Source organism: Streptacidiphilus sp. BW17, from assembly GCF_041262485.1.
In the GTDB taxonomy this organism is placed as follows: domain Bacteria; phylum Actinomycetota; class Actinomycetes; order Streptomycetales; family Streptomycetaceae; genus Streptacidiphilus.
The window spans coordinates 1-57,671 of record NZ_JBGCCR010000026.1; the positions used below are offsets into that span (position 1 = coordinate 1).

General features: G+C 70.4%; 46 protein-coding genes and 1 tRNA gene (1 of these 47 running past the window's edge). 32 read left to right on the top strand and 15 right to left on the bottom strand.

Going from position 1 to position 57,671, the window contains the following annotated elements:
- Positions 1–222 precede the first annotated feature (222 nt).
- The 4 genes from nth (at position 223) to ABH940_RS26565 (ending at position 4,050) form a co-directional block, all read left to right on the top strand.
- Positions 223–1,095, top strand: coding sequence for an endonuclease III (gene nth, locus ABH940_RS26550; protein ID WP_370067145.1), 873 nt, complete (start codon positions 223–225; stop codon positions 1,093–1,095).
- Positions 1,092–1,862, top strand: a complete 771-nt coding sequence (locus ABH940_RS26555; protein WP_370067147.1) for a CoA pyrophosphatase — start codon at positions 1,092–1,094, stop codon at positions 1,860–1,862. The genes nth and ABH940_RS26555 overlap by 4 nt, the downstream gene beginning before the upstream one ends.
- A 135-nt stretch (positions 1,863–1,997) precedes the next feature.
- The gene (locus ABH940_RS26560; RefSeq protein WP_370106342.1) at positions 1,998–3,176 is read left to right on the top strand and encodes a MarP family serine protease; all 1,179 of its coding nucleotides are present in this window, start codon (positions 1,998–2,000) and stop codon (positions 3,174–3,176) included.
- 175 nt (positions 3,177–3,351) lie between these two features.
- Entirely contained in the window at positions 3,352–4,050 is a 699-nt protein-coding gene (locus tag ABH940_RS26565; RefSeq protein WP_370067151.1) for a metal-dependent hydrolase, read from the top strand.
- A 475-nt stretch (positions 4,051–4,525) separates the two neighbouring features.
- On the opposite strand, the gene ABH940_RS26570 is transcribed toward ABH940_RS26565, so the two are convergent.
- The 6 genes from ABH940_RS26570 to ABH940_RS26595 form a co-directional block, all read right to left on the bottom strand.
- Entirely contained in the window at positions 4,526–5,458 is a 933-nt protein-coding gene (locus ABH940_RS26570; RefSeq protein WP_370067153.1) for an alpha/beta fold hydrolase, read from the bottom strand.
- Between the two features lie 164 nt (positions 5,459–5,622).
- Positions 5,623–6,069: a phage holin family protein gene (locus ABH940_RS26575; RefSeq protein WP_370067155.1), complete on the bottom strand. Its 447-nt coding sequence runs from the start codon at positions 6,067–6,069 to the stop codon at positions 5,623–5,625.
- Positions 6,070–6,170: 101 nt separating this feature from the next.
- Positions 6,171–7,430 carry a Na+/H+ antiporter NhaA gene (nhaA, locus tag ABH940_RS26580; protein WP_370067157.1) on the bottom strand — a complete coding sequence of 420 codons (1,260 nt, stop codon included), beginning with the start codon at positions 7,428–7,430 and terminating at the stop codon, positions 6,171–6,173.
- A gap of 198 nt (positions 7,431–7,628) precedes the next feature.
- On the bottom strand, positions 7,629–9,587 hold the full coding sequence (acs, locus tag ABH940_RS26585) for an acetate--CoA ligase (protein ID WP_370067159.1): 1,959 nt from the start codon (positions 9,585–9,587) through the stop codon (positions 7,629–7,631).
- 190 nt (positions 9,588–9,777) lie between these two features.
- Positions 9,778–10,440, bottom strand: coding sequence for a carbonic anhydrase (locus ABH940_RS26590; protein ID WP_370067161.1), 663 nt, complete (start codon positions 10,438–10,440; stop codon positions 9,778–9,780).
- Positions 10,441–10,688: 248 nt separating this feature from the next.
- Positions 10,689–11,684 (bottom strand): ATP-binding protein, encoded by a 996-nt coding sequence (locus ABH940_RS26595; protein WP_370067164.1) that lies wholly within the window; start codon positions 11,682–11,684, stop codon positions 10,689–10,691.
- A gap of 233 nt (positions 11,685–11,917) precedes the next feature.
- Here ABH940_RS26595 and ABH940_RS26600 point away from each other — a divergent pair, with 233 nt between their 5' ends.
- Complete coding sequence (locus tag ABH940_RS26600) at positions 11,918–12,847, top strand: oxidoreductase (protein ID WP_370067166.1); 930 nt, start codon at positions 11,918–11,920, stop codon at positions 12,845–12,847.
- Positions 12,848–13,202: 355 nt separating this feature from the next.
- Here the strand turns inward: ABH940_RS26600 and ABH940_RS26605 are convergent, their stop codons facing one another.
- The gene (locus tag ABH940_RS26605; protein WP_370067570.1) at positions 13,203–14,048 is read right to left on the bottom strand and encodes an HAD family hydrolase; all 846 of its coding nucleotides are present in this window, start codon (positions 14,046–14,048) and stop codon (positions 13,203–13,205) included.
- Positions 14,049–14,769: 721 nt separating this feature from the next.
- Between ABH940_RS26605 and ssd the strand changes: the two genes are divergently transcribed.
- From ssd to ABH940_RS26640, 7 genes are all read left to right on the top strand, one after another.
- Positions 14,770–16,020: a septum site-determining protein Ssd gene (gene ssd / locus ABH940_RS26610; RefSeq protein WP_370067168.1), complete on the top strand. Its 1,251-nt coding sequence runs from the start codon at positions 14,770–14,772 to the stop codon at positions 16,018–16,020.
- On the top strand, positions 16,017–17,261 hold the full coding sequence (locus ABH940_RS26615; protein WP_370067170.1) for a TadA family conjugal transfer-associated ATPase: 1,245 nt from the start codon (positions 16,017–16,019) through the stop codon (positions 17,259–17,261). The genes ssd and ABH940_RS26615 overlap by 4 nt, the downstream gene beginning before the upstream one ends.
- The gene (locus ABH940_RS26620; protein ID WP_370106343.1) at positions 17,258–18,142 is read left to right on the top strand and encodes a type II secretion system F family protein; all 885 of its coding nucleotides are present in this window, start codon (positions 17,258–17,260) and stop codon (positions 18,140–18,142) included. The genes ABH940_RS26615 and ABH940_RS26620 overlap by 4 nt, the downstream gene beginning before the upstream one ends.
- Before the next feature lie 218 nt (positions 18,143–18,360).
- Positions 18,361–18,960 carry a type II secretion system F family protein gene (locus ABH940_RS26625; protein WP_370067572.1) on the top strand — a complete coding sequence of 200 codons (600 nt, stop codon included), beginning with the start codon at positions 18,361–18,363 and terminating at the stop codon, positions 18,958–18,960.
- Between the two features lie 269 nt (positions 18,961–19,229).
- Positions 19,230–19,460: a DUF4244 domain-containing protein gene (locus ABH940_RS26630; RefSeq protein WP_370106344.1), complete on the top strand. Its 231-nt coding sequence runs from the start codon at positions 19,230–19,232 to the stop codon at positions 19,458–19,460.
- Positions 19,461–19,488: 28 nt separating this feature from the next.
- Complete coding sequence (locus tag ABH940_RS26635; protein WP_370067176.1) at positions 19,489–19,851, top strand: TadE family type IV pilus minor pilin; 363 nt, start codon at positions 19,489–19,491, stop codon at positions 19,849–19,851.
- 26 nt (positions 19,852–19,877) lie between these two features.
- The gene (locus tag ABH940_RS26640; protein ID WP_370067179.1) at positions 19,878–20,243 is read left to right on the top strand and encodes an Rv3654c family TadE-like protein; all 366 of its coding nucleotides are present in this window, start codon (positions 19,878–19,880) and stop codon (positions 20,241–20,243) included.
- Between the two features lie 60 nt (positions 20,244–20,303).
- Here the strand turns inward: ABH940_RS26640 and ABH940_RS26645 are convergent, their stop codons facing one another.
- Positions 20,304–22,847 (bottom strand): DEAD/DEAH box helicase, encoded by a 2,544-nt coding sequence (locus ABH940_RS26645; RefSeq protein ID WP_370067181.1) that lies wholly within the window; start codon positions 22,845–22,847, stop codon positions 20,304–20,306.
- Between the two features lie 157 nt (positions 22,848–23,004).
- Between ABH940_RS26645 and ABH940_RS26650 the strand changes: the two genes are divergently transcribed.
- The 3 genes from ABH940_RS26650 to ABH940_RS26660 all read left to right on the top strand — a co-directional run bounded on the left by ABH940_RS26650 (position 23,005) and on the right by ABH940_RS26660 (position 26,811).
- Positions 23,005–23,346 (top strand): STAS domain-containing protein, encoded by a 342-nt coding sequence (locus tag ABH940_RS26650; protein WP_042373473.1) that lies wholly within the window; start codon positions 23,005–23,007, stop codon positions 23,344–23,346.
- Between the two features lie 83 nt (positions 23,347–23,429).
- The gene (locus ABH940_RS26655) at positions 23,430–23,921 is read left to right on the top strand and encodes an ATP-binding protein (RefSeq protein ID WP_370067183.1); all 492 of its coding nucleotides are present in this window, start codon (positions 23,430–23,432) and stop codon (positions 23,919–23,921) included.
- 469 nt (positions 23,922–24,390) lie between these two features.
- Positions 24,391–26,811, top strand: a complete 2,421-nt coding sequence (locus ABH940_RS26660) for a sodium-translocating pyrophosphatase (RefSeq protein WP_370067185.1) — start codon at positions 24,391–24,393, stop codon at positions 26,809–26,811.
- Positions 26,812–26,918: 107 nt separating this feature from the next.
- Here the strand turns inward: ABH940_RS26660 and ABH940_RS26665 are convergent, their stop codons facing one another.
- A complete protein-coding gene (locus tag ABH940_RS26665; protein WP_370067187.1) occupies positions 26,919–27,800 on the bottom strand; it encodes an alpha/beta fold hydrolase in 882 nt (293 codons plus the stop codon).
- A 120-nt stretch (positions 27,801–27,920) separates the two neighbouring features.
- On the opposite strand from ABH940_RS26665, the gene ABH940_RS26670 reads away from it, so the two are divergent.
- From ABH940_RS26670 to ABH940_RS26720, 11 genes are all read left to right on the top strand, one after another.
- A complete protein-coding gene (locus ABH940_RS26670) occupies positions 27,921–28,748 on the top strand; it encodes a hypothetical protein (RefSeq protein ID WP_370067189.1) in 828 nt (275 codons plus the stop codon).
- A gap of 138 nt (positions 28,749–28,886) precedes the next feature.
- On the top strand, positions 28,887–30,485 hold the full coding sequence (locus ABH940_RS26675) for a methyltransferase (protein WP_370106416.1): 1,599 nt from the start codon (positions 28,887–28,889) through the stop codon (positions 30,483–30,485).
- A 193-nt stretch (positions 30,486–30,678) separates the two neighbouring features.
- Complete coding sequence (locus ABH940_RS26680; RefSeq protein ID WP_370067191.1) at positions 30,679–31,101, top strand: DUF3592 domain-containing protein; 423 nt, start codon at positions 30,679–30,681, stop codon at positions 31,099–31,101.
- A 502-nt stretch (positions 31,102–31,603) separates the two neighbouring features.
- Complete coding sequence (topA, locus tag ABH940_RS26685; protein ID WP_370067193.1) at positions 31,604–34,378, top strand: type I DNA topoisomerase; 2,775 nt, start codon at positions 31,604–31,606, stop codon at positions 34,376–34,378.
- Between the two features lie 143 nt (positions 34,379–34,521).
- On the top strand, positions 34,522–38,079 hold the full coding sequence (gene tmk / locus ABH940_RS26690; RefSeq protein WP_370106345.1) for a dTMP kinase: 3,558 nt from the start codon (positions 34,522–34,524) through the stop codon (positions 38,077–38,079).
- Between the two features lie 157 nt (positions 38,080–38,236).
- Positions 38,237–39,439 carry a DNA polymerase III subunit delta' gene (locus ABH940_RS26695; protein WP_370106346.1) on the top strand — a complete coding sequence of 401 codons (1,203 nt, stop codon included), beginning with the start codon at positions 38,237–38,239 and terminating at the stop codon, positions 39,437–39,439.
- Between the two features lie 150 nt (positions 39,440–39,589).
- Positions 39,590–40,636, top strand: a complete 1,047-nt coding sequence (locus ABH940_RS26700) for a hypothetical protein (RefSeq protein ID WP_370106347.1) — start codon at positions 39,590–39,592, stop codon at positions 40,634–40,636.
- Positions 40,637–40,810: 174 nt separating this feature from the next.
- Entirely contained in the window at positions 40,811–42,388 is a 1,578-nt protein-coding gene (locus ABH940_RS26705; protein ID WP_370106348.1) for an alpha/beta hydrolase, read from the top strand.
- Positions 42,389–42,548: 160 nt separating this feature from the next.
- Complete coding sequence (gene leuE, locus ABH940_RS26710; RefSeq protein WP_370067204.1) at positions 42,549–43,238, top strand: leucine efflux protein LeuE; 690 nt, start codon at positions 42,549–42,551, stop codon at positions 43,236–43,238.
- Between the two features lie 75 nt (positions 43,239–43,313).
- Positions 43,314–43,387: transfer RNA gene (locus tag ABH940_RS26715), tRNA-Thr, on the top strand.
- A 535-nt stretch (positions 43,388–43,922) separates the two neighbouring features.
- A complete protein-coding gene (locus ABH940_RS26720) occupies positions 43,923–46,163 on the top strand; it encodes a hypothetical protein (RefSeq protein ID WP_370106349.1) in 2,241 nt (746 codons plus the stop codon).
- Between the two features lie 13 nt (positions 46,164–46,176).
- On the opposite strand, the gene ABH940_RS26725 is transcribed toward ABH940_RS26720, so the two are convergent.
- On the bottom strand, positions 46,177–46,419 hold the full coding sequence (locus ABH940_RS26725; RefSeq protein WP_370106350.1) for a hypothetical protein: 243 nt from the start codon (positions 46,417–46,419) through the stop codon (positions 46,177–46,179).
- 256 nt (positions 46,420–46,675) lie between these two features.
- Between ABH940_RS26725 and ABH940_RS26730 the strand changes: the two genes are divergently transcribed.
- Positions 46,676–46,951, top strand: a complete 276-nt coding sequence (locus ABH940_RS26730; protein WP_370106351.1) for a hypothetical protein — start codon at positions 46,676–46,678, stop codon at positions 46,949–46,951.
- 40 nt (positions 46,952–46,991) lie between these two features.
- Here ABH940_RS26730 and ligD read toward each other — a convergent pair whose 3' ends face one another.
- The 4 genes from ligD to ABH940_RS26750 all read right to left on the bottom strand — a co-directional run bounded on the left by ligD (position 46,992) and on the right by ABH940_RS26750 (position 52,332).
- Entirely contained in the window at positions 46,992–47,939 is a 948-nt protein-coding gene (gene ligD / locus ABH940_RS26735) for a non-homologous end-joining DNA ligase (protein ID WP_370106352.1), read from the bottom strand.
- 316 nt (positions 47,940–48,255) lie between these two features.
- The gene (locus ABH940_RS26740) at positions 48,256–49,815 is read right to left on the bottom strand and encodes a tyrosine-type recombinase/integrase (protein ID WP_370106353.1); all 1,560 of its coding nucleotides are present in this window, start codon (positions 49,813–49,815) and stop codon (positions 48,256–48,258) included.
- Between the two features lie 104 nt (positions 49,816–49,919).
- Positions 49,920–50,579 (bottom strand): helix-turn-helix domain-containing protein, encoded by a 660-nt coding sequence (locus ABH940_RS26745; RefSeq protein WP_370106354.1) that lies wholly within the window; start codon positions 50,577–50,579, stop codon positions 49,920–49,922.
- A 439-nt stretch (positions 50,580–51,018) separates the two neighbouring features.
- A complete protein-coding gene (locus tag ABH940_RS26750) occupies positions 51,019–52,332 on the bottom strand; it encodes a helix-turn-helix transcriptional regulator (RefSeq protein ID WP_370106355.1) in 1,314 nt (437 codons plus the stop codon).
- Between the two features lie 243 nt (positions 52,333–52,575).
- Between ABH940_RS26750 and ABH940_RS26755 the strand changes: the two genes are divergently transcribed.
- The 4 genes from ABH940_RS26755 (at position 52,576) to ABH940_RS26770 (ending at position 55,312) form a co-directional block, all read left to right on the top strand.
- Positions 52,576–52,836: a hypothetical protein gene (locus ABH940_RS26755; RefSeq protein ID WP_370106356.1), complete on the top strand. Its 261-nt coding sequence runs from the start codon at positions 52,576–52,578 to the stop codon at positions 52,834–52,836.
- Positions 52,811–53,341: a DUF6879 family protein gene (locus ABH940_RS26760; protein ID WP_370106357.1), complete on the top strand. Its 531-nt coding sequence runs from the start codon at positions 52,811–52,813 to the stop codon at positions 53,339–53,341. Before ABH940_RS26755 ends, ABH940_RS26760 begins: the two co-directional genes overlap by 26 nt.
- Positions 53,342–53,358: 17 nt before the next feature.
- The gene (locus ABH940_RS26765; protein WP_370106358.1) at positions 53,359–54,210 is read left to right on the top strand and encodes a helix-turn-helix domain-containing protein; all 852 of its coding nucleotides are present in this window, start codon (positions 53,359–53,361) and stop codon (positions 54,208–54,210) included.
- A gap of 85 nt (positions 54,211–54,295) precedes the next feature.
- Positions 54,296–55,312, top strand: coding sequence for an NAD-dependent epimerase/dehydratase family protein (locus ABH940_RS26770; protein WP_370106417.1), 1,017 nt, complete (start codon positions 54,296–54,298; stop codon positions 55,310–55,312).
- Here the strand turns inward: ABH940_RS26770 and ABH940_RS26775 are convergent, their stop codons facing one another.
- On the bottom strand, positions 55,313–56,632 hold the full coding sequence (locus ABH940_RS26775) for a DNA-binding protein (RefSeq protein ID WP_370106359.1): 1,320 nt from the start codon (positions 56,630–56,632) through the stop codon (positions 55,313–55,315).
- Positions 56,633–56,970: 338 nt separating this feature from the next.
- Between ABH940_RS26775 and ABH940_RS26780 the strand changes: the two genes are divergently transcribed.
- A protein-coding gene (locus tag ABH940_RS26780; protein ID WP_370106418.1) for a methyltransferase domain-containing protein crosses the window boundary here: on the top strand, positions 56,971–57,671 show its 5' portion. The gene runs 409 nt beyond the window's last position; only the first 701 of its 1,110 coding nucleotides appear in the window; it begins with the start codon at positions 56,971–56,973; its stop codon lies off the right edge, out of view.

Here is a 57,671-nt window from a genome sequence, read left to right on the forward strand (position 1 = left end):
CCGGCAACTCAACCAGCAACTCGACCAGGCCGTCGCCACCCAGGGCCCCGGCGACCTCGAAGCCCTCCTCACCGGCCACGACACCTGGACCGTCATTTGACACTGCCGCAGCCTCAGCCCAGGCGCGGGGCAGCGTGGACCACCGGATCGTGGTGAGGGCCTCAAGGTGATGCTGTCCGACCTTGCCCATGGGCGTCGGTGCGGGGTCGTACTCTGGCGGGTATGGCGAAGAGTGGCGTGTCCGTGACCGCTGGCGCTGCCGGTGGGCCGGGGTTCAAGAAGGCACCGTTCCCGACAACGCATCTGGCGAAAGTGCGGGCAGCGAGGAGGATCAACCGGGCGTTGGCGGACGTGTATCCGTACGCGCACCCCGAACTGGACTTCGACAGCCCCTTCCAACTCCTGGTGGCGACCGTCCTCTCCGCGCAGACGACGGACCTGCGGGTGAACCAGACCACGCCCGCGCTCTTCGCCAAGTACCCGACGCCGGAGGCGATGGCGGGCGCGAACCCCGAGGAGATGGAGGAGCTGATCCGCCCGACCGGCTTCTTCCGTAACAAGGCCAAGTCGTTGCTCGGCCTCTCCGCCGCGCTGCGCGACAACTTCGGCGGCGAGGTGCCCGGTCGTCTGGAGGACCTGGTGACGCTGCCGGGCGTCGGGCGCAAGACGGCGAACGTCGTTCTGGGCAACGCCTTCGGCGTCCCCGGCATCACTGTCGACACCCACTTCGGGCGGCTGGCCCTGCGGTTCGGCTGGACCACCTCCGAGGACCCGGTCAAGGTCGAGCAGGAGGTCGGTGAGCTCGTCGAGAAGAGCGAGTGGACCATGCTGTCGCACCGCGTGGTCTTCCACGGCCGCCGGATCTGCCACGCCCGGAAGCCCGCCTGCGGGGCATGCCCGATCGCCCAGCTCTGCCCCTCCTATGGCACGGGCGAGACCGACCCGGTGAAGGCCGAGAAGCTGCTCAAGTACGAGAAGGGCGGCCAGCCCGGCCAGCGGCTCAGGCCGCCGTCCGACTACCCCGGCGAGGCGGCTGCCCGTGCGGCGGCCCATGGCGGTCCCGCCGCCGACAGCGCCGCCGAGGTGGTTGCGTGAGCGGCACCTGGACCGGCCCCGGGGCATCCGCGAAGGTCGAGCGGGAGGGCATCCCGGAGTGGCTGGTCCCCGTCCGCGACGTCGCGGAGCGGATCGAGCCGACGCAGCTGAGCCGGTTCCTGCCGCCGGAGCAGGGTGGCCGTCGCTCGGCGGTCCTGGTGCTCTTCGGTGAGCAACCGCAACCGGGCAGCGGCCCGGACCTGTTGCTGATCGAGCGCGCCAGGCGGCTCCGTTCGCATGCGGGACAGCCCTCGTTCCCCGGAGGCGCACTCGACCCCGAGGACGGTGACCCGGCCGGGGAGGGCCGGATCCGCGCCGCGCTGCGCGAGGCTTGGGAGGAGACCGGCCTCGATCCGTCGGGCGTGCAGGTCTTCGGGGTGCTGCCGGACCTCTACATCCCGGTGAGCGACTTCGTCGTCACGCCGGTGCTCGGCTGGTGGCACACCCCCGTCCCGGTCGCGCCGGTGGACGAGGGCGAGGTCGCCGAGGTGTTCCGGGTCCCGGTCGCACGGCTGGTCGACCCGGCCAACCGGGCCCGGCTCCGGCATCCCAGCGGCTTCCGCGGCCCGGCGTTCCGGATCGACGGTCATGTGATCTGGGGCTTCACCGCAGGCGTCATCGACCGCCTGCTCCACCACGCGGGCTGGGAACGTCCGTGGGACAACGGCCAGGAGGTCGAGCTCGGCGACGCCTCGCTCTTCGCCTCACCGGAGGAGCAGGCGCGTGCTCGCGCCCTGGAGCAGGGGACGCCCCTCGGAGGTCACTGACCCGTCGTCGGGCGCGGGGGCCGGCTCGGGGGCGGCGGCGGCCCCAGCCCGGCACAGGTCTCATGGGGGTCACGAGTTGTCCACAGGCTGGGGAGGGGCCTGCGCTCCATTCGTCACGCATGGCAAGGTAGCCGGGTGAACGTCCTTGATGTCCTGCTGCTCCTGGCCGCCGTCGGATTCGCTGTGAGCGGCTACCGCCAGGGCTTCGTCGTGGGCGTCCTCTCCGTCCTGGGCTTCCTCGGCGGCGGCGTGCTCGCCGTGCAGTTGCTGCCGCAGTTGCTCACCCACCTCTCGCCCGGCGTCGTCTCCTCGGTCGTCGCGGTCGTGGTGGTGATCGTCTTCGCCGCCTGCGGCCAGGCCTTCACCACGCACTGGGGCTGGAAGCTGCGTGGCAGGATCGGCCGCAGCCGGGCCCGCGTTCCCGACGCCGTCGGTGGCTCGATGGTCAACGTGGTCGCCATGCTGCTGGTCGCCTGGCTCATAGGGTCGGCGCTGGCGGGCACCTCCCTGCCCACCGTCGCCCACCAGGTGCGGACGTCCAAGGTGCTCGCCACGGTCCAGGACGTACTGCCTGCCGACGCGCCCTCCTGGTTCTCCAACTTCACCGCGACGCTGGCCCGCAACGGGTTCCCGCAGGTCTTCGACCCGTTCCAGACCGAGCCGATCACCGACGTCCCGGCTCCGGACCCGCGCCTGGTCAACAGCACGGGCGTCCGAACCGCGCGCCAGAGCATCGTCAAGGTCCTTGGTACCGCCCCTTCCTGCGGCAAGGAGATCGAGGGCACCGGCTTTGTCTACGCCCCGGAGCGGGTCATGACCAACGCCCATGTCGTCGGCGGCGTGACCACCTCCACGGTCCGCCTGGGCAACCGCACCTACGACGCGCACGTCGTTCTCTACGACTGGCAGCGTGACATCGCCATCCTGGACGTCCCCGGGCTCAACGCGCCCTCGCTCACCTTCGCCGGCAGCGCCGACTCCGGCGTGGACGCCATCGTCGCCGGCTTCCCGGAGAACGGTCCGTTCAACGTCCAGGCCGCCCGCATCCGTGGCCGGATCCAGGCCAACGGCCCGGACATCTACCACCGTGGCACGGTGAGCCGCGACGTCTACTCGATCCGTTCGACGGTCCGTCAGGGCAACTCCGGTGGGCCGCTGCTCACTCCGGACGGCGAGGTCTACGGCGTGGTCTTCGCCAAGTCCCTGGACGACGTGCAGACCGGCTACGCGCTCACCGCCGACGAGGTCCAGTCCGACGCGCTCCAGGGCGAGGACCTGACCTCGTCGGTCAACACGGAGTCCTGCGCGCTCTGATGAGGTCGTGGCCCCTCGAGGCGGGGCGCCGCATGTCCGCTGAGCCCTGATCAGGTGGACCCTCGGCCCTGTCCGATCTTCCTGGTACGGTCGGGCGCGGGCGGGCGTGAGAAGGCGTCAGCCGAGGGCGGCGACGCGCAGCGAAGACTGCGCGGCTTGGGGAGGACGAACAGTCATGATGGGCCACTCGCACGCGGTGAGCGGGGCACTGCTCTTCGCGGCCACCGCCCCCTACCTGCCGCCCCTGGTGATGCACGCTCATCTGCAGCCGCAGGAGATCCTGATGGGCACGGTGCTCTGCGCGGGCGCCGCGCTCCTGCCCGACCTGGACCACCACGACGGCACCATTGCCAACTTCCTTGGCCCGATCAGCAAGACGCTCTGCCGCTTCGTCGCCTGGATCTCGGGCGGCCACCGGCACGCCACCCACTCGATCTTCTTCGTGGCGCTGATGACCGCCGGGACGTGGGCCGGTGTGACCTACCTCGGCCGCGACTTCACGCTGGGCATGACGTTCTTCCTGTTGGCGATGGCCATCCGCGCGCTCAACCTCTGCCCGCCCGGCCACGGCTTCAACGCCTGGGGCACGATCGTGGCCATGGCCGCGATCGGCACCGGCGTGATCGACAAGTTCATTCCCTCGGCGCCGGGTTGGCTCCCCTATGCGGTCGGCCTGGGCTGCGTCGCCCACCTGCTCGGAGACTCCATCACGAAGATGGGCGCCCCCTGGCTCTGGCCGCTGAAGACGCGCTACGAGATCGAGATCATCAAGAGCAGCGGCAACAAGCTGGAAACCGAGATCCTGGTGCCGCTGATGGGAGTCGGCACCATCGCGCTGCTCTGGTTCACCGCCCTGTCGCCGCACTCACTCTGACGCACCGTCGGCGCGCGGCCAGCCTGGCCATCTCGGCTTGCCCGGCTTTCCTGGCTTGTCCAGCCTGGGGCGACCTCCGCAGTCAGCGTTGCCGCAGGCGGGAGGTCACCCAGCGGGCGCGGCGGCCGAGGATACGTGGGATCCCGACGTGGCCGGCAGGCTCCAGCAGCGTCACTTCCGTTGCTGTGTCCGGAACATGAGCGGCGGCGGCCCCGTCGGCGATTCCGGCTGGGCCGGTCACCGCGGAGCGTTGCTGCGAGCGGCGACGGTTTCGGGGCGCGAGGGCGCGGTCGTGCATCCAGCTCATAAAGCCACGATGCCCGCACCGCTTGGTCGGTAACCCCGAGCAAAGGTTCCAATCGGCCTATGCGCGAGGCGTATTCACATACTGACGGACTGTCGCACCGGGCGCGACCAATCGCGGTCGATCTGTCACAGTTGGCCGGTCGAGGTCGGTCGGTCGAGGTCGGTCCGACTACACCGACTCCTTGAGCCAGCCCAACAACAGCTCGTTGAAGACCTCCGGGGCCTCCTCGTGCGGGTAGTGGCCGACCCCGTCGAGCACCTGCCAGGTGTACGGCGCGTCGACGTACGCGGCCGAGCCCGCAGCCGTGCCGGCCAGCAGCACCGGGTCGTCCGCGCCGTGCACGTGCAGGGTGGGCACGTGCAGCGTCCGGTTCATGCGCCGGGAGAACTGCAGGCCGTCCGGTCGGCCCATGGAACGCATCAGCCAGCGGTAGGGCTCGATCGAGCAGTGCCGCGAGTTCGACAGCATGATCGCCTGCCGGTAGGCGATCAGCTCCTCCTTGTCGGGCTCGTGGCCCGGAGCGCTCCACTCGGTCAGGTACTGTCCGACCAGGGCCGCGTCGTCGGCGGCCAGCTGTCGCTCGGGCACCCACGGCCGCTGGAAGCCGAGCAGGTGCTCCGCGGCCATGATCTGGCGTCGGTCGGTCAGCAGTGCGCGCCGGAGGCGGCGTGGGTGGGCGCTGGAGACCGCCACGAGCCGTCGGACGAGTGCCGGGCGCATCGCCGCCGCCGTCCAGGCCAGGAAGCCGCCCCAGTCGTGTCCGACCAGGGTCGCGTCGTGCGCGCCGAGCGACCGGATCACCCCGGTGAGGTCCAGCGCCATGTTGGACGGGTCGTAGCCGCGCGGGGTGCGGTCGCTGCCGCCGACGCCCCGCAGGTCCACCGCGACCGCCCGGTACCCGGCGTCGGCCAGCGCGGTCAGTTGATGCCGCCAGGCCCACCAGAACTGCGGCCAGCCGTGGACCAGCAGGACCAGCGGTCCCTCGCCCGCCTCGGCGATGTGGAACCGGGCGCCGTTGGCGGCGACGTCACGGTGCGTCCACGGACCCTCGATGCGCGGGTCGAAGGTATCGGAGCTGGAGACGGCTGGGTCGAAGGCCATGAGTAGAGCGTGTCACACGTTGCCGCTCGGACGAGTCAACCGCCCGGACGAGTCAGCCCCGGAGAAGTCAGCCTCCCGGAGAGGCCAGAACCGCGGAGAGGCCGGAACCGCGGAGAAGTCAGACCCGCGGAGAAGACACGGTCTGCGTGGCCGTTCGAGCGACGTCAGCGCGTGATCGCCTTGTGGCCGTCCCCAAGGGGCACCGGAGCCGCGTGCGGCTTGGCGCTCTTCAGCACGTCGACGGTGGCCTTGGCGCCCGCGATGGTGCGCTCCGGCGGGGAGAGCTTCCGGAACGCGCGGTACGCGAAGAAGGCCGCGATGAGCGCGATCACGACGAAGGCGCCGCCCGTGATCAGGAAGCACCAGACCAGCCCGAGGCCGCTCGAGTGGATCCCGTAGGCCGCCGCGAAGCTGAACATCGGGATCGAGGCCAGCAGGATCACTGCCGCGACCACGCCCGCCGTGCCGCCGGCCGCGCCCCGGATGACGTCCTTCTTGATCTCCTGCTTGGCGAGCGCGATCTCGTCGTGGACCAACGCCGAAAGATCGGCGCTCGCGGAAGCGAACAGCTGTCCCACCGTGCGCTCGGTCCCGGTCTCGGGAGCGGCCATGTCGCTTCTCCTCATCCTGATCCTGTGACGTGTCGCCGTCGGATGCTGGCTGTTGCTCTATCAGATCATGCCGCTACCCGACGGTACGTCACCACCGGACACTACGCCGTCTCGGCGTCCTCTTCGTCACAGAGACGCTGGTACTTGCGGTTGCGCCCCCGTAGCAACACGGCTGCTGCCACGGCGCAGATCAGCGAACCGACCAGAACTGCCGCCTTGGAACGCTCCACCAGGTCGGCGTTGTCGGAGAAGGCCAGCTCCGAGATGAGCAGTGAGACGGTGAAACCGATCCCGGACAGCACCGAGATCGAGAAGAGGTCCGCCCATTCCAGCTCCGGGTTGAGCTCTGCCCGGGTGAACCGCGCGGCCAGCCAGGTCCCGCCGAAGACACCGAGGCTCTTGCCCAGGATCAGGCCCGCCATCACGCCCAGCGGGGCTGCGGTGGTGAAGACCTGGACCAGCGAGTGCGCGCTGACCGAGACGCCCGCGGCGAGGAGCGCGAACACCGGCACGCAGAACCCGGCCGAGTAGGGGCGGACCAGATGTTCGACGTGCTCGCCGGGGGAGTGCTCCTCGCCCGGGTCCTTGGTGACCCGCAGCATCAGACCCATGGCGACGCCGGCCACGGTGGCGTGCACGCCGCTCTCGTGCATCAGCGCCCAGATCACGACCGCCAGCGGTACGTAGAGGTACCAGCCGTGCACCCGGGCCCGGTGGAGGAAGTAGAAGGCGATCAGGCCCAGCAGCGAGAGGCCGAGTGCCCAGAGCTTGATGCCCGAGCTGTAGAAGATCGCGATGATCAGGATCGCGATCAGGTCGTCCACCACCGCCAGGGTCAGTAGGAACGCCCGCAGGGCCGACGGTAGGTGCGACCCGACGACGGCCAGCACGCCCAGGGCGAAGGCGATGTCGGTGGCGGTGGGGATGGCCCAACCGCCCGGGTGGCCACCCGAGCCGGAGTTGGCGAGGGCGTAGATGATCGCGGGCAGAGCCACCCCGCAGACGGCCGCGACGACCGGCAGCACGGCAGCCCGAGGATCCCTGAGCTCCCCGACGACCAGCTCACGCTTGAGCTCGATGCCGGCGACGAAGAAGAAGACGGAGAGCAACCCGTCGTTGGCCCAGGTCTCCAGCGGGAGGTGCAGATGGAGCGGTTTGCTGGGCCCGACGGTGTACTCGAGGACCGTCTCGTAGGCGTGAGGCCAGGCGTTGGCCCAGACGAGTGCCGCCACGGCGGCGATCAGCAGGAGGACACCGCCCACCGTCTCGGCCCGGAGGGCGTCCGCGAGGAACGCGCGCTCGGGCAGGGGCAGCCGGGCCAGGAACTGCGGGCGCGGCGACCGTGGCGGGGCGCTCGTCACTCGGGGCACCTCACTTCTGTCGCATTCATCCGTTTTGTCACATGCTGTGTTGTCACATGCTACGGAAATGCGACAGAAGCGCGGCCGTCACTCGCCGAACGGGCGGGAGCAACGGGCGGCGTCGGGCGCCACGGCCGCGACTGCTCGTCACGGTCGCAGCGCCCGGGCGCACCTGACGGTGCCGGGGCCAGCTGGGGCTCAGTCCTCGCTCGGTGCGGAGGGGAGCTTGCTCTGGATCAGATCCATGACGGTGGAGTCCGCCAGGGTCGTGACGTCACCCACGGCACGGTTCTCGGCCACGTCGCGGAGCAGGCGGCGCATGATCTTGCCGGAGCGGGTCTTCGGCAGTTCGCTGACCGTCAGAACGCGCTTCGGCTTGGCGATCGGGCCGAGCACCCGGCCCACGTGGTCGCGCAGCTCGGCGACGAGCTCCTCGGAGTCCTGCGCAGTGCCGCGCAGGATGACGAAGGCGACGATGGCCTGGCCGGTGGTGGCGTCGGCCGCACCGACGACCGCTGCCTCGGCGACCTGCGGGTGCGAGACCAGCGCCGACTCAACCTCGGTGGTCGAGATGTTGTGGCCGGAGACCAGCATGACGTCGTCGACCCGGCCGAGCAGCCAGATGTCGCCGTCCTCGTCCTTCTTGGCGCCGTCACCGGCGAAGTAGCGGCCCTCGAACCGGGACCAGTAGGTGTCGAGGTAGCGCTGGTCGTCGCCCCAGATGGTGCGGAGCATCGACGGCCAGGGCTCCGTCAGTACCAGGTAGCCGCCGGAGCCGTTCGGCACCTCGTTGGCGTCGTCGTCGACCACGGTGGCGGAGATGCCGGGCAGCGGCACCTGGGCCGAACCGGGCTTGGTCTCGGTCACGCCCGGCAGCGGGCTGATCATCATGGCGCCGGTCTCGGTCTGCCACCAGGTGTCCACGATCGGGGTGCGGCCGGCGCCGATGTGCTCGCGGTACCAGACCCACGCCTCGGGGTTGATCGGCTCGCCGACGCTGCCCAGCAACCGCAGCGAGGACAGGTCGAACTTGGTGGGAATGTCGTCGCCCCACTTCATGAAGGTGCGGATCGCGGTGGGGGCGGTGTAGAGGATGGTGACCCCGTACTTCTGGACGATCTCCCAGAAGCGGCCCTGGTGCGGGGTATCGGGGGTGCCCTCGTACATGACCTGGGTGGTGCCGTTGGAGAGCGGCCCATAGACGATGTACGAGTGGCCGGTGACCCAGCCGATGTCGGCGGTGCACCAGAAGACGTCGGTCTCCGGCTTGAGGTCGAAGACGGCGTTGTGGGTGTAGCTGGCCTGGGTCAGGTAGCCACCGGTGGTGTGCAGGATGCCCTTGGGCTTACCCGTGGTGCCCGAGGTGTACAGGATGAAGAGCGGGTGCTCGGCCGCGTGCGCCTCGGGCGCGTGCTCCGCGGACTGACGCTCCGTGATCTCGTGCCACCAGACGTCCCGGCCCTCGGTCCACGAGGTCTCCTGACCGGTGCGGCGCACCACCAGCACGTGCTCGACCTGCGGGCACTGCGTCAGCGCCTCGTCGATGGCCGGCTTGAGAGCGGCCGGCTTGCCGCGGCGGTAGCCGCCGTCGGCCGTGATCACGAGCTTGGCGTCCGCGTCCTGGACCCGGGACGCCACGGCGTCGGCGGAGAAGCCTCCGAAGACCACCGAGTGCGGCGCGCCGATCCGGGCGCAGGCCAGCATTGCGACGACGGCCTCCGGGATCATCGGCATGTAGATCGCCACCCGGTCGCCCTTGGCGAGGCCGAGCTCCAGCAGTGCGTTGGCCGCCTTGGAGACCTCGTCCTTGAGCTGGGCGTAGGTGATGGCGCGGGAGTCGCCGGGCTCGCCCTCGAAGTGGATCGCGACCCGGTCGCCCAGGCCGGCCTCGACGTGGCGGTCCACGCAGTTGTAGGCGACGTTGAGCTCGCCGTCAGCGAACCACTTGGCGAAGGGAGGGTTGGACCAGTCCAGGGTCTCGGTGGGCTGCTTGGCCCAGCTCAGCCGTCGGGCCTGCTCGGCCCAGAAGCCCAGCCGGTCGGCCTTGGCCTCGGCATAGGCGTCGGCGGTGACGTTGGCGGCTGCTGCGAGCGCTGCGGGAGGGGCGAACCGCCGCTCCTCCTTGAGCAGGTTCGCCAGGCTCTCATTGCTGCTCAACGCAACACTCCTCATCGGGTTTCGTCCTGATTTCGTGGGACAGCTCACCAGGTCGATGGGGGTGCTGACAAGGCCCCGGCTAAAATTGGTGTAGACCTTTCCTGGGGTGGCCCCGGAGCAGCCAGGGACCAGGGGCCACCGCAGCCCGGATCCGGGGCTGACGAGGAGCGCGCCTCCGTCCGTCGTCCGGTCAGGCGGCGCTGCCCAGACGTGGTGTGACCGGTCGGAATCCATGGTTGCGCCGCGACCACACATAGGTCTGCGCCGTGGTCAGTTCGAAGTAGAGGCCGGTCAGGCGGAGTTCGCCCGAATCAGTCTTGCGGGTGACGCTCGGATGGGCGCGCAGGTTGTCCAACTGCTGGACCACATTGGTGAGGCACAGCCGCTCCAGCGGGTCGGTCGACGGCGGCCGACCGTGGAAGCGGGCGGGCTGGTGACGCACCCGGTGCAGCGAGTCCTGACCATGGCGCAGCCAGCGGGTCAGCGGAGTGACGGCGCGGCCGTCCCTGCGGTGCGCGCCGTGGAGCAGCGACTGCATCGCTCCGCAGCCCGAGTGGCCGCAGACCACGATGTCTCGGACTGACAGGACGTCAACGGCGTACTCCACTGCGGCGAAGACGCTGTCGTCCGTGGTCGGTGGGACCAGGTTGCCGATGTTGCGGACGGTGAACAGGTCTCCGGGGCCGCTGTTGGTGATCACGTTCGGCACCATGCGGGAGTCCGCGCAGGTGATGAAGAGCTGTGACGGCGTCTGCCCCTCCTGTGCGAGCCGGGCCAGCTCGGGGCGCAGCAGCGGAGCTGTGTGCTGCTGGAAGTCTCGGACCCCCGTCAGGGAGTCGGTCTCCGCCGGCATCGGTGGGGACTGCACCGATGCCGGCGGCGGGGACAGCGGGCAAGGTGTGAGGGGCTCGGCGTTCTGCGTTCTCTGCATGGGTCGCGTCTCCTGTGGGTGAGGACGGCGCGGCGGGGTGTGCCACGAGTGAGCCAAGAATCGGTAAATGAAGAGTAATGAAACCTTTACCTTCTTGCAGCTCCGGCGCCTCAAGTTCACCCGTGTGAGCAGGTGCGAGCGCCTGTGGTGCTCGCGGGCGCAGCGTCAGCTCAGACCCCGAGCGGCTCCGGCAGTGGGAGCAGTTCCTCGCTGAGGACGAAGTCCGGGTCCACCTGCGCGGCCAGGTCTGCGCCGGTCTTTTCGTTGCCCCAACTCTCGGCATTGCGAACGTGGAAGGAGACGGACTGGGCGGTCCAGCGGGCCCAGTCGCGCTCGGCGTGGGCGGCGTCCGCGGTCTCCTGCAGCGTGCGCAGCACGGCGGCATTGACGGGCTCCAGCTCGGAGAAGGCCGGCGCGCGGCCCTGTTCCGTCCGCCGGACCCAGGTGGAGCGATGGAAAGCGGCGACCAGTGCGTCGCCCAACTCCTCGCGGAGGAAGGCCAGATCGTCATCGTGCTCGACCTTGTTGCCGATCACGTGCAGCCGGACGCTGTAGTCGGCCGCGTAGTCCCGGTACTGGCGGTAGACCGAGACGCCCTTCAGGGTGGGCTCGCAGACCAGGAAGGTCTGGTCGAAGCGGGTGAACAGGCCGGAGGCGAACGAGTCGGCGCCGGCGGTCATGTCGGTCACCCAGTACTCGCCGGGGCCGTCGACGAGGTGGTTGAGGCAGAGCTCCACCGCGCCGACCTTCGAGTGGTAGCAGGAGACCCCGAGGTCCTCCTCCTCGAAGGCGCCGGTGGCCATCAGCCGGAGGGAGGCGCCGTCCACCGAGACGGGGCGGGCACAGAGCTGGTAGATCGGGTTCTCCTCGACGATGCGCAGGAGCCGCGACCCCCGACCGGGCGGCGTGGTCTTGATCATTGACGCCGCGTCGGCAATGCGCGGGTTCTGTCCGCGCAGGTACTCCTTGATGGCCGGGATCTGGGCACCCAGCGAGGGCAGCGCTGCGCACTCCTCCTGGCTGAGCCCCAGGGCCGCGCCCAGATGTTGGTTGACGTCGGCATCCACCGCGATCACCGGGCTCCCGGCGGTGGCCAGGTGGCGGATGAACAGCGAGGACAGCGTGGTCTTGCCACTGCCACCCTTGCCGACGAAAGCGATCTTCATGGGAGCTCCGGTCGGAGGCGCGTGCGAGGTGCGGTGAGCACAGATGGAGGCGGCTGACGACCGGCCCAGGCCATCCGACTTATTGGGAACCGTTATCGTCACCGATAGCGGCTATCGTAGCGACGTGCTCATGCCCGGAGATCCGGTTTCACAGATCCTTGACTCTTTCGGGTGATGCACCCCACGTCCCCAAGCGGGCTCAGTAGTCCCGCTCGTTCCGTAATGTCAGTTCGGTGAGCACGAGCACCCCTTCACCTTCCGGGTCCGCAGACCCGCTGGCGCCCCTGGGCGAGCTGCCGGGCGTCGCCGAGGCCGTCGCCGAGGCGCGTCGGGCCGTCGACCGTCTCTACGGCCACCGAGTGATGCGTCGCCGGGCCGACGAGGTCACCTCCGAGGCCGCGTTGCGCGGCGCCCGTGCGTCGGCCGCGCTGGAGGGCGCGGACTGGCCGCTGGAGGAGGTGCGTCGGCGCACCGACTACGGTCAGGACCCTGAGGCGCGCCTTGTCGGTGGCGCGCTTCGGCTGGGCGTCGAGGCGGGACAACTGCTCGGCACCTGGCGGCACTCGCCGCTCCAGGTGTTGGCCCGCCTGCACCTGTTGGCGGTCGGCGACGCGACCGGCACCGCCGTGGGTCGACCACGGCAGAACGGAGAGCCCTCCGAGGAGCTGTTCCGACACCAGGTGGTCGCGACCGAGAAGCCCGAGACGCGGCCCGACGTGCCGCCGCTGTCCGACTTCTCGCTGCCTCCGGCGCCCCCAGTCGCCGAGGTCTCGGCACGATTGGACACCTTGGCGCAACTCTTGGCCAGCCGCGGTGGCACGAAACACCCGAACGAGCGAACGGCTCCGGCTCTCGTCGTGGCCGCCGTGGTCCAGGGTGAACTGATGACCCTGCGGCCCTTTGTGAGCGTGAACGGGCTGGTGGCGCGTGCCGCACAGCGGATCGTGCTGATCGCGGAGGGTCTGGACCCGAAGGCGATCTGCCCGATGGAGGTCGGCCTGGCCGAACTCGGCACCGACGCCTACCGCGCCGCGCTGGCCGGCTACGCCTCGGGCACCGGCGAGGGCATGGCCGCCTGGATCATCCACTGCGCCCAGGCGTTGCGACTCGGCGTGCGCGAGAGCACGGCGGTCTGCGAGGCCATGCAGCGGGGGATGGCGTAACGGGCCTCGACAACCACCGGGCCCGCACAGGGTTGCGGCGGCATCCTCGGATGCCGCCGCTGGCACAGGGTCCAAGTGACCATGCGTGCGCCTTGTCTTTGCCCATCCGGCGGGGAGCTGTGCCCGTTCGCCGGGTGCGGCGGCCCAGATCGTGGGTCGGCTGCACGTGGGTGCCCGGAGGCTGTGCGCGGTCCGTGTGGCCTGACGCTCGATGGGTCCTTTCAACGTCGCCGTCTGAGGTTAGCCATCTGGTCTCGCGGGCCGTACCTCATTTGTAGCGCGGATCACACCGAAGCGGAACCCGGGGGCCCAGTTCTTTACCTTCGGCTTGTGAGCGGCGGGGAAACGGGCGCGGTCACGAACCGTCCGTGCGGCCGGAGCGCCGTGCGGCGTACCAGACCAGACCCGCCGCCGTGACCGCTGCCCCGAACGCCGCCGCGGCGAGGACCGGCCTGCTGGTCACCGCGAGGGAGGCGCTGCGCTCCCGCAGCTGGACCGGGCGGTTGAACACGAGGACCGGCCAGCCGCGAGCGTTCGCCTCTCGCCGAAGTGCGCGGTCCGGGTTGACCGCGAAGGGATTGCCAACCGCTTCCAACAGGGGAAGGTCGGTGGCGGAGTCGCTGTAGGCGTAGCTGCGCTCCAGGTCGTAGCCCTCGGTCTCGGCCAGTGCGCGGATCGCCACGGCCTTGTTCGCGGCGTAGGCGTAGAAGTCGATCTCTCCCGTGTAGCAGCCGTCCTCCTCGGCCATCCGGGTGGCGATCACATGGTCCGCGCCGAGCATCTCGCCGATGGGCTCTACCAGTTCGGAGCCGGAACTGCTGACGATCACCACGTCCCGCCCGGCCGCGTGGTGCTCCTCGATCAGCGAGGCAGCCTCGTCGTAGATCAACGGGTCGATCAGATCGTGCAGTGTCTCGGCAACGATCTCCCGTACCTGGGCCACGTTCCAGCCGCGAGCCAGCGACGAGAGGTACTGGCGCATCTTCTCCATCTGGTCGTGGTCGGCGCCGCCGGCCAGGAAGACGAACTGAGCGTAGGCGCTCTTGAGCACCGCCCTGCGGTTGATCAGTCCGCCGCGGTACAGCGGTCCGCTGAAGGCGAGGGCGCTGGACTTGGCGATCACGGTCTTGTCCAGGTCGAAGAAGGCGGCTTGACGGGTCGGACGGCGCGGCTGCGAGTGGTTTTCCACGACGTCGAGGATATGTGGCAACCATTCGGGTCAAGGCATGGCGCGTGGGTTTGCTTGAGAAGGCCTTCGGGTACACCATGGAAGTCACGGATCGTTCGCGACCGTGCTAACCCAGCTCGACTCCTCCCCCCCCGAGTCGGGCTGTGGAGGACGACCCCCGCTCTCCCCCCCGGCGGGGGTCGTCGCACGTCCCGGCCCATTTCGTCGGCCGGTGTTCCTGGGGGATTTTCCCGCCGCAGAGCTGCTGTCACCTGCGTTGATGCCCGTGCTGCCGCGGTTCGGCGGGATCGGGCTCCTGACGGCCTACCGGGAACCGCGTCGATGCCCATACCGGGCTTACCCGTTCCGGTCTGAACGGAACGCGATCCATCCTCGCATTTGTAAGAAGTCCCAGCGACTTCGTCACGGTGCTTTACCACAGTGGTGGTGTTGTGGTCGCGCAGGGCGTCAGGCACTTCCTAGTCAACTTCCTGACATATAACTCAGCCTCCAGAGTGGCCGAGTTTTCCACACCCCCTTGGTTGTCCACAGATTGCCAACCGGACCACGCGCCTCCTGCGAATTCCCAGCACGCTGAATCCACGCCGCAACCGGCGTTCCCAGCACGTCGCACGAGGGAGTCGTCATGGACGCACTGCCGCCCGTAGGGCCGTCCGCCGAGCCACCTGCAGAACCGCCTTCCGGGCTGACCTCCGGAGCCTCTTCGGGGCCCTTGGACCGGTCGGAGCCCGCGGTGGCCGCCGAGCCCGCTGCCTCGCACGTCGCGGAGCCTTACGACGCTGTCGGTGCAGGTTCTCGCGGGCCGCTGATCGTCACGGAGGACGACGAGTTGATCGAGGCTCTGCTCAAGCTCTGTGCTGCCGCAGGGGCCGAGCCGCAGGTGGTCTGCGGTGCCCCGCCGCCGCGCCAGGTATGGGAGTCGGCGCCTCTCGTCCTCGTCGGTGTGGATGTCGCCGAGCGGATGTCGGCCGTGTCCCGCCGCCCTGGCGTGGTGCTGGTCGGTTCCGATCTGGACGACGGCGGGGTCTGGCAGAAGGCCGTCTCGCTCGGCGCCGAGCAGGTCGTCTTCCTCCCGGACTGCGAGCCCTGGTTGCTCGACCGGGTGGCCGACGCGGCCGAGGGGGCTGGTGCTCCGGCCCTGACGGTGGCGGTCCTCGGCGGGCGCGGTGGCGCGGGCGCGTCGACCCTGGCCTGCGCCCTTGCGGTCACCGCCGCGCGTGAGGGCCGACGCACCGTGCTCGTCGACGTCGATCCGTTGGGTGGCGGGCTGGACGTGTTGCTCGGCGGCGAGGAGGCCGTCGGCTTGCGATGGCCGGACCTGGCCGCGTCACGTGGGCGGGTCAATGCGGTCGAGTTGGAACAGTCCCTGCCGCGGGTGCACCGGTTGGCCGCGCTCAGTTGGGACCGTGGCGACAGGCTCACGATCCCGGTCGAGGCCGTGCGCACGGTCCTCGGGGCGGCGCGAAGGCGCGGGGGCGTGGTCGTCCTGGACCTGCCGCGGCGGATCGACGCGGCGGCGGCCGAGGCCCTGGAGCAGGCCGATCTTGGGCTGCTGGTGGTTCCCGGTGAGCTGCGCGCGATGGCGGCGTCCAGCCGCGTCGCTGCTTCGGTGGGCATGCGCCTCTCGGATCTGCGCGCGGTCGTCCGTGGTCCCTCCCCGAGCGGGATGACGGGTGAGGAGGTGGCCCGTGGGCTGCGGCTTCCGCTGGCGGGCGAGCTCGGACCGGAGCCGGGCCTGACCGCGGACCTGGAGTGCGGACGGCCCCCGGGGGCTCGGCCCAAGGGTCCGCTCGGCCGGTTCTGTACGGCGTTTCTGACGGAGGCTCTGGCGGGCGCAGGCCTGGGCTCCGGCCGGGCGGACTCCGCTCGCGGCGCGCACAGGGCCACAAGGTCCGGCGGCGGCAAGGCGACCGGTGGCAAGGGCACGACCCACGGCGACGGTGGTCGGCGAGGCGGCATCGACGACGAGGGAGTGGCGGCATGAGCAGGCACACGACCGGGTCCCGCACTGCCACGACGGCCAGCAGGACCGTCGCCTCCGCCACATTGCTCGACGCCGTTCGGCTCCGTCTCGCGGAGGCCGGTGTCGCTCCGACCACGGCGGGAGTCGCGGCCGCGCTGCGGGCCCAAGGACGCCCGTACGGCGACACCGAAGTCCTGGAGATCGTCAGGGAACTGCGCGCCGAGATGGTCGGAGCGGGCCCGCTGGAAGCACTGCTGACCGACCCTCAGGTCACCGACGTCCTGGTCAACGGGCCGCGTGAGGTCTGGGTCGACCGTGGTTACGGTCTCCAGCGGGCCCGTGAGGTGCGCTTCCCGGACGAGGCGGCCGTCCGGCGACTGGCCCAGCGCCTCGCCCACACGGCGGGCCGCCGCCTTGACGACGCGCGCCCGTGGACGGACGCCCGGTTGCCGCAGGGGGTCCGGTTGCACGCGGTGCTCCCGCCCGTCGCGGTCGGATGCACCCTGATCTCGCTCCGCGTCAGCCGGGCCCGTCCGTTCACCCTGGAGGAGCTTGCGACAGCGGGATCGCTCACGGCCTGGGGAGCCGGTCTGCTCCGGGCGCTGGTGCACAACCGCCTGGCTTTCGTGATCTCGGGCGGGACGGGTACCGGAAAGACGACGTTGCTCGCGGCGCTGCTCGGCCTGGTTCCGGCGCAGGAGCGGTTGGTAGTGGTGGAGGACTCCGCCGAACTGCTTCCCGACCACCCGCATGTGGTCCGGCTCGAGGGCCGTCCGCCGAACCAGGAGGGCGCCGGTGGCGTCGGACTGCGTGACCTGGTCCGCCAGGCCCTGCGCATGCGCCCCGACCGACTGGTCGTCGGCGAGGTGCGCGGTGCGGAGGTGCTGGACCTGCTTGCCGCGCTCAACACAGGGCACGAGGGCGGGTGCGGCACGGTCCACGCCAATGCCGCCGAGGACGTGCCGGCGCGGCTCGAAGCGCTCGCGGCGACGGCGGGACTCGGCCGGGACGCCGTCCACAGCCAGCTCGGGTCGGCGCTTGATGCAGTGATCCACCTGGTGCGTGGGCCCGGCGGCCAGCGACGCGTGGCCGAGGTCTGCGTGCCGAGCCGAAGCCCGGAGGGATGGGTGACCTCCGTCCCCGCTGTCAGCTTCCCGCATGCCGGCCCCGCGCAGCCGGGACCGGGTTGGGATCAGCTCTCGGAGCGCTGTGGTGGGCTGCGTGCACCCTGGTCCGACGGCGGCAAGGGCGGCACGCGGTGAACAGCGAGCCCTGGTCGAGCTGGTCGGCACTCCACACGGCGGCATCGGTCCTGGTGATGTGTCTGCTGGGCGGCTGCGCCTGGTGGCTGGCTCGACGCGACGAGGCCAGGCAACGACAGTGCCGGCTCTATCCGCATGCGGCGGTCGTTCCTGCGGGCCGCTTCCGGCGAGCGTTCCGGTGGGCGAGGCGGAGACTTCCGGTCGAGATGCTGCTGGTGCCCTTGAGCGGCGCGGTGGCCTGGGTGACGGCATCGCCCGTCCCGGTGTTCATCGGTGCCGCCGCGGTCTGGCCGGTGCTTCGGTTGCGCCGCAGGAGGCGCGAACAACTCCTCTGCGAGCGCCGGAGAGCGGCCGTGGTGGAACTCTGCGCCGCACTCGCCGGGGAGTTGCGCACCGGGGCAACAGCCCACCAGGCGGTGGAGATGGCGTTCGAGGGTGTGCCGCACGGCGACGTGTTGGACTTCACCGGGTTGCTGGCGGCTGTTCGCTTCGGCGGCTCGGTCGAGGCCGCGCTGATTCATCTGGCCGAACTGCCCGGTGCGGAGGGTGCCGCAGGGGCGGCCGCGTGTTGGCAGGTGTCCTCGGCCAGCGGCGCCGGGCTTGCCGACGGGCTGGACCGGGTCGCGGAGGGCCTGCGCGCCGAACGCGCGCTGCGGGAGAGCGTTCGGGCCGAACTCGCCGGTCCGCGTTCGACGGCGGTCCTGCTGGCCCTGCTACCGCTCTTCGGGATCGTGCTGGGAGCGGCCCTCGGTGCGGACCCGGTACGCGTGCTCCTGCACACGGGGCCTGGTCTGTTCTGCCTGACGCTGGGCGCGGCCCTCGAAGCTGCGGGCCTCGTCTGGACGGCCAGAATCGCGCACAGCGCGGAGTTCACTGTATGAGCGGGGTGGTGACACTCGCTGCCCTGTTCAGCGGGTTGACGGCCACGCTGGTCGCGGTCGGCCTACGCCGGCGGCAACGACGGGTCCGACGGCGAGTCCGCTCTGTTGGACTCTCTCCCAGCGTGACCGGGGTCGGGCAGGTCACAGCAGGCGACAACCTCAGGGACCCTGAGTCTGCACGGGTAGTGACGGTGCGTCACCGGGAGCGGCCGGTGCCCATGCTGGCTTCCGGCGTGGTCGGCCTGGGGGCGGCGCTGCTGGTCGGTGGGATGGCCGGGTGGATGCTCGGAGTCGTCCTTGCGTCGGCCGGCCTGCGCTGGCTGCCCACGCCGCCGAACCGCACGCAACAGCGACAGCGCCGGGAGGCGATCGCGCTGCGTGAACAAGTTCCCCTTGCCGCAGACCTGCTGGCGGGGTGCCTCTCGTCGTGGTGCCCGCCGGACGCGGCCACCGCAGCCGTGGCGAAGGCAATACCCCAGCCCATGGCCGGCCGATTGGCCGCGGCGGCCACGGAACTGTCCATGGGCGCGGACCCGGAGGCCTGCTGGGAACGGCTGGGCACGGTCGAGCCGGCGCTGGCGCCGCTGGGCCGCTGCCTCGCCCGTGCTGCAGCCAGCGGCGCGCCGCCTGCCGCCGGCCTGGCCCGACTGGCGGATGCGGCGCGAGCTGCGGCCGCGCGCGAGGCCCAGGCACGTGTCCGCAGGGCAGGGGTGCTGGCGACGGCACCGCTCGGGCTCTGCTTCCTTCCCGCCTTCGTCCTGGTGGGCGTCGTGCCCGTGGTCACGGGCCTCGCCGGGAGCTTCCTGAGCCGCATTTGATCGGCGGCCCACTCGCGCGCGACCACGGCTCACGCAGCGGTCGTCCGATCCACCCGACGCATCACCTGCATGCAACGCACCACTGGCCCGCCCACAACTCACCGCACACAACTCATCGGGCACCCGCAACACACCGCACACCCGCAACACACCCGGAGGGGACCATGACCACCTCACCCGAAGTCCGCGCCACGGGCAGGCCCTTCGCTCGGCCAACGACGCCACGGCCGGCGCCGATGGTTCGGCTGTTCGCGAGGCGCTGCCGGGCCTTGCTCTGGTTCGCGCTCTGCGTGGCCCAGGTCTGGGCGCTGCACACCCTGCACCTGATCCGCTGTCGGCTGCGCCGCCGCGCTCCGGACGCGGGCATGACGACCGCTGAGTACGCGGTCGGAACGGTGGCTGCCTGCGGTTTCGCCGCCTTGCTCTACAAGATCGTCACGAGCGGGGCGGTCTCCTCGGCCCTGCAGGGCCTGATCCGGCGAGCTCTCGGTGCCGTCTGAAGCGTGGGCGTGCGGCCGATCGCAGGCAGTGGAGGCCGGATACGCCACTGCCGAGACAGCGGTGGCCCTACCCGGCCTGGTGCTGATCGCGGCACTGCTGCTCTGGGCGGTGCTGGTCGGCTCCGCGCAGGTCCGGTGTGTCGACGCGGCCCGCGAGGCGGCTCGCGCGGCTGCCCGCGGAGACCCCCAGGCCGTCGCGCTGGGTCAGGCGGCGGCACCGCCGGGAGCATCGGTGGCTGTCAGCGAGGCGGGCGACATGGTGCGTGCGGAGGTCTCCGCCGTCAGCAGTGGCCCGGGCGGGTTGCTCTCGTTCCGGGTCTCGGCCACGGCCGTCGCCGAGCGGGAGCCCGGCGAGCCGGCGCTGACGGGTGCGAGGGGAGGCAGCCGGTGATGCGAGCACGCCGGACGGGGGTGAGGGTGCGGGACCGTGGGTCGGCGACTGTCTGGCTCCTCGGGCTGACGCTGCTGCTCACCCTGGCCGCCACCGCTGCGCTCGGCATCGCCGGTGCGGTGGCTGCGCGCCATCGTGCCGAGGCGGCCGCCGACCTGGCCGCACTCGCCGCGGCCGGGCGGCTGCTGCTCGATCCGGGAGGCGCCTGCGCGCATGCTGGCTCTATTGCCTCGGCCCAGGGGGCGAGGCTCCGTTCCTGCGTGATCCGGGCGGACGCGAGCGAGGACAGTGTGGAGGTCGAGGTCTCGGTGCCCGCACCGGTGGACTTCGTGCCGGGACTGCCTCCGGCCGTCGGTCGCGCCCGGGCAGGTCCGGTCATGGTGCCCATGTGATCCGGGCACGAGAGACGGTCGGCGTGATCCGGTCGGGACGGTCTGGAGCGCGAGGCAACCTCAGCTCCGCGGCGTGGCCTTCGTTGTACCCTCCTCCGTCACCGCTGCCTCCGCTGTCCCTTCCGCTCCCTCCTCCGGCATCCGCCCCGGAGCGCCGGCAAGCAGCAGCGTCAGAAGGCGGATCGCACCGGCCTTGTCGAGCGGGTCGTTGCCGTTGCCGCATTTGGGACTCTGGATGCAGGACGGGCAGCCGCGTTCGCACTCGCAGGCGGTGATGGCCTGGAGAGTGGCCTCCAGCCACTCCTGGGCGCGCTCGAAGCCGCGTTCGGCGAAGCCCGCGCCGCCGGGATGGCCGTCGTAGACGAAGACGGTTGGCAGGCCCGTGTCCGGGTGGAGCGGGACCGAGACGCCACCGATGTCCCAGCGGTCGCAGGTGGCGAAAAGGGGGAGCAGGCCGATGGACGCGTGTTCGGCCGCATGGGCGGCACCCGGAAGCTCCTCCGGGAGGAGGGCCGCATCCTCCAGCTGATCCTCCGTCACCGACCACCACACGGCCCGGGTCCGGAGGGTGCGCGGCGGCAGGTCGAGCTTGGTCTCGCCGAGGATCTCGCCCGTCAGGAGCCGGCGCTTGAGGAATGAGACGACCTGGTTGGTCACTTCGACCGAGCCGAAGCTCAGTTCTGCTTCGCCCCAGGCGACCTGACGGTCCGTCTCCAGGACGGTGATGGACGTGGTGTCCCTCGCCACGGTGCTGTACGGCGGGTCGGCTTCGGCGACGAGGGCCACCGAGTCCTCGAGGTCGAGTTCGCGGACCAGGTAGGTGCGGCCCTGATGCAGGTGGACCGCGCCGGTGTGGACTGCGGTGTGGGCGGAGCCGGCGTCGACGGTGCCGAGTAGGCGGCCGGTGTCGGCCTCGACGACACGGACCGGGGCACCGCCCTCGCCACGGATGTCGACCAGGTCGGCGGCGCGCTCGCGCCGGGTCCAGAACCACGAGCCGGCACCGCGACGTCGCAGCATGCCCCGGCGTTCCAGCTGTGCCACGAGTATCGGCGCGGAAGGGCCGAAGAGTTCCAGGTCCGCGGGCTCGGTGAGGGGCAGCTCCGCCGCTGCCGCGCACAGGTGCGGGGCGAGGACGTGCGGGTTGTCCGGATCGAGCACGGTCGACTCGACCGGGCGGCGGAACAGGGAGTCGGGGTGGTGCACCAGGTAGGTGTCCAGCGGGTCGTCGCGGGCGATCAGCACGGCCAGTGCGCCCTGGCCCTCGCGTCCGGCACGGCCTGCCTGCTGCCACAGGGACGCCCGGGTCCCTGGGTACCCGGCGAGCAGGACCGCGTCCAGGCCGGCTACGTCGATGCCCAGCTCGAGGGCACTGGTGGAGGCCAGCCCGAGCAGTGCGCCCGAGTGCAGGGCGCGCTCCAGCGCCCGGCGTTCCTCCGGCAGGTAGCCGCCGCGATAGGCCGCCACCCGCCGGGCGGCACCGTGGCCGACCGCTTCGGTGAGCCGCTCCTGGGCGATGACGGACACCAACTCCGCTCCGCGCCGGGAGCGGACGAAGACCACCGTGCGGGTCTCGTCGAGCACGAGGTCGGTGAGCAGGTCGGCGGCCTCGGCGGTGGCCGAGCGGCGGACCGGGGCGCCGTGCTCGCCGGACAGCTCGGTCAGCGGCGGCTCCCACAGGGCGAAGACGGTCTCACCGCGCGGCGAGCCGTCCTCGGTCACCTCCGCCATCGGCAGCCCGGTGAGCCGCTCAGCGCTGCGTCCAGGCTCGGCCACCGTGGCCGAGGCCAGCAGGAAGACGGGGTCAGCGCCGTAGCGGGCGCAGAGCCGCCGCAGCCGCCGCAGCACCTGGGCGACGTGCGAGCCGAAGACGCCGCGGTAGCCGTGGCACTCGTCGATGACCACGAAGCGCAGCGCGCGCAGGAAGGAGGCCCAGCGGGCATGCCCGGGAAGGATGCCGCGGTGCAGCATGTCGGGGTTGGTGAGCACATACGAGGCGTACTGGCGTACCCACTCGCGTTCCTCGAACGGAGTATCGCCGTCGTAGACAGCCGCACGGACGCGGGAGAGCGGCGTGCCCCTCGTCGGACCGGTGCCGCCGCCGTCAGCGCCTCCGCCGTCCCCGCTGACGTCACCGCCTCGGCTGACGTCGCCGCCTCCGCCATCACCCCGGCTGTCTCCGGCGCCACCACCTGCGGACCGCAGCTCCCCGAGCCGGCGCAGCTGGTCGGCGGCGAGTGCCTTGGTGGGTGCGAGGTACAGGCCGGTCGCACCGCGGCCGTTCTTGGCCTCGGTGCCCTCCAGTAGGGCGCTGAGGACCGGCGCGAGATAGGCCAGCGACTTGCCCGAGGCGGTTCCTGTGGCAATAACCACATTTTGTCCGCTTATCGCCAGATTTGCCGCTTCGGCTTGGTGTGTCCATGGCCGCTCGATGCCCGTCGCCGCGATCGCGTCGAGCACCTCCGGGCGGAGGCCTGCGGGCCAGTCCGCATACTGGGCCGCCCGGGCGGGAATGTGCTCCGTATGGGTGAGCCGATCTTGCCGCCCTCGGGTGCCCACAAGGCGGCCGAGAGCGGCCTCGGGCGGTTCGGGGCGCGGCGTCATTGGCCTCAAGTCTGTCATCACGGTGATGGAGATTCGCACCAAGGCGTCGTGTTGGCCTCGCGATAAGTGGTTGAATGCCATCGCGGCCGTGCAACGGGGCTTGGGACCTTCCGACCCCGCGATCGGCATGGAAGCAAGGCAAGGTGCTGGAGGTTCCGTGGACCTGTCCCTGTCGACCCGTTCCGTCGGCGACCGCACGGTCGTCGAGGTTGGGGGCGAGATCGATGTGTACACCGCCCCGAAGCTGCGCGAGCAGCTCGTCGAGCTCGTCAATGAGGGTCACTACCACCTGATCGTGGACATGGAAGGTGTGGACTTCCTGGACTCGACCGGGCTGGGTGTGCTCGTCGGCGGGCTCAAGCGGGTGCGTGCCCACGAGGGTTCGCTTCGCCTGGTCTGCAACCAGGAGCGCATCCTCAAGATTTTCCGGATCACCGGACTCACCAAGGTGTTCCCCATCCACGGCTCCGTGGACGAGGCCGTCGCCGCCAACGACTGAGTGGTGGAGCGCCCGGGAGCTTCCGCGAAAGCGGCTGCTCCCGGGGCCGGTCTGACAACCTGAACCTTTCGAGGGGGACACATATGGCCACCGTCGAGCTGCGTTTCAGCGCGCTCCCGGCGCATGTGCGTACGGCGCGGCTGGTCGCCGCGGCGGTCGCACGGCAGGCCGGGGTCGACGAGTCCATTCTCGACGAGGTCCGCCTCGCCGTGGGTGAGGCGTGCTCGCGGGCCGTTGGCCTGCATCAGCGCAACGGCGTCTCGAGCCCGGTCCGGGTCAAGCTGGTCCAGCAGGAGAAGCGTTTCCTGATCGAGGTCGGCGACGGCGTCCCGACGCCCGCCACCGCCCACGCCGACAGCAATGCCGAGGAGGCGCTGTCGTTCGCCGAGGCGAACACGAGCGCCAAGTCCGGCGCGCGGACCGGGGGCAACGGCGACCAGGCGACCGACGACACCATGGGCCTCGCTGTCATCAGCGGCCTGGTCGACGACCTGGTGATCGGCCACGACGAGGACGGCGGACTGATCCGGATGAGCTGGCCGGTCGCCGATCCGGCGGACGACGACCTGCCGTAGTCGGCCAGCCAGCAAGCCAGCAAGCCAGCAAGCCAGCAAGCCAGCAAGCCAGCCAGCCAGCGGGCCAGGACGGGGCTGGGCGCAGCGCCAGGCGCTTGTATCCCGCCAAACTGCGGGTCGATTCACGCCAACCAGATCTGCACCGTTCCGCATTGTTCTGCGCCGTGCGCACATCGCCGAACCATGCCCAGAACCGTGCGCGCGTGCACCGCACTGTGTGCGGAACCGAGCAGAACCAGCAGGGCGGCCCGAGGACTTCGGGCCGCCCTGCTGCTTCTCGTCGTCGAATCATCCGTCACATCTATTGCAGCTTGTACCAATTGCCGCACATACCCTGTTTTGATCATGCGCCTGATTCCTACAATCGCCGCCTGCCACCTTGCCCGCGCTGCCGAGTGGTCCGCGCCTCTCCTCGTCCCAAGACTTGGGGATCCCGCCCGGCGCACGAGCCAGACGTCAAGGAGGACGAATGGCCGGGCTCTACCTCTCCGGCGCTCCGTCAGGGGTGACCGCGGTGCTCACCGGTTCCGACCGGGTCGTGGTCGTCATCGTCGCCGTCATCGCCGTAGCCGCGCTGGGTGTCGCGTGGCTGCTGGTCCGTCAGGTACTGGCAGCGGACCAGGGCACCGACACCATGAAGCAGATCGCCGCCGCCGTGCAGGAAGGCGCCAACGCCTATCTGGCACGCCAGTTCCGTACCCTCGGCGGGTTCGCCGTGGTCGTGCCGCTCCTGCTCCTGCTCCTGCCCGCGGACACCTGGTCGCAGCGGATCGGACGCTCCGTCTTCTTCCTGGTCGGCGCTGCCTTCTCGGCGGTGACCGGCTATGTGGGCATGCAGCTCGCGGTGCGCAGCAACGTGCGCGTCGCGGCGGCGGCCCGGGAGGCGACGCCCGCCGAGGGAGCTGATGCGGAATCCGGCGAAGCCCCGGACGTCCGTGCGGTCTCGCACCGGGCGATGCGGATCGCCTTCCGCACCGGCGGAGTTGTCGGCATGTTCACCGTCGGGCTCGGGTTGCTCGGGGCCTCGATCGTGGTGCTGATCTACCGGGAGAACGCTCCCAAGGTGCTGGAAGGCTTCGGTTTCGGGGCCGCGTTGCTCGCGATGTTCATGCGCGTGGGCGGCGGGATCTTCACCAAGGCCGCCGATGTCGGCGCCGACCTGGTCGGCAAGGTCGAGCAGGGCATCCCCGAGGACGACCCGCGCAACGCCGCCACGATCGCGGACAACGTCGGCGACAACGTGGGCGACTGCGCCGGGATGGCCGCCGACCTGTTCGAGTCCTACGCCGTCACCCTGGTCGCCGCGCTGATCCTGGGCGTGAGCGCCTTCGGCGACGTCGGACTCGCCTTTCCGCTGCTGGTGCCGGCCATCGGCGTCGTCACCGCCGTCCTCGGGATCTTCGCGGTCTCGCCGCGCAGTGGCGACCGTTCCGGCATGACGGCGATCAACCGCGGGTTCTTCATCTCCGCGGTGGTCTCCCTGGCACTGGTCGTGGCTGCTGCTTTCGCCTTCCTGCCGGGCAGTTTCGCCCAGCTCAAGGGCGTCTCCGGCGCCATCACCGCCCACGGCGGCAACCCGCGGGTCTTCGCCCTCGTGGCCGTGGCCATCGGGATCGTGCTGGCCGCGGCGATCCAGCAGTTGACCGGCTATTTCACCGAGACCAGCCGGCGGCCGGTGCGCGACATCGGGCTGACCTCGCTGACCGGTCCGGCGACGGTCATCCTCTCCGGGATCTCGCTCGGGCTGGAGTCCGCGGTCTACTCGGCGGTTCTGATCGGGGCGGCCGTCTACGGCGTCTTCCTGCTGGGCGGCGGTTCGCTGACGCTGGCGCTCTTCGCCGTGGCGCTGGCCGGGACCGGGCTGCTGACCACGGTCGGCGTGATCGTGGCGATGGACACCTTCGGGCCGGTCTCGGACAACGCGCAGGGCATCGCCGAGATGTCCGGGGACGTCACCGGCGCGGGCGCGCAGGTGCTGACCGAGCTGGACGCCGTCGGCAACACCACCAAGGCGATCACCAAGGGCATCGCCATCGCCACCGCCGTACTGGCGGCGACGGCGCTGTTCGGCTCCTTCACCGACGCCATCGGTACGGCGGTGCAGCAGGTCGGGCCGGCGGCGTCCGGGCTGAGCCTGAGCCTCGACATCGCGCAACCCAACAACCTGGTGGGCCTGTTGCTCGGGGCCGCGGTCGTGTTCCTCTTCTCCGGGTTGGCCATCAGCGCGGTCTCGCGCTCGGCCGGTTCGGTGGTTTTCGAGGTGCGCGACCAGTTCCGGTCCAAGCCCGGGATCATGGACGGCAGCGAGAAGCCCGACTACGGACGCGTCGTCGACATCTGCACCCGCGACGCGCTGCGCGAGCTGGCGACTCCCGGGCTGCTGGCCGTGCTGGCGCCGATCGCGGTCGGGTTCCTGCTCGGCGTCGGGCCGCTCGGCTCCTACCTGGCCGGGGCGATCGGCGCAGGCACGCTGATGGCGGTCTTCCTGGCCAACTCGGGCGGCGCCTGGGACAACGCCAAGAAGTTGGTCGAGGACGGCAACCACGGTGGCAAGGGCAGCGAGGCGCATGCGGCCACGGTCATCGGCGACACCGTCGGCGACCCGTTCAAGGACACCGCAGGACCGGCCATCAACCCGCTGCTCAAGGTGATGAACCTGGTCTCGTTGCTGATCGCACCGGCCGTGGTCAAGCTCGACTTCGGCGTCCACGCCAACACCGGGCTGCGGGTGGGCATCGCGCTGCTCTGCCTGGCCGTGGTGGTCGTCGCGGTCTGGCTGTCCAAGCGGCGCGGCATCGCCGTCGGGTCGGACAGTGGCGCGGAGCAGTCGGCCACCCCGTCGGTCCCCGGACCGGGCCAGTCGCCGGACGCGGCGTCAGCTGTGCACTGAGCCGCCGACGCAGCTGAGCCACCGATGCAGCTGAGCCACCGATGCAGCTGAGCCACCGACGCACCGAGCCGCCGATGTACTGAACGCGCACGCCGTGCAGATGGTATTCAACCCTCCTGTGCGGCCTGCGCGTTGGCGGCAATCGCGGGGACGATCCGGGGCCAGAGAGGACGAGGGAGGTCATGGCCCATGCCGGGCAGTGTCAGCAGCGACGCGCCCGGTACGGCCGCGGCCGTCGCGTGCCCACCGCTCACGTCGACCAGAGGGTCCGCCTCGCCGTGCACGACCAGGGTCGGCACGGTCACTTTCCCGAGCGCGGCCGTACGGTCGGGCGAGGCGGTGATGGCGGCCAGTTGGCGACCGAAGCCGTCCCTACGGCTGCTGCGGTCGTGGTTGGCCGCTGTCACGGTGCGCAACTCCTCCTCCGGGCGCGGATAGCCCGGCGAGCCGATGACCCGTGCCGCCGCCATCGAGGCCTCGATCGCCGCCTCCCGGTCCGCCACGGCGGGACGCGTCAGCGCGGCCCTGGCCTCCGGCGTGGACCGGCCGGAGGTGCCGTCCCCGGGGAGCGACATGATCGAGCAGAGGCTCAGCACCCGATCGGGGTGGTCGATGACCAATTGCTGGGCGATCATCCCGCCCATCGAGGCACCGACGACGTGGGCGCGCTCGACGCCGAGCCGGTCCAGCAGTCCCGCGGCGTCGTCCGCCATGTCCGCGATCCGGTAGCGGGCGGAGGAGTGGTCGCCGCCGAGCACGGCGGCCAGGTCCGGCTGGGGGCCCTCGTCCAGGAACGTGGAGAGGCCGGAGTCGCGGTTGTCGTAGCGGACGACGCGGAACCCGTGGTCGGCCAGCTGTCGGCAGAGCCGCTCGTCCCAGGAGGTGAGCTGCGCGCCGAGCCCCGTGACCAGCAGCATCGTCGGCCGATCCGGGGCGCCGAGGGCCTCGTACTCCAGGGTGATGTCGTTGCCGAGTCGCACGCGGGCCATGGGCACTCCAAACGGTCGCGGACCTGCTCGCTCGTCGGCACGGTATCCGGGGAACTGTGCGGCGGAAAGGGGCGAGCGTGTAGGTTCCCAAGCTGGGTTCGAAGACTGGAAGGCGACCCGGTGAGCGAGAACGAACGGTTGGACATGCGGACGAGCGGACCGGGAAACGGTCGGACGAGTGCTCCGAGCTGCGGTCGGACGTCCGGTCGGACGGGTGGTCGCGGCCGTCGTGCGGCGGGAGCGGCCTCGGTCGCGCTGGTGGTCGCGCTGGGCGCGGCGGCGTGCACCAGCAGCGACAACAGCGCGCAGCTCGACTCCTGGGCCAAGAGCGTCTGTGGCGGTATCTCCGCGCCGATCCTGGAGGTCCAGGCCGCGCAGGCGGACACCGGGAGGATCATCCCGGGTGAGTCGCCCAGTGCCCTCCAGACGCGTCTGGTCGACGATCTCGGCAAGCTGGCCGCGGGGAACCAGCAGATAGCCCAGGCGGTGCAGGCCGCCGGAGCGCCGCAGACCAGCGACGGGGCGCAGACCCAGGCCAACGCCGTCAGCGAGCTGAACCAGGCGGCCGGCGGATACACCAAGGTCCAGGCGACGGTGAAGGAGCTGTCGGTCGACGACCAGGCCAAGTTCGCGGCGGCCCTCAAGGGCGTTTCCGACCAGGTGCAGCAGCTTTCGACGCAGTCGACGACGGCGCTGCAGAAGCTGCAGTCGGGTCAGCTCGGCACCGCGCTCGGCAAGCAGCCCGACTGCGCCGCGCCCTCGGGCTCGCCCACGGCGGCGAGCACCAGCGCGACGACCTCAGGCTCCCCGCAGCCCAAGGCCTCCGGCTCGGCGAGCGACAAGGCCTCGTCCAGCGGTTCGTCTTCGCCCAGCGGTTCGTCCTCGGCCGGCGGGTCGGGGTCGTCGAGCGGCAGCGCGTCACCCGACGCGTCGAGCAGCGCGGGCTGAGGCCCTCCTCGGCGGGAACTCGGGGAGAATGGGCGCGTGACGACCAGTTCATCCGCATCCCCCGTCCCGCACAGCGCCTCCGGCAGGGTTCCGCAGGGCGCCTCCGACAGCGCTGCTGACAGCGCTCCGCACGGCTCGTTGCCGACCCTCGACCCCGAGCGGATCGCGCGGCTGCGCGAGGCGTTCCTCGCGGCGGACTACACCGCCGACGGTTGCCTCGAACTCCTCGGCGCGGCCGCCTACGCGGCGTTGGCACGCAGCGAGAGCGTGCCCGCGCTGCGGGCGACCGTGGGGCAGGGCTCGCTGCAGACGCTGGTCCGGCTGTTCCTGCTGCAGCGCAGCGTGCCCTACCCGGCCGCTGCGGCGGCGCTGCCGGTCGACGAGGCGCTGGCCGACGGCTGGCTGGTCCGGACCCCTTCGAGCGAGGTCCGGGCGACGGTCGACGTCCGCCCGTACGCCAACGACATCGCCGGAGCGGTCGACGAACCGTCCGACGCGTCAGGTTCCGCGTCGGGCGGCGGTGCTTCCGCGGCCTCCGCTCCGGCGGCGGACGCGTGGATCGTCTCCGACCTCGGCTGCGCGGTCGGCGGGGCCGGGGGGATCGGCTCGGGGGCAGCCACCGACCAGGGCGTGCCGCGCAGCGAGCTCGTACTCGGGGTCGGTGGGGCCTCGACGACGCTGGGCAACATCACCGTCCGCCGACCGGTCCGGCGTGCGCTGGACCTCGGCACCGGGTCGGGGGTCCAGGCGCTGCACGCGGCTCGGCACGCGGGTCACGTGGTGGCGACGGACGTCAACCCGAGGGCGCTTCACTTCACCCGTCTGACCGCCGAGTTGTCGGGGTTCGGCGACCGTGTCGAGGTCCGGAAGGGCAGTCTCTTCGCGCCGCTCGGCGAGGACGAGCGGTTCGACCTGGTCGTCTCCAACCCGCCGTTCGTCATCTCTCCCGGTGGCCGGTTCACCTACCGCGACGGCGGCATGGCCGGGGACGACCTCTGCCGCAGCCTCGTCGCCCGGGCGGGGGAGTACCTCGAACCGGGCGGCTACTGCCAGCTGCTGGCGAACTGGCAGCACGTGCGCGGCGAGGACTGGCGGGACCGGGTCGCCGGCTGGCTGGCCGGAACCGGTTGCGACGCCTGGATCGTGCAGCGTGATGTCCAGGACGCGACCACCTACGCCGAGCTCTGGCTGCGCGACGGCGGTGACCACCGCGGACCGCGCGAGGAGTACGAACGCCGTTACGCCGACTGGCTCGACGCCTTCGAAGCGGCCAAGGTCGAGGGCGTGGGCTTCGGCTGGATCACGCTACGGCGCGCGCCCGGGGGCGCGACTCCCGTGGTCGTCGCCGAGGAGTGGCCGCACGCCGTCGAACAGCCGCTGGGTCCGGCGATCGACGCCTGGTTCGCCCGGCAGGACTTCCTGCGTGCGCACGACGACGCGGGCCTGCTGGCCGCGCGCTTCCGCCTGGCGGACGAGGTCGTGCAGGAGCAGGTGGGTGCGCCCGGCGCGGAGGACCCCGAGCATGTGATCCTGCGTCAGAATCGGGGCATGCGACGGGCAACCAAGGTCGACACGATCGGGGCGGGCTTCGCCGGCGTCTGCGACGGCACGCTGACGGCCGGTGAGATCCTCGACGCGATCGCCCGGTTGATCGAGGAGGATCCGGTCGTGCTGCGGGACCGCGTGCCCGGGCAGATCCGCGTGCTGGTCGAACAGGGCTTCCTGATTCTGGCATGAGATCCGGTGCCGCGGGTGCCGCTGACCGGCTCCCGTTCATCACAGCTTTCCCGGGGCATCCCACTCCGTAGGTCGCTTGTTGTCCGTCTGCTGCAAATCTGGCGCTCGCCGCGCCGATCGCATGATCACGAGATCACCTGATCGGGTGGCTTGTCGGCCAACTGCGAGATGGAACCGGGGAGTGCGGGCGAACATGGGGACTCCACTGGGCCTGTTCACCGGGGCGTGGTTCCTCCTGTTCGGCGGGGCCGTGCTCTGGTGGTGCGCGGCAGAGGTGCGGGCTCGGCGCACCCTGCGCCGCGTCGGGGTCAGCGGCATGGCGCGTGTGGTGGTGGATCCCGACGGGGACGCGGACCACGCCGACACCGCGCCGTTGCTCAGCTTCGCCGTCGAGGGGCACGGCGAGGTCGTCACGCGTCCGCGCGGCTGGACGTCCATCCGCAGGACGCCCGCCTTGGCGGTGGATGCGCTGGTGCCGGTGGCCTACCACCCGGACCGGCCGACGCTGGTGGCTGTCGACGGTGGTCCGGCGCGGGGGCGGAACGACGTCTTCTGGGTCTGTCTCGGGCTCGCCTTCGCCGTCTGCGGTGTGATGCTGCTCGCAGCCTCGGCCTGAGCGGAACGCTCCGCTCCGGCCTGCCGGGAGTCGATCGGGCCATAGTCGGCTACGTGGCCGGATAGGTGACTGGATTCGTGACCGGGGCCCGGCCGGGCCTTTCAGCTGGACCTGAGACCGATCGGGTCCATGCCAGGGTTGGCGGCATGCCTGCCTTTGGCTGCCTTTAGCAGACGGGTGCATGCCCTTGCGTCCGGATGGGCAGAGACACGCCGAAAGGATCGGGTTCTGCGCCGCAGGCCAGGCGGGCAGTCCTATGATCCGGCTTGTCCGGCCTGTCCCTGCCGGTGCCGGTCCAACCGTACGACCCAGGCCCGAACGGCGGGAACCCGAGGATTCGGGTTACCGTTCGAGAGGCAGCGGGCGACTCCCGCCCATGACATGCCGGGATCCGTCCGTTTGACAAGGGGCACCGGGGTGCGGTCACACTCCGCATTCAGGACCGTGTTGCCGCGAGCAACGCGACGACCACCCCCTACTCGACCGGAAGAGAAGAGCGAAGGTGTCCCCGACCAGCGAGACCGCACGCGAAGGACGGCGACTCGTGATCGTCGAGTCGCCGGCCAAGGCGAAGACGATCAAGGGTTATCTGGGCCCTGGGTACGTGGTCGAGGCGAGTGTCGGGCATATCCGTGACCTGCCGGGCACCGCCGCCGAGGTTCCCGAGGGCTACACCGGTGAGGTGCGCCGGCTCGGCATCGACGTGGAGCACGATTTCGAGCCGATCTATGTCGTCAATCCGGACAAGAAGGCTCAGGTCTCCAAGCTCAAGTCGCTGCTGAAGGACGCCGACGAACTCTTCCTCGCCACCGATGAGGACCGCGAGGGCGAGGCCATCGCCTGGCACCTCCAGGAGGTGCTGCGTCCCAAGGTGCCGGTGCACCGGATGGTCTTCCACGAGATCACCAAGGACGCCATCCAGGAGGCCGTCCGCCACCCGCGCGAGCTGAACAAGCGCCTGGTCGACGCCCAGGAGACGCGCCGGATCCTGGACCGCCTCTACGGCTACGAGGTCTCCCCCGTGCTGTGGAAGAAGGTCATGCCGAAGCTCTCGGCGGGCCGCGTCCAGTCCGTGGCGACCCGGCTCGTCGTCGAGCGCGAGCGCGAGCGGATGGCGTTCCGCTCCGCGTCGTACTGGGACCTGACCGCCGTCTTCGCCACCGCCGACGCCGGGCGGGCCGCGGGTGACCCCGGCACCTTCGGTGCCCGGCTCACCGCGGTCGACGGCCGCCGCGTGGCCACCGGCCGCGACTTCGACTCGGTGGGGCAGTTGAAGGGCGGCGCCGGGACCGCCGTCCAGGTGCTGCACCTGGACGAGGAGAGCGTCCGGGCGCTGGCCGCCGCGCTCGCCGACACCGACTTCCGGGTCCGCAGCGTCGAGTCCAAGCCGTACCGCCGCTCGCCGTACGCGCCGTTCCGCACCACCACGATGCAGCAGGAGGCCGGGCGCAAGCTCGGCTTCGGCGCCAAGCGCGCGATGGACGTGGCGCAGCGGCTGTATGAGAACGGCTTCATCACCTACATGCGTACGGACTCGACCACCCTCTCGGAGACCGCGGTCAACGCGGCCCGGGCCCAGGTCGAGCAGCTCTACGGCCGCGAGTACCTGCCGGACGCGCCCCGCGTCTACGCCGGGAAGGTGAAGAACGCGCAGGAGGCGCACGAGGCGATCCGCCCCTCCGGCGACCGCTTCCGCACCCCCGCCGAGACCCGCCTGAGCGGCGACGAGTTCAAGCTCTACGAGCTGATCTGGATGCGCACCGTCGCCTCCCAGATGAAGGACGCGGTCGGCCAGTCCGTCAGCGTCAAGGTCGCCGGCGCCTCGACCGACGGCCGGGACGTCGAGTTCTCCGCGTCCGGCAAGATCATCACCTTCCACGGCTTCCTGAAGGCCTACGTCGAGGGCCGGGACGACCCGGACGCCGAGCTGGACGACCGCGAGCGTCGGCTGCCGCAGGTCGCCGAGGGCGACGGCGTCCGCGCCGAGGAGATCACCCCGGACGGCCACGCGACCAAGCCTCCGGCGCGCTACACCGAGGCCTCGCTGGTCAAGGAGCTGGAAGACCGCGAGATCGGCCGCCCGTCGACCTACGCCGCGATCATCGACACGATCATCGCCCGCAAGTACGTCTTCAAGAAGGGCACCGCGCTGGTGCCGTCCTTCCTGGCGCTGGCCGTGGTCCGGCTGCTTGAGGAGCACTTCGGACGGTTGGTCGACTACGACTTCACCGCCAGGATGGAGGACGACCTCGACGCGATCGCGCGCGGCGAGGCCCAGTCGGTGCCGTGGCTGCGTCGCTTCTACTTCGGCGAGGGCGATCTTCCCAGCTCGCCCGCCGCGGACGCCGGCAACGGCGACGGTGACCACCTCGGCGGGCTCAAGGAGCTGGTGACCGACCTCGGCGCGATCGACGCCCGTGAGATCAGCTCGTTCCCGCTCGCGGACTCCGACGTGGTCCTCCGCGTCGGCCGCTACGGCCCCTACGTGGAGCGCGGCGAGCAGCGTGCCGACGTGCCGGACGAGCTGGCCCCCGACGAGCTGACCGTCGAGCTGGCCGAGGAGCTGCTCGCCAAGCCGAGCGGCGAGCGTGAGCTGGGCAAGGACCCGGACTCCGGCAACATGATCGTTGCCAAGGCGGGACGCTACGGCCCGTACTTCACCGAGGTGCTGCCCGAGGGCACGCCCAAGACCGGCAAGAACGCGGTCAAGCCGCGCACCGGCTCGCTGCTGAAGTCCTGGGACCTGGACACGGTCACGCTGGAGGACGCACTCAAGGTCTTCGGCCTGCCCCGCGTCGTCGGCGCCGACGCCGAGGGCGTCGAGATCACTGTGCAGAACGGCCGGTACGGGCCGTACCTGAAGAAGGGCACGGACTCGCGCTCCCTGGAGACCGAGGACCAGATGTTCACGGTCACCCTGGAGGAGGCCCTGGCCGTCTACGCCCAGCCGAAGGCGCGCGGTCGCGCGGCCGCGAAGCCGCCGCTCAAGGAGCTCGGCGTCGACCCGGTCAGCGAGCGTCCGGTCGTGGTCAAGGACGGGCGCTTCGGCCCGTACGTGACGGACGGCGAGACCAACGCGACGCTGCGGCGGGACGACTCCGTCGAGGAGATCACGCCGGAGCGTGGCTTCGAGCTGCTCGCCGAGAAGCGGGCCAAGGGACCGGTCAAGAAGACGGCGGCCAAGAAGGCCCCGGCCAAGAAGACCGCGGCGAAGAAGACGGCGGCCAAGAAGGCTCCGGCCAAGAAGACGGCCGCGAAGAAGTCGACGGCGGAGTAGTGGGCTGAGAGCCCCGTCGAACCTGCCCTCGGCCGGTTCGACGGGGCTCTTGGTCGTCGCTCCGCCTACCGGTTGGTCACAACCCTGTCATGACCGACGCGAACGGGGCATCTGCTGTCCGAGCCTCCGGTTAGGCTGGCCGTATGAGCCCCGAGTCGCAGGCGCCCACGAACGAGGCCCCGGAAAGCCCCGGCATCCCTTCTACCGGCGTCACCGTGACGTCGCGCGCCCGCGCGCTGTTGCGGGTGCGTGCATACAACCGTGCCTGGCGCGCGCATGCCGTCGGCGTGCTGGGCGATCGCCTGGCGCTGCTGACCCTGCTGGCGCTGACGGTGGTCGCCGTGGTCGGCGCCCAGGCGCTGGGCGGCGGCTACGCCGGGGTGATGTTCGCGGTCGCCGCGGTCTTCGGCGCCCGGATCGTGGGCACCCTGGTGTTCGGCGCCGTACTGTTGGCGCCCCTCGCGCAGTTGACGCAGCGTCTGGACCGACGGTGGCTGCTCGTCGTCGCGGAGGCGCTGCGCGGGGCCTTGCTGGCCTGCTCCGTGTTCTGGGTGGTCTGGACCGGGGCCAAGGCGTGGGTCTGGCTGCTCGTCACCGTCTTCGTGACTGCCGCGTTGGAGCGGCTGATCGTGGTCACCCGCGAGTCCTTCGTCGAGCAGCTGCTGCCCGCGCCCACCCCCGGCCATCCGCCGGTGGACCAGCGGCCGGTGCTGCTCCACATCGACCTGTGGACCGGGTACGCCACGGTTCCGCTCGCCTCCGTGCTGCTGATCGTGCTGACCCTGGTGAACCAGGGCCTCGGCCAGGCCGTCGACTGGCTCGGCACGCACGGCCTGGCGCTGGCCGCGTTCGGTGCGGCGGCGCTCTTCCTCACCGCAGGAACGCTTCAGTACCTGCAGGAGCTGCCCGAGGCGGCGACCGGCCGGCGACGCTTCGAGCCGCACTCGCCGCTGACCAACCTGCGTGCCCCGGCGGATGTCACGCCCGGGCTGGTCGCCCGCGGTCGTACCGGGGCCTCCCTCATCTTCAGCCTGGCGGCCACGTCCACGGCGGCGGCGATCGCAGCCGCCGCGTCCACTGCCGTCCAGCACGCGGTGGACCTGCAGGCCGGGACTATCGGCTACGCCCTGCTGGTGCTCACCCTGACCGCCGGGCTGCTGCTCGGACTGCGCGTCAGCGGTGGCGTCCTGCCGACGCTCAGCCGTCGGCGGCTGCTGCCGCTGGCCATGGGCACGTCCGGGCTGGCGCTGCTGCTCGGCGGGCTGGTCCGCGACTACGTGCTGGCCCTGGTGCTGTTCACGCTGGCCGGTGTCGCGGGCGGCGTCGCCTTCCGTACGTCCCGGGTGCTGCTGACGCTGGAGACCGAGGAGGCCCGACGCCCCCGTGTCGACGAGCACCTGCACGCGATGCTGCGGGTCGCGGTGGCGCTCGGGCTCGTCGTCACGCCGCTGCTCGGCGCGGTGTACGGGCCGGAGCAGTTCGGCGGCACCACGCTGACCTTCGACCACGGCGGCGCGGGGCTCGCGACCGCCACCGCCGGGCTGCTCCTCCTGCTGCTCGCGGTCGTCGTGCTGCTGCGCACGGACGACCGCAAGGGTGTCGCGCCGCTGCCCCGCGACATCTGGGACGCCCTGCGTGGCGGCGTCGAGCCGCCCGCGCACCGGGCGGGCACGGGCTTCTTCATCGCGCTGGAGGGCGGCGACGGCGCGGGCAAGTCCACCCAGTCCCAGGCGCTGGCGGAGTGGATCCGCAGCAAGGGCCACGAGGTGGTGCTGACCCGCGAGCCGGGTGGCAGCGCCGTCGGCCAGCGGCTCCGGGCCATGCTGCTGGACGTCGCCAACACGGGGATATCGCACCGGGCCGAGGCGCTGATCTTCGCTGCCGACCGGGCCGAGCACGTCGACTCGGTGATCCTTCCCGCGCTGGAGCGCGGCGCCGTGGTGATCACCGACCGGTACGCCGACTCGTCCGTCGCCTACCAGGGCGCGGGCCGCGACCTCGACGGTGCGGACGTCGCCCGGCTCAACCGCTGGGCCACCGGCGGCCTGGTCCCGGATCTGACGGTGCTGCTCGACGTCGCGCCGTCGGCCGCGCGTGAGCGGTTCACCGAGGCCCCGGACCGGATGGAGTCCGAGCCGGAGGTCTTCCACCAGCGGGTGCGCTCCGCGTTCCTGGAGTTGGCCGCCGCAGATCCGGCCCGCTACCTGGTCGTCGACGCCGGCCAGCCGCCGCAGGCGGTCACCACCGCGATCCGCCACCGGCTCGACCGCGAGCTGCCCCTTTCCGAGCAGGAGAAGGCCGCGCTCGCGGAGCAGGAGCGGCTGGCTCGTGAGGCCGAAGCCCGCCGTCTCGCCGAGGAGGCACGCCGCAAGGCCGAGGAGGAGCGCGCCGAGCGCGAGCGCCAGGCTCAGCTGGAGCGACTCCGACTGGAGGCCGAGGAGGCGGAGAAGGCCCGCCAGGCCGAGGAGGACCGCAAGGCCGCCGAGGTCGCCCGGCTTGCCGCGGAGGCCGCCCGCGCCGCCGCTGCGGCGGAGGCCGCGCGCCGTGCCGCCGAGGAGGAGGAACGTCGCCGCGCCGAGGAGCAGGCCCGTCGCGAGGCGGCTGCTGAGGCGGAGCGGTTGGCGGAGCTCGAGCGTCAGCGCGAGGCGAAGAAGGCGGAGGAGCGCCGCCGCGTGGAGGAGGCGCTGCTGCGCTCCGAGGCGTCCCGTCGTGCCGCCGAGGAGGCCGCGCAGGCCGCGAAGGCTGCTCGTGCCGCCGAGGCCGTGCAGGCCGAGCACGCCGAGGAGGGCGGGTCCGAAGACGCTGCCGGGTCCGGTGACAAGGCCGAGGCGGGGGCTGCGGCACCCGGTCACATAGCCGATGCAGCAGGCGATTCGGACGAGTCGAACGAGTCGGATGAGGAGAGGACGGCGGTTCTGCCGGCCGTTGCCGCCGAGAGGCCGGCGGATCTCGACGCGACGGCGGTGATGCCGGCCGTGGAGATCGTCGATGAGGCTCCGTCGGCCGAGCCCGAGCCCGAGCGGACGTCCGTGCTGGGCCGCGCTCGCAGCAAGGCGCGCTCGGCACGCGCGAAGACGAAGGACCAGGCCGAGGAACCGGCCGAGGCACCGGCCAAGGACGCACCCTCGTCCACGCCCGCTGCCGCCGACGAGACGATGGTGCTTCCGGCGTTCCCGGCCGAGGCGCCGACGGCGGGCATGCCCGAGAAGAACGCGAAGGGCTCCAAGGACGCCGAAGCATCGGTTCCTGCCTCCGCGGCCGACGAGACTGCGGTCATCCCGGTCGTCGGGGACGCGCGGTCGACGGAGCGGTCCGCCCAGTCCGCCCAGGCGGCGCCGACCGTGCAGACGCCGTTGCCGCGTGCCTGGCGCGAGGCCACGCCGCGCAGCTCGGAGAGCGTCCAGGACAAGGTCCCGGACTGGCTCTTCCGGCCGGAGCCCGGTGACGCCGGTCCTGATGACGCGACGAGGGAGATCCCGGCGCTCTCCACTCCGTCCGCCGCACGTCCGAAGGGTGACACGGCGTCGGAGGACGGCGAGGCCACGACGGGCGCCGGTCGCTACGACTGGGCGGAGGAGACCCCGCTCGACGATCTGCCGACGCTCACCGACCAGCTTCTCGGCACCCGCGAGGAGTGGGCCCAGTGGCATGAAGAGCACCCGGGCGAGGAGCGCGGTTCGGGGAGCGACCAGGGTCGCTGAGACGTGCGGCCCGCAGCCGCCGGTCGCCGGGATTGTCAGTGGGGGCGACTAGGCTGCGGGCAGGATGAGGGTGAGGGGGACGTCCCGCGATGCTGTGGGGTGTTCCGCAGAGACGGACGAAGAGACGTAGAGACGACGACGTGCAGGACGGCGTGACGTGAGCGTGTGGGACGACCTGGTCGGCCAGGACCAGGTGGTGGACCAGTTGGTCGCCGCCGCACGCGCCGCTCGCGCCGTGGTGGCGGGGGAGACCCCGGTCACGGGGGCGACGGGCATGACGCATGCCTGGCTGTTCACCGGTCCGCCGGGATCCGGCCGGTCCACGGCCGCGCGTGCTTTTGCGGCGTCGCTGCAGTGCACCGCACCGGATGCCGACCTCGGCGGGGTGCCGGGCTGTGGGTTCTGCGACGGTTGCCACACCGCGCTGATCGGCAGCCACGCCGATGTCCAGACGGTACGCACCGACGGGCTCAGCATCGGCGTCAAGGAGACGCGCGAGCTGGTCCGCAACGCCTCCATGTCACCGGCGGGCCGGCGCTGGCAGGTCATCATCCTGGAGGATGCGGACCGGCTGACCGAGGGCGCCGCCAACGTGCTGCTCAAGGCGATCGAGGAGCCTGCACCGCGCACGGTGTGGCTCCTGTGCGCGCCGAGCGTCGAGGACGCGCTGCCGACGATCCGCTCGCGCTGTCGGCTGCTCGTCCTGCGGACGCCGTCGGTGGGTGCGGTGGCGGACGTGCTGATGCGGCGGGACGGGATCGATGTCCAGGTGGCGCAGTTCGCGGCGCGGGCGGCGCACGGCCATATCGGGCGCGCCCGTCGGCTGGCGCAGGACGAGGCGGCACGGGCCCGTCGGGCGGAGGTGCTGCGGCTGCCGCTGGTGGTCGGGGATCTCGGGGCCTGCCTCGCGGGAGCACAGGCCCTGGTGGACGTGGCAGCGGCGGAGGCCAAGCAGGTCGCCGAGGAGGTCGACGTCCAGGAGACCGAGGAGCTCCGCGCCGCCCTGGGCGCGGCGGCGGGTGTGGGCGGACGGATGCCGCGCGGCACGGCCGGAGCGATGAAGGAGCTGGAGGACCGTCAGAAGCGGCGTGCCACCCGCATCCAGCGCGACAGTCTCGACCTCGCGCTGGTGGACATCGCGGGCTTCTACCGCGACGTCCTCGCGGTCCAGTTCGGCGCGGGCGCGGACCTGGCCAACGAGGACCTGCGGACGGGTGTGGAGCGCCTGGCCCAGCAGTCCACGCCGGAGGCGACGCTCCGACGCATCGAGGCCGTCCTGTCATGCCGCGACGCGATCGAACGCAATGTCGCCCCGTTGCTGGCGGTCGAGGCGATGACCGTCGCCCTGCGCGCGGGCTGAACCGGCGAGGACCTCGCCCGGTCCCGTCACGGCACGGCCCACCACGGCCCTGGACGGCAGGGCGTCATCGAACGGGTCGTCACCTCGCTCGTTCGGGTGGCAGTTCCGCCGTAAGTGATCACTGCTGTCAGGTGGGGGAATCCGGCCAGGATGACCTTGTGGTGGAGCGCAGCGCTGATCGCTGCCGGGGCGACGGTCGGCGTCTGGCTCGCGGGGAGTGCGCTCGGAGTGTGGCGGGAGGAGCGCGCCGGCCGGGTGTACGAGTTGACGCCGCGCTACCGAGGGGCCGTGGTGCGGGCGGTGCTCGCCGCGGTTGTGCTGTGCTCGGCGTTGGTCGGCGGGGTCGCGCAGGCGCTGGTCGGGCTGCCCGACTCCGCCGTGCCCGTCGCCGCAGTCAGTCCGGCGTCCACCGCGCGGGCCGACTCGCATCCGGCGTCGGACCGCGCTCCGGAGGCTCCACAGGCTTCACAGGCTTCGGGGACTCCCGGGGCGTCGAAGGCCCCGGGGACGTCCGGTGGGGCGACGACGGCGCTGACCCAGATCGGGCAGCCGTCGGGCGGACGGCTCTTCCAAGGCACGTTGAGCGGGCTGCCGGGACAGGTCCGGATCTGGTTGCCCGCCCAGTACCAGGCCCACGGGTCCGCCGGGCCCGGGTCCGGGCTGCAGGCGGTGGTGGTGCGCGCACCGGAGGGCGAGCTCGGTGAGGTGTGGCAGGGCCTGGCCGGCGCGGTCGCGGGTGGGCACGCCAACGCGTTCGTGGCGGTGGCCCCCGCCGACCCCTGCACGCTGGCTTCGGACGACTCCGCGCTGCGCCGGGCGGTCGCCGCGCAGTACCGGATCGCCACCAAGCCGCGTTCCTGGGCGGAGCTGGGCGTCGATGCGGGCTCCTCCTGCGCGGTCACGGCTGAGCTCGCCCATCCCGACGTCTACGCGGGAGCTGCCGTCCTCGGCGGCGGACCGTTCGCCCGGCCGTCGGGCGCCCTGCCCTCGGGCATCCGACTGCTGATGGCACAGGCGCACCGGGACACCGCCGCCCAGGCTGATGCGAACCGTCTGCGCGCCGGGCTCCAGGGCGGTCCGGACCTTTCCGTCCGCCTCTCCGACACGGTTCGGGACCTGACTCCGGAGCTGGAGCGATTCCGGCTGGTGCGATTGGCGGCAAACTATCTGACAGAGATGTTCACCACGCGCCAATGACCGCACGCGTCACACTCGCCATATCGGCCCCACCCGACATATCCGCCGCACCAGCAGTCCCGCCCCTCCACCAGCCACTCGCCTCGTCCACACGTCACCTGTCACCTGTCACTCTCCACTCGCCAGTTTGGGAAGAGCATGAAGAGAACGCGCGCCCCCAGGGCCGTCGCAGCCATGACCGTCATCGGACTCGCGATGCTGGGCGTGGCCGGCTGCAGTTCCTCCGGCTCGGCGTCGCCGTCCTCGACCGGGGCCACCGGCGGAGGGACGGCGGTCAGCGCTCCCTCCGGCGACACCGCGTCGAACAGCGTCACGCCGCTCGCGCCACTGCCCACGGCGGTCCCGGCGGACCTGCAGCGCTACTACAGCCAGAAGCTGAGCTGGACGTCGTGCGACGCCGGCTTCCAGTGCACCACCTTCAAGGTCCCGCTCGACTACGCCGACCCGTCGGCCGGGGACATCACGCTCTCGGCGGCGCGCCAGCAGGCGACCGGGCAGGGCGTCCCTCGGCAGGGCTCGCTGCTGGTCAACCCCGGCGGTCCGGGCGGCTCGGCGGTGGACTACGCCGAGTACGCGGCCGAGACCTTCCCGCCGGTGGTCCGCGCGGCGTACGACATCGTCGGGCTGGACCCGCGCGGCGTCGCCCGCAGCTCCCCTGTCACGTGTCTGAGCAACAGTCAGATGGATGCCTACACCGAGGTCGACACCACGCCGACGACGCAGGCGGGTGTCGACAAGCTGGTGGCGGCGGACAAGTCCTTCGCACAGGGCTGCCAGCAGCGCTCCGGCAAGCTGCTGGCGCATGTGAGCACGGTCGACTCGGCCCGCGACATGGATGTCTTCCGGGCCCTGCTCGGCGACGCCAAGCTGCACTACCTCGGCAAGTCGTACGGCACCTTCCTGGGTGCCACCTACGCCGGTCTCTTCCCGTCCAAGGTCGGGACGATGGTGCTGGACGGGGCGATGAACCCGTCGCTCGACGCGTTCCAGCTCAACAGTCAGCAGGCCGGCGGCTTCGAGGTGGCCTTCAACGCCTTCGCCGCGGACTGCGTCAAGCGGCCGGGCTGTGCGCTCGGCAACGGCACGGTGCAGCAGGCGGGCCAGAAGCTGACGGCCTTCTTCAACGCGGCCGAGGCCAAGCCACTGCCGACCGGTCAGAGCCGGACGTTGGGCTCGGCGCTGGCGATGACCGGTGTGATCTCCGCGATGTACGACCAGACGCAGTGGCCCGACCTGCGGCTGGCGCTCTCCGACGCCATCGGCAACAACGACGGCAAGGAGCTGCTCGCGCTCTCCGACCAGTACTACGAGCGCGGTCCCGACGGAAGCTACAGCAATCTGATGTACGCCAACTCCGCGGTCAACTGCCTCGACCTGCCGGCCGCCGCGACCAGTCCGGCACAGGTCCAGCAGCAGCTGGCCACCTACACCAAGGATTCCCCGCTGTTCGGTGCCAGCCTGGCCTGGGGCGGCCTCAGCTGCGCCTACTGGCCGGTCCCGGCGAGTGGCTCGCCGCACACCGTCGCGGCCCAGGGCGCCCCGCCGATCCTGGTCGTCGGCACAACCCGCGACCCGGCCACCCCGTACGCCTGGGCCCAGGGCCTCGCCGCCCAGCTGAGCACGGGCTCGCTGCTCACCTACGACGGCGACGGCCACACCGCCTACGCGCGCGGCAGCAGCTGCATCGACGAGGCGGTGAACAACTACCTCCTGCGCGGCACGGTCCCGGCCAAGGGCACCGTCTGCCACTGAGGCGGCTGAGCGCGATCTCCTGGCGTGACGGGGGTTGGTCCCGAGAGTTGTCAGGACCAACCCCCGTCAACGATCCTGTCCCGAGGTGCCTCGTGCGGGGCACCGGTTCTGTCCTGGCCACCGAGGCCGGAAGACCGGAAGAAGGCGAGGGTCGCCGACCATGTTCGGAGTCATCCACTACTCGACGTACGTCGCCGGCGCTCTGCTGATCGTCCTGTTGCCGGGGCCGAATTCGCTGTACGTGCTGTCCGTCGCCGCCCGCAGCGGCATAGCCACCGGCTACCGGGCGGCAGCGGGCGTCTTCCTCGGCGACACCACGCTGATCACGCTCACCTCGCTCGGCGCGGCCTCGCTGCTGCGGACCAACGGACTGATCTTCGACGCGGTCAAGCTGATCGGCGCGGTCTACCTGCTCGTCATCGGCTGGGGCATGCTCCGCGCCGCCCGCGACCTGTGGCGGGACCGCAACGCCCCGGCGGCCGGGGAGACCGACGCGGCGACGGCTGAGGCGATGACGGCCGTGGAGGAGGACCCGGCGGCCGAACAGCGCTCCCCCTTCCGGCGCGCGCTGGTGATCAGCCTGCTCAACCCGAAGGCGATCCTCTTCCTGCTCTCCTTCTTCGTGCAGTTCGTCGACCCGTCCTACGCGCGCCCGGCGCTCTCCTTCGCCATCCTCGGCGGCACGATCCAGATCTTCAGCGTCCTCTACCTCACCACCCTGATCCTCGCGGGTCACCGGCTCGCCGCGATCTTCCGCTCCCGCCGCCGGCTCTCCGCCGGCCTCACCACGGGCGTGGCCGCCCTCTTCATCGGCTTCGCCGCGAAGCTGGCCACCGCCTCGGCGGGCTGATCGGGTGGTTGATCATGCTGTGATCAAAACCTGTGCGGGAGCACCCCTCGGGGCTGTGTAGACTAATCCCCGTTCGCCGCCTTAGCTCAGTTGGCCAGAGCAACGCACTCGTAATGCGTAGGTCTCGGGTTCGAATCCCGAAGGCGGCTCCGGATAAGCCCCAAGTCAGGCCACTGACCTGGGGCTTTGTCATTTTCAAGATCACGAGGCGCGGGCTCCTGGGCGTGTATATGTCATAGGGAGACCATGGGGAGGCCGCGCGACCAGACGGCCGTTCGAAGGGTGTCCGGCGGTGTGCTGAAAAGGGGTGGGTGCGGCGATCCTGTGCGGGGGCAGCTCGCCTCCGAGCTGGTGCTGACAGAGGTCCGGTGGCGCAGCCGGCACACTGCACTTCGTGACTCTGAGCAATCTCGGGCGGGCTGCTTCCCTCGACGTGCAGTGCGTGAGCACCCGCATTGCGGACCCGAGGAATCCGACCAGTCCTGCGCTTGAAGTGCTGGGCCAATTCGTGCCGCGCTGGGCACTGGCGGTGAGAGGCTGGGGGCTGTGAATTCGAGGAGATATCTCGGACAGGCCGCGATGGAAGCCGCTGTCCTGCCTTCCAGGGCGGCCTACCTGATCGCGGCCGGCAGCGACGCTGGGTTCCGCATTGCGGTAACGCTGGCCAGCAGTCGATGGGGCGGGATGACTGAGCCCATCGTCGAAGCTTCGGGGTCGGGTCTGTCCCGACAGCACGAGCAGGCCGTCCGCATCGCCGACGTCGAGGCGCTCGTTAACGTCGATGCCGATCCCCTGGCGGCCGAGGAGATCGCGTCGAGGTTGGGGCTGCCCGTCGTCGCTCTTGCTGACATGCGCAAGCACACGGTGGTGTTCACGTGCTCCCCGGACGGAGTCAGGGAGTTCACGGATCGAGCGTATGCGCCGATCGCGGCGAGCCCCAACGGGCCGCTGTGGCAGCTAGCTGCGGCCGGCGGTGTGGAGCCGAGCCATCGCGAGCATGCCAGAGTAAGTGATCGGGAGGACGAGTTCGGCCGCTACCAGCTGCGGAACGACACCCGGATCCAAGGCACGATCGAGCAGTTCGGCGACTACCAGAGCACCACTCCGGGGCACACCCCGCTGGTGCTGTGGGTCGCCCAGGAGGACGTGCTGGCGGACAGCCTCGACTTCTGGAACACCAGAGCGCTGCGGCAGGTGGACACGATCGATATGCCGATGCTCATGCTGCCCGGTGCCGACGCGGTCAAGCATTGGCTGGAGTTCCCCAAGCAGGTGGCCCATCTCTTGGGCTCACGACCCGGCCAGTTCGCGCCCGACGTGGCCCTGGTCAGCCGCTCGGCATCGCCCGAGCAGCTGCTGGAACTCGCCTCGGTGCTCGGCCTTGAGCCCAGCGACGAGGAGCCGCGGACCGGTGTGCGTATCCCCGCACCGCCAGCCCGAACCTCCCCGTTCACCTTCCGGACGGACGTGGACCCGTGGGACTGGGTGCGCCTCGAACGCCACTACGGAGTGCCGACGTCCTTCGACGTGCAGGTCTTCGCCGAGGGACCGAGCACCCTGCGCTTTGTCCAGCCTGTGCGGTTCAACGGTTCTGTTGGGGCTCTCGTGAGGTTCTGGGGTGAGCCCCTGCTCGGCTTGCCTGCCCGCCCGTCCATCGCCCGGCTCGTCCACCCCGACGGCCAGTGGCGGGACGGCAAGCTGCAGCTCGCGTTCCTCCCGATGAGCCATCAGCTCGCCATTCAGATGAACTTCCCCCTGCTGCCGCAGGCCACGGAGCAGCTTCTGGACGATGTCGCCGCTGCGCACCAGCCGTCCTCAGCGGGACGGCTAGGGACGGCCCTGGCAGAGCGCGCCGACAGCTCCGCGCTTCTGGAACCCGGTGTCTACGAGGCGGCCATCGCCCTGACCACGCCGCGGTCCAAGGAACTGATGAAGCGTCTGCAGGAACTGCGGGCCGACGGTAGCCCCGACGCCGACCTCGCCGAGCTGGCCGCCACATGGGGTGGTCGGTCAGAGCGGCGCTATCTGCCCGCTGACAAACTGCCGAACGTTAGGACAGAGGACCGAGCGGCTGCGCTGGAACGGCTGTGTGCGCTGGGCTGGGCCGAGCGCGGGTTGGAGAGCGCCTGCCCCTCGTGCGCCAGTCGGTCGTTCGTTCCGCTCAGCCAGACCAGCGGCTCGCCGCAGTGTCCCGGGTGCGGTGCCGTGTCCGCCTACCAGTCCGGTGGCGCGTCGGCCGCCGTTCACTACCGGCTCGACAGCTTCACCGACCGGGCAAGTGACAACGGCCTGCTGCCGCATCTGCTCGTCATCGCCGAGCTTCGCCGACGCAAGCCCCGTTCCCACTTCCTCCCCGGCACCGACGTCACCTTCGCCGACGGTAGCCAGGAGGAGGTGGACATCTTCGGCATCTGGGACGGCAAGGTCCTCTCCGGGGAAGTGAAGACCAGCGCCTCGGAGTTCGACGATGCCCAGCTCCGGCGGGACATCGCATTGAGCGAGCGGCTCGGCGCCGACGTCCACCTGCTCGCCTCGGTCACCCCGGTCGACAAGGCCGTCCGGAACACCGCGCGGGACCTGTGCGAAGCGGCAGGGCTGGAGCTGGAGGTCCTGGACCAGGCTGACCTTCGCCCGGCCGCGCACAAGCCCGTCCCAGCAACCGCCGCCGACGGCCTCGGCTGGTTGCGTGCTGCGATGGCCGACCTGGCCGCGCTGATCGAGAAGGACAGGCCCGTCAACCGCGGGCAGGTGGCGCGGATCCTGAAAACCGCCTCCGGCGGCGCCGCCCCGGTCCCCGGTCACCTCGAAGCCCTCTCCTGGGCGCTGAGCGAGCACCGGGACGGTGTCGCGGAGCTTCTGTCGAGCCTTCTCGGAGGCTTCGACGTTGCGGTACGTGAGCCCGAGGCCGCCGACCAGGAGGCGTAGGGCCGCGCGGCAGCTACCAGCCGTCGCGCAGGCGCAGGCCGGCTGGATGGCATAGGTACCACCCGCTGACGGCACGGCCCTCTTCGTCCTGCCAGGTGACCTCCGCCGACCAGCGCAGGCTGCCCAGCCGTAGCCGCCAACGTTCGATCCGGGCGGATCGCCACTGTCCGCCGACGCGGATCTGTGCCCGTGCCCAGTGGGCTTCCGCTGGCCAGGTTCGGCCCGGCCCGGTCAGCAGCGCTGCTGGTGCGGGCATCGCGTCCCCAGGGTCGCTCCCATGGATTCGGCGGCCGGTTCGGGGATGAGGGAGAGCCGTGCGCATAGCACTATCGTACACACGTTCGATTCTTTCGGCTCGGAGTGGCAGCGTGCGACTGACCGAGGCTGACGAGCCATGTGGCCGCGAAATCTGAGGCAGACCCCAGGTCGGGACGCAGCTGCGTCCGGGCCTAGCCACCCGAAAGGATGGCGCCGGACTGCCGCTGCCTGGGTGCAACGGGACCATGGAACGCATGAGCGATAAACCTGCCGCCGCCAGCACCCCCGACCTCACCGAGGGCGGCCAGCGGCTCGCCGCCTCCTACGCGCACACCACCAGCTTGGTCGACCAAGTCACCCGGGCCGCCGAGGCGGGGGACTGGCCCGTGCTGGTCGACGTCGCTGGCGAGCTGAGCCTGGCCGCCGACGAATTGGCCGCCGCAGCGGCCCTCGTCACCACCGAGGAACGCGCCACTGGCCCGGCCGACATGCTCTCCGCAGCAGAGGCGCGGACTAGCCCGGCGAGCTGACTGGCCGGACGCTCAGAACGAGCTCCGGTCTCTACCCTCGCTACTCTCCCAGCGAGCCGCGGAGACCCTTCCAGACGGGGTGCCTGAGCACTCCGTCCTCCTTCGTGAACTCCAGGTACTCCACTTCACCGTGCGCCAGCGGGCGTACCCAGCGCACAGGGCTCCCGCGGCCCGGGGTCGGGCCGGACGTCAGCGGCGAGGCCGGCGCCGCCAGGCGCTCCAGCAGCGCGGCCAGAGCCCGGCGCTCCGCCTCGGAGAAGCCAGTGCCGACTGCTCCGACGTAGCGCAACCCGTCGTCGTCGGGTACCCCCAGGAGCAGAGCCTTGACGGTGTTGCCGGTCGGAACCCACCCGCAGATCCACACGTCCAGGGTCCGCTGGTGCTTGCGCTTGATCCAGTCCCTGGAGCGCGCTCCCTCGCTGTAAGGCGACGCGAGGCGCTTGGCGATGACGCCTTCCAAGCCCTGGTCGTGTGTGAAGGACAGGGCCTCTTCGGCGGCGGTGCCGGGCCACGCCGGCGGGACCAAGACGTGCTCGCCCTGCAGCGGTAGGGAGTCCAGCACCTCGCGGCGCCCGCGGTAGCTCATGCCCGTAGTCGAGCGCCCGTCGAGCCAGAGGACGTCGAACACCATCAGGGTCACCGGGATCCGGGAGGCGGTCGTTCGGATGGCCTGCGGGCGGGTCAGCATCATCCGCTGCTGCAGGCTCGAGAACGAGGGCCGCCCTGACGCGTCCGTGGCGATGACCTCACCGTCCAGGATCGCGTTCCGCCCGCCCAGCAGTTGGTGAAGCTCGTCCAGTTCGGGGTAGCGGGCGGTGGTGTTGTTCCCGCTGCGGGTGAGCACTCGCAGACCGGTCCCGTCCAGGTAGGAGATCGCGCGGGCCCCGTCGAACTTGATCTCCAGCGCCCACTCCTCCAGACGCACGGGCATCTTCCCGGTGCTGGCCAGCATTGGCTGCACCAGGGGAAGCCGAGTATCGCGAACCATACGACCATGGTCAGCCGCGCCAGGCGGTCGGGCACCTCGGACGCAGCTCGTCCAGGCTTGACCGAGCGCCGGTGCGCCGTGGCGTAAGGGGAGGATCGCCACGGCGCACCGCGATGCGGGGGGTTGGTGTATCCCTCGGGGCGGTCAGTGAGTGCGGGCAGTCGGCCGTGGCCGACGCGGTCGTTGTCCACGATGAGGAGCTGACCTGCCACGAGCGGGTGGAGGTGGTGGGCAACCGGGGCGGGAGCGCGAGCGGACCGAGCCGGCCGCTGGCGACCCCGGGCCGACGTCGATCAGGACCCGAGAGGACCGCGGTTCAGGCGGAGGCCAGACTGGCATCGCTGGTAACGTCCTGGCTGGTCTGGCGGCGGGCGCGCGGCACAAGCGCAACGACGGCCTCGGCGGCGGCATGGAACAGCTCGTCGAGCACGGACTGGTAGATGTCGCGGGTGATAGCAGTTGTGGAGTGGCCAAGCATCTCCGAGACGATCTTGATATCGACCCCGGCGGCCAGGGCGAGGGTCGCAGCTACATGCCGCAGGTCATGAAGTCGGATCGGGGGAAGGCCAAACTCCTTGATGAGCCGCTGAAAGAGGTCGGAGACGGCATTGGGATTCAGTGGAGACCCGTCCTCCTCCGTGAAGATGTAGCCGCTATCGACCCACTTGTCGCCAGCCGCCAGCCGTTCCCGTGTCTGCAGACGCTTGTGCTGATCCAAGCCGTCGAGCGATTCCGCGTCCAGGGCGACCTGACGGAACCCAGCCTTGGTCTTCGGCACGCCCTCGATGACCTTCCCCGCGACGGTCCCCAGCTGCGTCTCGACGCTGAGCATCCGCGTACGCCTGTTGACTTTGGCCCACCCGGCGCCGCATCCCTCACCCCGGCGAAGCCCGCGGAAGGCAATGAGGTGGAACAGCATGTAGAGCCGATGCTTCTCTGCTGCGTCCAGGAACCGGCCGACCTGCTCCGGTGTCCAGACCATGACGGGGGAGGGGATGACGCCGGTCTCCTGCCAGGCGAGGACGCGTTCCTCCGTCCACATCAGCGCCTTGTGCGACGGCCGCTCGGCCAGCTCGACGAATACGGCGGGGTTGAAGTTCTCGACCACCCGCCGGCCGATCGCTACGTTGAGCGCAGCCCTCAGCGTGGCCCGGATATGGGGCTGAGTCGCCGAGGAAGTCGGGCGCCGGAACGGCGGCATCTCTGCGATGGCCGCCTTCAGCTCCTTGCGCAGAGCCCGGTTCTCCAACCCCTTCCAGGGAATCGTCGCCAAGTAATCGAGGGCAGCACGCCTGGACCTGTTCTCCAGCTCTCGCAGCAGGTTGGCCTCGTCCATGGCGTCGAACATGGCGCTGATCTGCTTGACGCCCAGCCTGTTGAGCTTGATATGCCCCAGGTGCGGCTTCAGATGGACTCGGACGTCGCACTCGTAACGGGTGTACCCGCCGATCCGCAGGCTCTTCTTCTTGTCCTTCAGCCACTCGTCCAGCCATTCCGCGACGGTCATGTCGCGGTCTAGGGCCTGATCCGAAGTCAGACGCCGCTTGACGTCCTGAGCCTGCGGAAGGGGCGAGCCCGACTCGAAGCAGGAGACGACCAGCTGGCAGACGGCCTCCATCGCCTCATCGTCCTGGTCATCGGCGATGGACAGCAGGGCGAGGATCTCAGTCGCCTCTGGGAGGGGCTTGCCCTTCTTCGCACACAGAGCCAGCACATCGCAGATGGCTACCAGTGCGATGGTGTTGCCCTCCTTGGGAAGGGCGAGGAGCGTGACCACCTTGCTCAGTTCTTCGGAGGCCGCTGTCGAGGTCTCGAAGCCGGAGCGGCGGAAGCGCCGGCGCTCCAGCCCGGGGCCGGGGAGCAGCTCGTGGTTCACGAACCAGGTGCCGTGGCGGCGCCCGGTGAGCTTCGGGCAGGAGTCACCCCAGTTCCGCCCAGTCTCGGGGTTCCGGCAGGAGCAGCGCCTCTTGACGTATCCCTTCACGCGTCACCGTCCGGTGCTGGGGCCGTGGTGTCCATGAACACCAGCTCCGTCGGCAGTGGAGGAGGATTGAGGCCGTTGGCCTGCATGAGATCGCGGATTTCGCTCAGCTCGTCGTAGTCCTGACGGGCGAGCCCCTCGTAGGCATCGGCAGCCTGCGTCAGCTGTGCGCGCTTTGTATCGTCGCGCTCCCGCATGGCTCGCCGACGCCGCTCCCCGGCCTGGTGAGTCGACGACAGGGCAGCCTGGAGCGCTCGGCCATGTGCGCGAAGCGCTTCCAGGTGCCCGCGAGGGGTTCCTGGGGCGGGATCCGAAGCCATTGCGGTCTCACCGGTGAGCCACGCTGTTGCCTCCCAGGCGGAGAACTCCTGTCCGGTGCCGATCTCCACGCTGGAACTGGTGTGTGCCACGGGGAAGATCAACAGTGCGGGGGCGATGTCCAGAGCTTTGGCGAGTGCGAGGCACTCGATCACCCCGAAGGAGGATGCTGGCCGCGCTCCGCGCTCCAACTTGGACAGCGTGCTCGGCGTGATCGCGAACCCCAGCTCGGCGCACGCATCGCAAACGTTTTGTCCGGTGAGTCCCAACTCGGTGCGGCGGTGCTTCACTGCGGCGCCGCTGCGAGCCACGAGGGCTCGCTGCCACTCTTCGTTGTCCATGGGGACATCGTAGACCCCGATCTAGGTCCCATGGGAAAGTCGTGATACAAGTTCTCCCACAGAGAACAACGACGAGGGGAGCAATGTCGTGGGGACGAGCATGCAGGGCGGCGAGCAGCCTTCTGTGACAATCGACGATCTCCTCGCCAGCCCGCCCGCCGTGAGCCTCGCTGTCGCCAACGCTGCGTTGGGTATCGGCAGGACCGTCGGCTACGACTTGGCCCGGAGGGGCAAGTACCCGGCCAGGGTCTTTCGAGCGGGGAACGGCTTCCGTGTGGCTACTGTGGAGGTCTGCGCACTGCTCGGCTTCGACTACCAGCAGAAGGCTCCATTCAGCACTCCATCGGAGCACCGGGCAGCTTAGAGATCGGACCATCAAAATCCGGATCACTGGCCGCCGTGTGCGTCGAGCCCTTCGAACCTCCTGGCCTCCGTGCTGTCAGCTAGCGCGAAGATCCTCCATGAGCGACCCCACCCTGCCGACCTTGGTGTGGCGCGTGAACTGCGGCGACAGGTCCCGCAGAAGCGACACGCTGCGCTCCGCGCCGATTCGATTGGCCAGCTCCAAGGACTCGCCGGCCGCCACGGCAGCCTCCTCCACATCGCCGGATTGGAGCAAGCTGCGGGCCTGGTAGGTGAGGAAGATTCCTCGCGTTTTGTCCCGACTGCGCGGAAGCAGGGCGATACCTTCTCTGATCCGGTTCTGGGCCTCGCCTGTACGCCCCAGGTCGAGGAAGCACTGCCCTGAATCCACCATCAGGTCAGCTGGACTCATCCACCCGCACCAGGCTGGCGCCGGATCACTGGCACTGACATCGAGGTCACGCTCCGCCGCAGTCAGCTCCCGTTGGCACGCCGCCGCCGAGTGCATCGCGGCGAACGCCCTAGCCCGTCGCAGGTGCAGCAGCGACCTGGCTGTGGGGTGGGTCGCCCGCGACAGCGCCAGGCCCAGCAGGTCGCCTGCCAGCTGCGGGGAGTTCAGCCAGATCGCCTGATAGGCGAAGTCGGAGATCACGCCGGCCCCGAAGTCCCTGTCTCCGGCGGCATGCGAGGACTGCAGTGCACCAGTCCAGAACCTGCCAGCCGCCGAATGCTGCCCCTGATCGAAGCGGTACCACCCGCACGTGGTCCCCAGGGTTGCTGCCAAGGCGTGGAGACGAAGGCCCGTACGCGTCGTGTAGCGGCTGTGCTCGATCAGATCGGTCACGGTTTCGAGGTGCGCGTCGAGAAGGCGGGCGGTGTACTGGCGCTGCTCGGTCGGCATGGTGCTCAGCCCCGCCGTTGTCTTCTCAAGCCAGTCCACCAGCGTGGCGTCCGTGGACTTCCCGGCTAGGGCAGTGGTCAGTCGGCCGGGCTCCAGCGTTGCCCACTGGGCTGCTAATCCGGTCAGCGCCAGCGCGCCGAGGGTCATGAAATTCCTGCGGTCCATTGCTGTCCTCAGCGCCTCTCTCAGTGCCTGCACGGTGTAGGGCGCGCCAAGCGGTAGAGGCTCGTCGCGGCCCGGTAGCCAGTCGGGCCAGCCGTGCCGCTCTACATCGTTGACGTCGACGCCGAAGACGGCAGCGAGCAGAACCTGGGATTCGCGGTCCGGCACGGCACGGCCGGTCTCCCACTTCCACGTTCTCTGCCGGTCTACGCCGGAGCGGAGGCCGCGGACGACAGCAGCCTGCCGGACCCGGCGGGCCAGCTCGGCCTTCGTCCAGCCCTGCTGGATCCGCGCATACGCAAGGGGGTGGTGAATCGCGCCGTCCATAGCCAATCCCATCATCGGCCCGCTCGCACCGTACGGCTTCAAGGCCCGGGACTACACCGGGACTACAGCCAACGGCTGTTTTCAGCAGGGGAGGTGCCGTTAACTGATCAGGCGGAGGCAAGCTCTGGCCGAAGTCGATCGTTTTGCTCCCACAACGGCCCCGCAGTCGCGCGCCGTAGATGAGCGTCCACCTCGGAGTGAATGCCTGCAAGACCGTGAAAGACCTTGGACCCAGGAGGAATCATGGCTCTAACGTTCATCGGGATCGACCCCGACACCAAGGGCACCGGCTCGCCGACGGTGTGGATCGACCCCGACACCAACGACATCGTCATCCAGGGATGGAAGGCCAGCGAGGAACTGCGCCGCCAGGTCGTCCAGACCCCGGCGCCGAACCACGAACCCGGTATCCCCGAGGGTGAGGACGTCATCATCATCCCGGCCCGCCTGGCGCCGGCCCTTCGGAAGGCATGTGACGATGTCGAGCGGGTTCCAGTGGCCTGACTTCTTCCAGACCGCCCACGTTCAGGCCCTTCACCTGGAGATGCGCGACAGCTACGGAGTAGCCGGCGAACTCGAAGAGGTCGACCTGTGGAAGCGAACCGGGCAGACCGACATCGACCCGGACTCCGACGGGTGGCGGCCCTGGACGGACATCGCCCGCGACGCCACCGCCCGCGGAGTCGTCCTGCGCCGGGCGCGCATCGTCTCCGAGCCGGTGACCGACTACACCCGGTGGCTCCACGCGGTCACCGTCACGAACCTCGCTGCGGGGGAGCTGGTCCGCTGGCTTCCCCGCAGCAAGGCATCCGACCTGTGCCTGCCGGGCAACGATTTCTGGGTGCTGGATGCCCATACCGTCCTGTTCAACCACTGGACCGGCGACGGCGGCCTGGCCGATCCGCCAGTCGAGCTGCGCTACGAACCCGAATTGATCAAGATGTGCACCGACGCCTTCGAAGCAGTCTGGGACCGAGCCACGCCCCACGAGGAGTACCAGGTCCACTGAACCCATCCCACTGAGCAATGGCAAGTTCACCTCACTCGGGCGCGCAGGCCGCTCGCGACCGGATTGCCCTGGCCCTGCGCGACCTGCGCAGAGACGCAGGGATCAACGCCCGCATCCTGTCCGAGCGGTGCCAGTGGAGCGCAGCGAAGACCTCCCGGATGGAGCACGGCAAAATCCCGCCATCCGACCAGGACATCCGCGCCTGGTGCCAAGCCTGTGGACAGCCGCAGATGGCACCCGACCTGATTGCCGCGAACCGGGCCGCCGACCAGCTGTACGTCGAGTGGCGCCGTCGCCAGCGCTCGGGTCTCCGCCACATCCAGGAGGCCACGCTCGCCCTGAGCGAGCAGGCCGGCGTCGAGCGCGTCTACTGCTCCAACGTCCTCCCTGGCTTCTTCCAGACCGCCGCCTACACCAGGGCCATGTTCGAGACGTTCGTCCGCTTCGAGGACATCCCGGACGACATCGACGAAGCAGTCGCATCGCGCGGGGAGCGCGCCCAACTCCTCCACGAGGGAGGGCGACGCTTCGTCGTACTGTTGGAGGAGACAGTCCTGCGGTACAGCCTCGGCGGCCCGGCGACGATGATCGATCAGCTGGAACACCTGCTGACCGTGGCCCGGCTGCCCTCGGTCGCTCTCGGAGTGATCCCGTTCGCCGCAGACCGCAGCATCATGTGGCCCCTCGAAGCCTTCTACCTGTTCGACAACACCCGGGTGGTCGTCGAGACCCTCACCGCGGAGATCAACGTCACCTCGCCGCAGGAGATCCGGCTGTACGAGCGAGCCTTTCTGGAGCTGGGACGCATGGCTGTCTATGGGCCGCCGGCCCAAGCGCTGATCCGCCATGCCATGCGAGAACTGCACTGACGGTCGGTAAAAATCGCCGAGCTTAGGGGGTAGTAGCCGAACCCGTCTTCGGCCAGGCAGGATCAGGGCCATGAGGATCGCCGTGATGGGTGGGACCTGGTTCCTGGGCAAGGCTGTCGTAGAGGGCGCTCTGGCGCGCGGTTGGGAGGTCACGACCTTCAACCGTGGTAGATCCGCAGTCGATGTGCCCGGTACGCAGGTCGTCCGGGGGGACCGCACAAATGCACGGGACCTGGAAGCGCTTGCCGCGCATGGGCGTTGGGATGCGATCGTGGACACTTCCGCCTCGGAGATGGCGCCGCGGGATGTCCTGCTGGGCACCCAGCTCCTGGCGGACAGCGCTGACCGGTACGTCTACGTCTCTACTGTGTCGGTTTACCAGGGCTGGCCGGACCATCGGTTGACCGCCGAGTCCCCGATATTGGACGGCCCCGCTGACGCCGACGAGGACTACGGTCGCATGCCCGCCGGCGCTGACGGCCCGAACCTCCACTACGGGCGCCAGAAGGCTGGAGCGGAGCGCGCGGTACTTGCCGCCTTCGGCCCCGAACGCAGCGCGATCCTGCGCCCCGGGGTGATCCTCGGCCCTGGGGAGTATGTCGGTCGGCTTCCTTACTGGCTGCGCCGCGCAGCGCGTGGCGGCCTGATTCTCTCCCCGGGCCGATCCGAGCAGACCATCCAGCCGATCGACGTGCGGGACGTCGCAGGGTTCCTGCTGGACCAGGCTGCTGCGACTGGCCAGGCGGTGCACAACCTCGCCGCACCGATCGGTCGCGACACCATGGGAGCGTTCCTGGCCAGCTGCCTCTCGGTGACTGGCGGTCGGGGGTCGTTGGTGTGGGCCCCGGACGAATTCCTGGTCCGGCACGGGGTGCGGCAGTGGACGGAGATTCCGCTATGGCGCACCCACGCCGGAGTCTGGCAGGTTGACGCAACCACCGCTGTCGAGGCCGGTTTCCGCGCACGCCCACTGGAGGAGACTGTGCGGGACACCTGGGCGTGGCTCAGTGCGGACGGCCGCCCGGTAGAACACCCCCGTGCGTCCGACCACGGCCTGGACCCTGACAAGGAGCAGCAGCTGCTGGCCGTGATCGGAGCCTGATCAGCCGAGGGCGGGCTGCTCCCCGATGAGCGCTGGCACGCTCTCCAGCGCGATGTACTCCAGCCGCTCCGCGAGGGCACGCGCTGAACCGGTGCCGCGGAACGGCGGCCGGCTCAGCGCCTCGCGCACGGGGCGGATGCGCTGGACCAGGCCATCGACCCGTACTTCGGCTGGGACCTCGAACACGACAGCCAGGGATTCGGCGGCAGCGTCGAGGTCGCCAAGGAGGAGCCTGGCCAGAGCTTGGTCGGCTGCGGCTTCGCCCATGACCTTCATTGGTCGCTGCCCGGCGGGCATGGCGCGGACCACGGCCAGTGCCTGGCCCGAGCTGTCCGCCGCGCCCTGCGCATCGCCCAGGCTCAGCAACGCGCTGCCAGCAGACAGCAGACGACGCTGCTCGGGGAATGCGAACTCGCCCCCGAGCCCGTCGTGCAGGTCGTCTCGCTGATCGCGGTCTGCTTCGGCCGCCAAGGCCAACTGCCGCCGAGAGGAGACTGCGTCTCCGAGGTGGGCGTAGGCGCGAGCGGCGATCGAGGCTCGGCGCACCGCGCCCGCGCCACCGAGGTGGATGTCCTGCGATCGCTGGAGTACGCGGACGGCTCGCTCAGGAGCGCCGTCCCAGTACGCGAGCAGGGCCAGCGTGCCGTCAGCGAACGCCTGGAGTGGGCCGTGTCCGATGACGTCAGCGTGCATCCGCGAAGCTCGCGCCAACTCCGTGGCCGCTAGCCGGGAGCCGAGGTCGAAGCAGACCTGGGACAGCAGCGCCGCGACGACGCCGGCGGCGAAGTGCAGGTCCTGGGACTGGGCCGGGACGCTGGTCTGGTCGAGAAGGGTCGAGATCTGGCTGTGGAGGCGGCGTGCCTCCAAGTAGACGGTAACCGGAGGATTGGTGCCGTAGGTGCGGGCGAGGCGGGTGAGGTCGTCCTGGAGCTGTTCGAGGGCTATCGGGGAGACTCGGTGAGATGCGAAAGAGCCTGCGCGGTCCGAAGCGTCGTGTGCAGTCATGAGAAGTTCGCTCTCGTCGATCAAGTGCTTTTGAGCCGGCGGTACTTCGCTGGGAGGTGGTCCGAGGAGCTCGGGCACGGTCCGACCGAACATCGCGACGATGATCGCGGCGGACAGGCCCTGGATGGTGGTGACTTCGCCATTGCGCCATCGGCGCCACCGGCGCGCGTCGGCGAGTTCCGTCAGGTATGCCCGGTCGCCGGTCCGGATGCATAGCTCGGCGGCCTTCTTCTTGAACTCGGCCTCGAACGCCTCGTGGGCGGTGAGCCCCAAGCGTTCGGCGAGCTGGGACAGGAGTGTGCGGTGATTCTCCACGCCAGTTGCTCCTTCCCGAGGCTTCGCCCGCGTCCTCCCTTGAATACCCCGGCACGCCGCAACTTCTCCAGGGTTTCGGGCCAGATGTCCGCGAAGTGTCCGCTCATGTCCGCAGGACACCTGAACGGGCCTCAGATGTCCGCAGGCTTGGTATCGCGGTGGCTTGAAAGCGCTGCCACCGTAGGGCGAACCACCCAGCGGGGTGATTCAAGTGGAAGACCGTGCAAGTTCGTTGAGCGGGTGGCCTCCCACCCGCCACGTTTGACGCAGCGGCCAGGTGCTCGGGTTCCCGCGCATGTGCATTGCCGACCCGGACGAGGAGGACTGATCCAGTGAGCATGCGGAAGTTGACTGCTGCGCTGATCAGCGCCGGCAGTCTCCCGGCCGACTGGGGGCCGCTGTTTCTCGCAGTACCTCGGATGGACTTCACCCCAGACCGCATCCATACCGGCGAGGAGTGGATCGACAAGGCAGCGGACCCCGAGCGTTGGGCCGAACTGGTAACCTCCGACGCTCCGTTGGTGACCCAACTCGACGACGGCGAACCAAACGGCCCTGGGATCCCCACCAGCTCAAGCTCGATGCCGACAGTTGTGGCCCTCATGCTCCGGCACCTAGACGTGCAGCCGCGTATGCGAGTCCTGGACATCGGCACCGGCACTGGCTGGACGTCTGCCCTGCTCACCGCCTTCTTGGGAGACGACGCGGTCACCACGATCGAGGTCGACCAAGCCGTTGCCCAGGCCGCGCACGAGCACCTGGCCCGCGCCGGAGTCAAACCGCGGACGGTTCTCGGCGACGGCTACGCCGGCCACGCCGACGATGCCCCGTACGACCGTATCCACAGCACCGCCTCCGTCCAGCAGGTACCGCAGGCTTGGATCGAACAGACCCGCCCCGGCGGCGTCATCGTCACTCCTTTCGGGACGACTCTGTGCAACGGGGCGCTACTTAAGTTGGTCGTGCACGAGGACGGATCCGCGGCTGGCAGATTCGTGGAAGACGTCTCGTTCATGTGGATCCGCTCCCAGCGACCTGC

Bases quoted from the DNA above. Each gene is read 5' to 3' on its own strand.
- ABH940_RS26570 (WP_370067153.1), bottom strand. From the start codon at position 5,458: ATGGCCTTCGACCCAGCCGTCTCCAGCTCCGATACCTTCGACCCGCGC.
- ABH940_RS26665 (WP_370067187.1), bottom strand. From the start codon at position 27,800: ATGGCCCGCGTGCGACTCGGCAACGACATCACCCTGGAGTACGAGGCC.
- ABH940_RS26625 (WP_370067572.1), top strand. From the start codon at position 18,361: ATGCTGGCTTCCGGCGTGGTCGGCCTGGGGGCGGCGCTGCTGGTCGGT.
- ABH940_RS26760 (WP_370106357.1), top strand. From the start codon at position 52,811: ATGTCGAGCGGGTTCCAGTGGCCTGACTTCTTCCAGACCGCCCACGTT.
- ABH940_RS26590 (WP_370067161.1), bottom strand. From the start codon at position 10,440: ATGCCGGCGGAGACCGACTCCCTGACGGGGGTCCGAGACTTCCAGCAG.
- ABH940_RS26565 (WP_370067151.1), top strand. From the start codon at position 3,352: ATGATGGGCCACTCGCACGCGGTGAGCGGGGCACTGCTCTTCGCGGCC.
- leuE (WP_370067204.1), top strand. From the start codon at position 42,549: ATGTTCGGAGTCATCCACTACTCGACGTACGTCGCCGGCGCTCTGCTG.
- ABH940_RS26765 (WP_370106358.1), top strand. From the start codon at position 53,359: ATGGCAAGTTCACCTCACTCGGGCGCGCAGGCCGCTCGCGACCGGATT.
- ligD (WP_370106352.1), bottom strand. From the start codon at position 47,939: ATGGTTCGCGATACTCGGCTTCCCCTGGTGCAGCCAATGCTGGCCAGC.
- ABH940_RS26660 (WP_370067185.1), top strand. From the start codon at position 24,391: ATGGCCGGGCTCTACCTCTCCGGCGCTCCGTCAGGGGTGACCGCGGTG.
- ABH940_RS26575 (WP_370067155.1), bottom strand. From the start codon at position 6,069: ATGGCCGCTCCCGAGACCGGGACCGAGCGCACGGTGGGACAGCTGTTC.
- ABH940_RS26645 (WP_370067181.1), bottom strand. From the start codon at position 22,847: ATGACGCCGCGCCCCGAACCGCCCGAGGCCGCTCTCGGCCGCCTTGTG.
- ABH940_RS26700 (WP_370106347.1), top strand. From the start codon at position 39,590: ATGACCTTGTGGTGGAGCGCAGCGCTGATCGCTGCCGGGGCGACGGTC.
- ABH940_RS26755 (WP_370106356.1), top strand. From the start codon at position 52,576: ATGGCTCTAACGTTCATCGGGATCGACCCCGACACCAAGGGCACCGGC.
- ABH940_RS26725 (WP_370106350.1), bottom strand. From the start codon at position 46,419: ATGCCCGCACCAGCAGCGCTGCTGACCGGGCCGGGCCGAACCTGGCCA.
- ABH940_RS26750 (WP_370106355.1), bottom strand. From the start codon at position 52,332: ATGGACGGCGCGATTCACCACCCCCTTGCGTATGCGCGGATCCAGCAG.
- ABH940_RS26615 (WP_370067170.1), top strand. From the start codon at position 16,017: ATGAGCAGGCACACGACCGGGTCCCGCACTGCCACGACGGCCAGCAGG.
- tmk (WP_370106345.1), top strand. From the start codon at position 34,522: ATGAGCCCCGAGTCGCAGGCGCCCACGAACGAGGCCCCGGAAAGCCCC.
- ABH940_RS26770 (WP_370106417.1), top strand. From the start codon at position 54,296: ATGGGTGGGACCTGGTTCCTGGGCAAGGCTGTCGTAGAGGGCGCTCTG.
- ABH940_RS26680 (WP_370067191.1), top strand. From the start codon at position 30,679: ATGGGGACTCCACTGGGCCTGTTCACCGGGGCGTGGTTCCTCCTGTTC.
- ABH940_RS26655 (WP_370067183.1), top strand. From the start codon at position 23,430: ATGGCCACCGTCGAGCTGCGTTTCAGCGCGCTCCCGGCGCATGTGCGT.
- ABH940_RS26745 (WP_370106354.1), bottom strand. From the start codon at position 50,579: ATGGACAACGAAGAGTGGCAGCGAGCCCTCGTGGCTCGCAGCGGCGCC.
- ABH940_RS26705 (WP_370106348.1), top strand. From the start codon at position 40,811: ATGACCGTCATCGGACTCGCGATGCTGGGCGTGGCCGGCTGCAGTTCC.
- ABH940_RS26595 (WP_370067164.1), bottom strand. From the start codon at position 11,684: ATGAAGATCGCTTTCGTCGGCAAGGGTGGCAGTGGCAAGACCACGCTG.
- ABH940_RS26730 (WP_370106351.1), top strand. From the start codon at position 46,676: ATGAGCGATAAACCTGCCGCCGCCAGCACCCCCGACCTCACCGAGGGC.
- ABH940_RS26720 (WP_370106349.1), top strand. From the start codon at position 43,923: ATGACTGAGCCCATCGTCGAAGCTTCGGGGTCGGGTCTGTCCCGACAG.
- nth (WP_370067145.1), top strand. From the start codon at position 223: ATGGCGAAGAGTGGCGTGTCCGTGACCGCTGGCGCTGCCGGTGGGCCG.